This window comes from Ruegeria arenilitoris (assembly GCF_013032855.1).
GTDB classification, from domain to species: Bacteria; Pseudomonadota; Alphaproteobacteria; order Rhodobacterales; family Rhodobacteraceae; genus Ruegeria; species Ruegeria arenilitoris.
In genome coordinates this window covers 332,883-378,477 of record NZ_WQDA01000005.1, presented here as the reverse complement: position 1 = coordinate 378,477, position 45,595 = coordinate 332,883, and the positions used below count along the sequence as shown (strand labels likewise).

Annotated in this window: 58 protein-coding genes, 2 tRNA genes and 1 pseudogene (1 of these 61 running past the window's edge); 30 read left to right on the top strand and 31 right to left on the bottom strand. The window is 59.9% G+C overall.

Annotated elements, in window-relative coordinates; translation table 11 throughout:
- Positions 1–245, top strand: a 245-nt coding sequence (locus GOW72_RS18900) for a hypothetical protein (protein ID WP_217358182.1), incomplete at its 5' end; no start/stop codon positions are given.
- Positions 246–527: 282 nt separating this feature from the next.
- Here GOW72_RS18900 and GOW72_RS17500 read toward each other — a convergent pair.
- On the bottom strand, positions 528–1,853 hold the full coding sequence (locus tag GOW72_RS17500; RefSeq protein WP_425328552.1) for a D-alanyl-D-alanine carboxypeptidase family protein: 1,326 nt from the start codon (positions 1,851–1,853) through the stop codon (positions 528–530).
- Between the two features lie 354 nt (positions 1,854–2,207).
- Positions 2,208–2,909: an HAD family hydrolase gene (locus GOW72_RS17495; protein ID WP_170367766.1), complete on the bottom strand. Its 702-nt coding sequence runs from the start codon at positions 2,907–2,909 to the stop codon at positions 2,208–2,210.
- A 92-nt stretch (positions 2,910–3,001) separates the two neighbouring features.
- Here GOW72_RS17495 and clpS point away from each other — a divergent pair, with 92 nt between their 5' ends.
- Genes clpS through hemF form a run of 4 tightly spaced genes read left to right on the top strand, consistent with a single transcriptional unit; the run spans position 3,002 to position 6,079 of the window.
- Positions 3,002–3,343, top strand: coding sequence for an ATP-dependent Clp protease adapter ClpS (clpS, locus tag GOW72_RS17490; RefSeq protein ID WP_093963054.1), 342 nt, complete (start codon positions 3,002–3,004; stop codon positions 3,341–3,343).
- Positions 3,344–3,382: 39 nt separating this feature from the next.
- The gene (locus GOW72_RS17485) at positions 3,383–4,348 is read left to right on the top strand and encodes a class I SAM-dependent methyltransferase (RefSeq protein WP_170367764.1); all 966 of its coding nucleotides are present in this window, start codon (positions 3,383–3,385) and stop codon (positions 4,346–4,348) included.
- Between the two features lie 37 nt (positions 4,349–4,385).
- Positions 4,386–5,186: an SDR family NAD(P)-dependent oxidoreductase gene (locus GOW72_RS17480; protein ID WP_170367763.1), complete on the top strand. Its 801-nt coding sequence runs from the start codon at positions 4,386–4,388 to the stop codon at positions 5,184–5,186.
- A gap of 8 nt (positions 5,187–5,194) precedes the next feature.
- The gene (gene hemF / locus GOW72_RS17475; RefSeq protein ID WP_170367761.1) at positions 5,195–6,079 is read left to right on the top strand and encodes an oxygen-dependent coproporphyrinogen oxidase; all 885 of its coding nucleotides are present in this window, start codon (positions 5,195–5,197) and stop codon (positions 6,077–6,079) included.
- A 4-nt stretch (positions 6,080–6,083) separates the two neighbouring features.
- Here the strand turns inward: hemF and GOW72_RS17470 are convergent, their stop codons facing one another.
- The gene (locus GOW72_RS17470; RefSeq protein ID WP_170365228.1) at positions 6,084–6,494 is read right to left on the bottom strand and encodes a hypothetical protein; all 411 of its coding nucleotides are present in this window, start codon (positions 6,492–6,494) and stop codon (positions 6,084–6,086) included.
- Between the two features lie 192 nt (positions 6,495–6,686).
- Here GOW72_RS17470 and GOW72_RS19075 point away from each other — a divergent pair, with 192 nt between their 5' ends.
- From GOW72_RS19075 to GOW72_RS18990, 3 genes are read left to right on the top strand one after another with little or no spacing between them, the layout of a single operon-like run.
- Positions 6,687–6,815: a hypothetical protein gene (locus GOW72_RS19075; protein WP_280525669.1), complete on the top strand. Its 129-nt coding sequence runs from the start codon at positions 6,687–6,689 to the stop codon at positions 6,813–6,815.
- Between the two features lie 15 nt (positions 6,816–6,830).
- Positions 6,831–6,983: a toxin-activating lysine-acyltransferase gene (locus GOW72_RS18995; protein WP_244952466.1), complete on the top strand. Its 153-nt coding sequence runs from the start codon at positions 6,831–6,833 to the stop codon at positions 6,981–6,983.
- Between the two features lie 39 nt (positions 6,984–7,022).
- The gene (locus tag GOW72_RS18990; protein ID WP_244952465.1) at positions 7,023–7,199 is read left to right on the top strand and encodes a hypothetical protein; all 177 of its coding nucleotides are present in this window, start codon (positions 7,023–7,025) and stop codon (positions 7,197–7,199) included.
- Between the two features lie 9 nt (positions 7,200–7,208).
- On the opposite strand, the gene modC is transcribed toward GOW72_RS18990, so the two are convergent.
- The 3 genes from modC to modA are packed head-to-tail and all read right to left on the bottom strand — an operon-like array spanning position 7,209 to position 9,776.
- Positions 7,209–8,306: a molybdenum ABC transporter ATP-binding protein gene (gene modC / locus GOW72_RS17460; RefSeq protein ID WP_170367759.1), complete on the bottom strand. Its 1,098-nt coding sequence runs from the start codon at positions 8,304–8,306 to the stop codon at positions 7,209–7,211.
- Positions 8,303–8,995, bottom strand: a complete 693-nt coding sequence (gene modB / locus GOW72_RS17455; RefSeq protein WP_170342025.1) for a molybdate ABC transporter permease subunit — start codon at positions 8,993–8,995, stop codon at positions 8,303–8,305. Before modB ends, modC begins: the two co-directional genes overlap by 4 nt.
- 4 nt (positions 8,996–8,999) lie before the next feature.
- Complete coding sequence (gene modA, locus GOW72_RS17450) at positions 9,000–9,776, bottom strand: molybdate ABC transporter substrate-binding protein (RefSeq protein WP_170367757.1); 777 nt, start codon at positions 9,774–9,776, stop codon at positions 9,000–9,002.
- A gap of 240 nt (positions 9,777–10,016) precedes the next feature.
- Between modA and GOW72_RS17445 the strand changes: the two genes are divergently transcribed.
- From GOW72_RS17445 to GOW72_RS17435, 3 genes are all read left to right on the top strand, one after another.
- Entirely contained in the window at positions 10,017–11,270 is a 1,254-nt protein-coding gene (locus GOW72_RS17445) for an aminotransferase class V-fold PLP-dependent enzyme (protein WP_170367755.1), read from the top strand.
- A gap of 77 nt (positions 11,271–11,347) precedes the next feature.
- A tRNA-Val gene (locus GOW72_RS17440) sits at positions 11,348–11,423 on the top strand.
- A 157-nt stretch (positions 11,424–11,580) separates the two neighbouring features.
- Complete coding sequence (locus GOW72_RS17435; protein WP_170365240.1) at positions 11,581–12,333, top strand: outer membrane protein; 753 nt, start codon at positions 11,581–11,583, stop codon at positions 12,331–12,333.
- 137 nt (positions 12,334–12,470) lie between these two features.
- Here the strand turns inward: GOW72_RS17435 and GOW72_RS17430 are convergent, their stop codons facing one another.
- Both GOW72_RS17430 and GOW72_RS17425 read right to left on the bottom strand, forming a co-directional pair.
- On the bottom strand, positions 12,471–13,406 hold the full coding sequence (locus GOW72_RS17430; protein WP_170367752.1) for a mechanosensitive ion channel family protein: 936 nt from the start codon (positions 13,404–13,406) through the stop codon (positions 12,471–12,473).
- Between the two features lie 58 nt (positions 13,407–13,464).
- A complete protein-coding gene (locus GOW72_RS17425; RefSeq protein ID WP_170367751.1) occupies positions 13,465–14,280 on the bottom strand; it encodes a response regulator in 816 nt (271 codons plus the stop codon).
- A gap of 57 nt (positions 14,281–14,337) precedes the next feature.
- Between GOW72_RS17425 and GOW72_RS17420 the strand changes: the two genes are divergently transcribed.
- From GOW72_RS17420 to GOW72_RS17405, 4 genes are read left to right on the top strand one after another with little or no spacing between them, the layout of a single operon-like run.
- Entirely contained in the window at positions 14,338–14,562 is a 225-nt protein-coding gene (locus GOW72_RS17420; protein WP_244952464.1) for a NepR family anti-sigma factor, read from the top strand.
- Entirely contained in the window at positions 14,555–15,100 is a 546-nt protein-coding gene (locus GOW72_RS17415; protein WP_170367748.1) for an RNA polymerase sigma factor, read from the top strand. Before GOW72_RS17420 ends, GOW72_RS17415 begins: the two co-directional genes overlap by 8 nt.
- 6 nt (positions 15,101–15,106) lie before the next feature.
- On the top strand, positions 15,107–16,867 hold the full coding sequence (locus tag GOW72_RS17410; RefSeq protein ID WP_170367746.1) for a sensor histidine kinase: 1,761 nt from the start codon (positions 15,107–15,109) through the stop codon (positions 16,865–16,867).
- On the top strand, positions 16,845–18,341 hold the full coding sequence (locus GOW72_RS17405; protein WP_170367744.1) for a phospholipase D family protein: 1,497 nt from the start codon (positions 16,845–16,847) through the stop codon (positions 18,339–18,341). Before GOW72_RS17410 ends, GOW72_RS17405 begins: the two co-directional genes overlap by 23 nt.
- Positions 18,342–18,346: 5 nt before the next feature.
- Here GOW72_RS17405 and GOW72_RS17400 read toward each other — a convergent pair whose 3' ends face one another.
- Genes GOW72_RS17400 through GOW72_RS17385 form a run of 4 tightly spaced genes read right to left on the bottom strand, consistent with a single transcriptional unit; the run spans position 18,347 to position 21,003 of the window.
- The gene (locus tag GOW72_RS17400; protein WP_170367741.1) at positions 18,347–19,339 is read right to left on the bottom strand and encodes an AI-2E family transporter; all 993 of its coding nucleotides are present in this window, start codon (positions 19,337–19,339) and stop codon (positions 18,347–18,349) included.
- 9 nt (positions 19,340–19,348) lie between these two features.
- Positions 19,349–20,110, bottom strand: coding sequence for a DUF883 family protein (locus tag GOW72_RS17395; RefSeq protein WP_170360304.1), 762 nt, complete (start codon positions 20,108–20,110; stop codon positions 19,349–19,351).
- Positions 20,103–20,501, bottom strand: a complete 399-nt coding sequence (locus GOW72_RS17390) for a phage holin family protein (RefSeq protein ID WP_170367739.1) — start codon at positions 20,499–20,501, stop codon at positions 20,103–20,105. Before GOW72_RS17390 ends, GOW72_RS17395 begins: the two co-directional genes overlap by 8 nt.
- The gene (locus GOW72_RS17385; RefSeq protein WP_170367737.1) at positions 20,494–21,003 is read right to left on the bottom strand and encodes a hypothetical protein; all 510 of its coding nucleotides are present in this window, start codon (positions 21,001–21,003) and stop codon (positions 20,494–20,496) included. The genes GOW72_RS17390 and GOW72_RS17385 overlap by 8 nt, the downstream gene beginning before the upstream one ends.
- A 212-nt stretch (positions 21,004–21,215) precedes the next feature.
- Here GOW72_RS17385 and GOW72_RS17380 point away from each other — a divergent pair, with 212 nt between their 5' ends.
- The 3 genes from GOW72_RS17380 (at position 21,216) to GOW72_RS17370 (ending at position 22,851) form a co-directional block, all read left to right on the top strand.
- A complete protein-coding gene (locus tag GOW72_RS17380; protein ID WP_170365257.1) occupies positions 21,216–21,413 on the top strand; it encodes a CsbD family protein in 198 nt (65 codons plus the stop codon).
- Between the two features lie 93 nt (positions 21,414–21,506).
- Positions 21,507–22,127, top strand: coding sequence for a PRC-barrel domain-containing protein (locus GOW72_RS17375; protein WP_170367735.1), 621 nt, complete (start codon positions 21,507–21,509; stop codon positions 22,125–22,127).
- Between the two features lie 154 nt (positions 22,128–22,281).
- On the top strand, positions 22,282–22,851 hold the full coding sequence (locus GOW72_RS17370; RefSeq protein ID WP_170367733.1) for a PRC-barrel domain-containing protein: 570 nt from the start codon (positions 22,282–22,284) through the stop codon (positions 22,849–22,851).
- 87 nt (positions 22,852–22,938) lie between these two features.
- Here the strand turns inward: GOW72_RS17370 and GOW72_RS17365 are convergent, their stop codons facing one another.
- Entirely contained in the window at positions 22,939–23,688 is a 750-nt protein-coding gene (locus tag GOW72_RS17365) for a Crp/Fnr family transcriptional regulator (protein ID WP_170367731.1), read from the bottom strand.
- A 54-nt stretch (positions 23,689–23,742) separates the two neighbouring features.
- On the opposite strand from GOW72_RS17365, the gene GOW72_RS17360 reads away from it, so the two are divergent.
- A complete protein-coding gene (locus GOW72_RS17360) occupies positions 23,743–24,150 on the top strand; it encodes a hypothetical protein (protein WP_170367729.1) in 408 nt (135 codons plus the stop codon).
- A gap of 95 nt (positions 24,151–24,245) precedes the next feature.
- On the opposite strand, the gene GOW72_RS17355 is transcribed toward GOW72_RS17360, so the two are convergent.
- Positions 24,246–24,437, bottom strand: coding sequence for a PLD nuclease N-terminal domain-containing protein (locus tag GOW72_RS17355; protein WP_093961670.1), 192 nt, complete (start codon positions 24,435–24,437; stop codon positions 24,246–24,248).
- 187 nt (positions 24,438–24,624) lie between these two features.
- Between GOW72_RS17355 and GOW72_RS17350 the strand changes: the two genes are divergently transcribed.
- Complete coding sequence (locus tag GOW72_RS17350) at positions 24,625–25,479, top strand: formate/nitrite transporter family protein (protein WP_170367727.1); 855 nt, start codon at positions 24,625–24,627, stop codon at positions 25,477–25,479.
- A 166-nt stretch (positions 25,480–25,645) separates the two neighbouring features.
- On the opposite strand, the gene GOW72_RS17345 is transcribed toward GOW72_RS17350, so the two are convergent.
- Positions 25,646–25,930 (bottom strand): DUF883 family protein, encoded by a 285-nt coding sequence (locus GOW72_RS17345; RefSeq protein WP_170367725.1) that lies wholly within the window; start codon positions 25,928–25,930, stop codon positions 25,646–25,648.
- A gap of 123 nt (positions 25,931–26,053) precedes the next feature.
- Between GOW72_RS17345 and GOW72_RS17340 the strand changes: the two genes are divergently transcribed.
- From GOW72_RS17340 to GOW72_RS17325, 4 genes are all read left to right on the top strand, one after another.
- Entirely contained in the window at positions 26,054–26,215 is a 162-nt protein-coding gene (locus GOW72_RS17340; RefSeq protein ID WP_093961673.1) for a DUF1328 domain-containing protein, read from the top strand.
- 51 nt (positions 26,216–26,266) lie between these two features.
- Positions 26,267–27,892, top strand: a complete 1,626-nt coding sequence (locus GOW72_RS17335; protein ID WP_170367723.1) for an acetolactate synthase large subunit — start codon at positions 26,267–26,269, stop codon at positions 27,890–27,892.
- Positions 27,893–27,961: 69 nt separating this feature from the next.
- On the top strand, positions 27,962–28,462 hold the full coding sequence (locus GOW72_RS17330; protein ID WP_170360286.1) for a Dps family protein: 501 nt from the start codon (positions 27,962–27,964) through the stop codon (positions 28,460–28,462).
- 124 nt (positions 28,463–28,586) lie between these two features.
- Entirely contained in the window at positions 28,587–28,961 is a 375-nt protein-coding gene (locus GOW72_RS17325; protein ID WP_170360284.1) for a YidH family protein, read from the top strand.
- On the opposite strand, the pseudogene GOW72_RS17320 reads toward GOW72_RS17325, so the two are convergent.
- From GOW72_RS17320 to GOW72_RS17295, 6 genes and pseudogenes are all read right to left on the bottom strand, one after another.
- A pseudogene (locus tag GOW72_RS17320) lies at positions 28,958–29,220 on the bottom strand (integrase core domain-containing protein); the annotation flags it as partial. The gene GOW72_RS17325 and the pseudogene GOW72_RS17320 sit on opposite strands and share 4 nt — an antisense overlap.
- Entirely contained in the window at positions 29,168–29,320 is a 153-nt protein-coding gene (locus GOW72_RS17315; protein ID WP_244952476.1) for a hypothetical protein, read from the bottom strand. The gene GOW72_RS17315 and the pseudogene GOW72_RS17320, both read right to left, overlap by 53 nt.
- 48 nt (positions 29,321–29,368) lie before the next feature.
- Complete coding sequence (locus GOW72_RS17310) at positions 29,369–30,469, bottom strand: AAA family ATPase (protein ID WP_170367721.1); 1,101 nt, start codon at positions 30,467–30,469, stop codon at positions 29,369–29,371.
- A gap of 308 nt (positions 30,470–30,777) precedes the next feature.
- Positions 30,778–30,854, bottom strand: a tRNA-Arg gene (locus tag GOW72_RS17305).
- 21 nt (positions 30,855–30,875) lie between these two features.
- On the bottom strand, positions 30,876–31,352 hold the full coding sequence (locus GOW72_RS17300) for a GNAT family N-acetyltransferase (protein ID WP_170367719.1): 477 nt from the start codon (positions 31,350–31,352) through the stop codon (positions 30,876–30,878).
- On the bottom strand, positions 31,353–31,664 hold the full coding sequence (locus GOW72_RS17295) for an ETC complex I subunit (RefSeq protein ID WP_093963390.1): 312 nt from the start codon (positions 31,662–31,664) through the stop codon (positions 31,353–31,355). It lies immediately after the preceding gene.
- Between the two features lie 160 nt (positions 31,665–31,824).
- Between GOW72_RS17295 and uvrB the strand changes: the two genes are divergently transcribed.
- The 3 genes from uvrB to GOW72_RS17280 all read left to right on the top strand — a co-directional run bounded on the left by uvrB (position 31,825) and on the right by GOW72_RS17280 (position 35,587).
- Entirely contained in the window at positions 31,825–34,011 is a 2,187-nt protein-coding gene (uvrB, locus tag GOW72_RS17290; RefSeq protein ID WP_170367717.1) for an excinuclease ABC subunit UvrB, read from the top strand.
- Positions 34,012–34,062: 51 nt separating this feature from the next.
- Positions 34,063–34,662, top strand: a complete 600-nt coding sequence (locus GOW72_RS17285) for a hypothetical protein (protein WP_170367715.1) — start codon at positions 34,063–34,065, stop codon at positions 34,660–34,662.
- 217 nt (positions 34,663–34,879) lie between these two features.
- Positions 34,880–35,587: an ORF6N domain-containing protein gene (locus GOW72_RS17280; RefSeq protein WP_170367713.1), complete on the top strand. Its 708-nt coding sequence runs from the start codon at positions 34,880–34,882 to the stop codon at positions 35,585–35,587.
- Here the strand turns inward: GOW72_RS17280 and GOW72_RS17275 are convergent.
- From GOW72_RS17275 to GOW72_RS17260, 4 genes are all read right to left on the bottom strand, one after another.
- Positions 35,584–35,937, bottom strand: a complete 354-nt coding sequence (locus tag GOW72_RS17275; protein ID WP_170367711.1) for an MmcQ/YjbR family DNA-binding protein — start codon at positions 35,935–35,937, stop codon at positions 35,584–35,586. The genes GOW72_RS17280 and GOW72_RS17275 overlap by 4 nt on opposite strands.
- 56 nt (positions 35,938–35,993) lie before the next feature.
- Positions 35,994–36,551, bottom strand: coding sequence for a lysozyme (locus GOW72_RS17270; protein WP_170367709.1), 558 nt, complete (start codon positions 36,549–36,551; stop codon positions 35,994–35,996).
- Between the two features lie 27 nt (positions 36,552–36,578).
- The gene (locus GOW72_RS17265) at positions 36,579–36,869 is read right to left on the bottom strand and encodes a hypothetical protein (RefSeq protein WP_170360267.1); all 291 of its coding nucleotides are present in this window, start codon (positions 36,867–36,869) and stop codon (positions 36,579–36,581) included.
- A 160-nt stretch (positions 36,870–37,029) separates the two neighbouring features.
- Entirely contained in the window at positions 37,030–37,470 is a 441-nt protein-coding gene (locus GOW72_RS17260) for an excalibur calcium-binding domain-containing protein (RefSeq protein ID WP_170342067.1), read from the bottom strand.
- Between the two features lie 71 nt (positions 37,471–37,541).
- Between GOW72_RS17260 and GOW72_RS17255 the strand changes: the two genes are divergently transcribed.
- Positions 37,542–38,051: a pyridoxamine 5'-phosphate oxidase family protein gene (locus tag GOW72_RS17255; protein WP_170360263.1), complete on the top strand. Its 510-nt coding sequence runs from the start codon at positions 37,542–37,544 to the stop codon at positions 38,049–38,051.
- Here GOW72_RS17255 and GOW72_RS17250 read toward each other — a convergent pair.
- Entirely contained in the window at positions 38,036–38,443 is a 408-nt protein-coding gene (locus GOW72_RS17250; RefSeq protein WP_093963399.1) for a universal stress protein, read from the bottom strand. The two genes, GOW72_RS17255 and GOW72_RS17250, sit on opposite strands and share 16 nt — an antisense overlap.
- Positions 38,444–38,515: 72 nt before the next feature.
- Positions 38,516–38,836, bottom strand: a complete 321-nt coding sequence (locus GOW72_RS17245; protein ID WP_170367707.1) for an antibiotic biosynthesis monooxygenase family protein — start codon at positions 38,834–38,836, stop codon at positions 38,516–38,518.
- Between the two features lie 139 nt (positions 38,837–38,975).
- Between GOW72_RS17245 and GOW72_RS17240 the strand changes: the two genes are divergently transcribed.
- A complete protein-coding gene (locus tag GOW72_RS17240) occupies positions 38,976–39,641 on the top strand; it encodes a hypothetical protein (protein WP_170367705.1) in 666 nt (221 codons plus the stop codon).
- A gap of 43 nt (positions 39,642–39,684) precedes the next feature.
- On the opposite strand, the gene GOW72_RS17235 is transcribed toward GOW72_RS17240, so the two are convergent.
- The 3 genes from GOW72_RS17235 to GOW72_RS17225 form a co-directional block, all read right to left on the bottom strand.
- On the bottom strand, positions 39,685–41,970 hold the full coding sequence (locus tag GOW72_RS17235) for a glycosyl hydrolase family 28-related protein (RefSeq protein ID WP_170367703.1): 2,286 nt from the start codon (positions 41,968–41,970) through the stop codon (positions 39,685–39,687).
- A 142-nt stretch (positions 41,971–42,112) separates the two neighbouring features.
- Complete coding sequence (locus GOW72_RS17230; protein ID WP_170343260.1) at positions 42,113–42,514, bottom strand: DUF4864 domain-containing protein; 402 nt, start codon at positions 42,512–42,514, stop codon at positions 42,113–42,115.
- A 48-nt stretch (positions 42,515–42,562) separates the two neighbouring features.
- Positions 42,563–44,137 carry a lysine--tRNA ligase gene (locus GOW72_RS17225; RefSeq protein WP_170367701.1) on the bottom strand — a complete coding sequence of 525 codons (1,575 nt, stop codon included), beginning with the start codon at positions 44,135–44,137 and terminating at the stop codon, positions 42,563–42,565.
- Positions 44,138–44,402: 265 nt separating this feature from the next.
- Between GOW72_RS17225 and GOW72_RS17220 the strand changes: the two genes are divergently transcribed.
- Positions 44,403–44,825 carry a tellurite resistance TerB family protein gene (locus GOW72_RS17220; RefSeq protein ID WP_093963405.1) on the top strand — a complete coding sequence of 141 codons (423 nt, stop codon included), beginning with the start codon at positions 44,403–44,405 and terminating at the stop codon, positions 44,823–44,825.
- 6 nt (positions 44,826–44,831) lie between these two features.
- Here GOW72_RS17220 and dacB read toward each other — a convergent pair whose 3' ends face one another.
- On the bottom strand, positions 44,832–45,595 hold the 3' portion of the coding sequence (gene dacB, locus GOW72_RS17215) for a D-alanyl-D-alanine carboxypeptidase/D-alanyl-D-alanine endopeptidase (protein WP_170367699.1). It continues 715 nt past the right edge of the window; only the last 764 of its 1,479 coding nucleotides appear in the window; the start codon falls outside the window, past its right edge; it ends in the stop codon at positions 44,832–44,834.

Below are 45,595 nucleotides of genomic sequence, written 5' to 3'. Positions count from 1 at the left end.
GCGTCTCAACCGTCTTTCCAGTCCGTCAGGCCGTCCATCCGACCAACCAACACCGCCTCAGCAGCGCCGGTGAAGGGCGTTCTAAGGATAACTACAAATCACCGCAAGCAGAAAATGACAAACTGCCGAACTTTTTTGCTGATTTTATTTTTATCAATGCTTGTCAGATACTTAGACAACAGCCACCTAGCTCCACCGTTGGGAATTTCACCCCCGTAGATCAAGCCCGACCCGCTGGTTTCTAAGCCCGACCTCACCAGACCACTATATATAGCGAAAGCGCCCGGACATCACCACAAGAACACTCGACTCGCGCCCCATGAGTCGACTCACTCTGTGCCCGATTGGCGGCTCGGAACGCACAAGCGTTGGTGCGCCGAACACAGCGTATTGCGCCTCCCCCATGTACTTGACGCGCACAGCGCCATTGGCCTCCGGCCGGACCGAATGACCACCCCACTCAAGGCACAAAAAAGGCCGCGAAATCCATTCGCGGCCAGCAACGATCCAGGAGAGAGTGTCGGACCTTATGATGGCCCGATCATGAAACAGGTGACATTGCGCGCCTTCAGGCGGCGGCAGGCCAGATCCGCCTGCTCGCGGGTCATGCCCTGGAAGGTCGCGTCGAACCCGCGTGAACTCTGGTTCACTTTGCGCAAAGTACCCTCCAGCGTCGTCATTTCCGACAGAGCCGTTTTCAGCAAAACCTTCTCGGCCTCGTAGCGGGTGGTGTAGCGCCCGACATTGACGCCCCAAAGATGCCCGCCCGACGTGGACAGACGGGTAACGACTTCCTGCTCGGGCTCGGCCACGACTTCTGCGGGCTCGGTCGATGCAAGCACAAGGTTCTCGGGGCGCAGGGCCGGACGCGTGTCGGCATTCTCGACCGGAGGCGCCGTCGGCGCGATATCCGCTGCGGCGATCGCTGCGGCGATGCCGTCTTGAATACGTGTACCGTTCTTGGCGGCGGTTTCAGCCACGGCGCCGGCAACCTGAATGGCAACCCCTGCCCCAGGTCGCATCACAGGTCGAAGGCTGCGCTGTGGTGCGCGGACCGCACTGGCCAATTGGGTGGCGCCACCCAGCCCAGTATTCCCGGCATATGCCGGACGGGCAGGTTTGCGGATCGGAGCGCGCGACGGGGCGCGCCGGAATCCCATATCCAGCAGCTCGGCCACCTTGGCGTTGCGCGAGGTGCTGGATTTGCCGCCGAACACGGTTGCGATGATCCGTTTGTCCCCACGCTTGGCCGAAGCAACAAGGTTGAAGCCCGCAGCGCGCGTGTACCCGGTTTTGATGCCGTCCGCGCCCCGGTAGGCTGCCAGCAGCCGCCGGTTGGTGTTCGGAACAGTCTTGATCCCCGCATGTGTCGATTGGCGTGAAAACAGGTTGTAATACTCAGGATAGTCATAAAGCAGGTGACGACCCAGCGTGGTCATGTCACGCGCCGTTGAAAGATGGCCCGCTTCGGTCAGCCCGTGTGCGTTCTTGAAGGTTGTGCGGCTCATGCCCATGGCCTTGGCCGTGCGGGTCATACGGCGCGCAAAGGCGGCCTCGGATCCGCTGAGAGCGATGCCGATCGCGGTCGCGGCGTCATTGGCCGATTTCACAGCGGCCGCGCGGATGAGATAACGGAATGCGATGGTCTGGCCCGCCCGCAGGCCCAGCTTGGAGGGTGGCTCGGCCGCCGCGGCCTTGGTGATCCGCACTTGGGTGTCCAGTGTGATCTCACCGTTCCGCACCGCTTCGAAGGCGATATAGAGGGTCATCATCTTGGTGAGAGAAGCAGGGTGCAGCCTGGTATCGGCGTTGCGGGAATGCAGAACCTCTCCGGTTCTGGCGTCGATGACCATTGCCGCATAAGGAGCCGCAAGCGCCTGAGTCGCCAGGACAAGCGCAATCCATATCACTGTGACTACGAGCAAGCCCGCCCGCGCCGGAACTATCCGCCGAATCTGCACGATCTTTGCCTCTGTCTGCCTCGCGCCGCCGAGTTTTCCCGGTCAGCCTTTTTGATTATTTGGTCGAGGCTAACACACAGCACTGCTGAAATAAACCGAAAGCTGAAAAATCCGCGGCAGCGGCTCTGCTCGGTGGCGTCTAGATGTTGCGGCCCAACGGATGGCCGACACCAAAACGGCGAAGATGTCAGAAAGTTGGCGCGGCTTCGTCGTGAAAATTTGAAACTGGGGCCAATCTGTCACAGGTCAGGAGATCTGCCGGACCAAATCAGGAAGATCTCCCAAATCGCGTATCTCCCGAAAACGGGGATGGCTTGTCGGGATTTCGGCCTGCTCGATCTCCCACACCAGACCGTGCGGTACGTGCACGCCCCAGCACCCCGCCTGGATCGGCGCGACCACATCCGACCGCATCGAATTGCCGACCATCATGGCACCGGCAGGTGACTGCCCCATCCGCCGAAAGACTTCGCGGTAGGTGTCGGGCGTCTTTTCCGACACGATTTCGACCGCGTCGAACAGTTCACCCAATCCCGATTGGGCCAGTTTGCGCTCTTGATCAATGAGATCACCCTTGGTGATCAGAACAATACGATGGGTGCCTGCGATTGTCTCGACCGTTTCCCGCGCGTGAGGCAACAGCTCGATCGGGTGGGACAGCATCTCCTGCCCGGCTTCGATCAATTCGCGGATGACCCTGGCCGGTACCCTGTCTTCCGTTACCTCGATTGCTGTTTCGATCATCGACAGGACAAAACCCTTGATGCCGTACCCATAGTGGCGGATGTTGCGCTTCTCGGCCGCCAACAACCGCTCCATCAGATGGTCACGGTCCGCATGATCCGCCAGCAGCGCAGCAAAATGCGCTTGGGTCAGCTGAAAGAAACGCTCGTTGTGCCACAAGGTGTCGTCAGCGTCGAAAGCGACAATGGTCAGGTTTTCATCCATTTCGAATCCGCCCGGTTGCTCTTTCCTCTGGGTGGGTCGACGTTATATAAGCCCTGAAACGACCCGAAGTGTGAATCGGAAAATCTCGCGACATGATTGAAGCCCGTTGGATGATGGCTGGCAAATCGGAAGACGATGGCGACACGTCAATCCTTGTTCAGACCAAGCCCAAGACCAAACGACCGCCCTTGTACAAGGTGCTGCTGTTGAACGACGACTACACGCCCATGGAATTCGTGGTGCATGTGCTCGAGCGGTTCTTCGGGATGTCCCATGCGCAGGCCTTCGAGATCATGTTGACCGTGCACAAGAAAGGTGTAGCCGTGGTCGGCGTATTCAGCCACGAGATTGCCGAGACCAAGGTTGGGCAGGTGATGGATTTCGCTCGTCGGCACCAACACCCGCTTCAATGCACCATGGAGAGAGAGGAGTAGGGTCGCGACGCGCGCCTCTGCCCCCTTCAACCCGCTCTGATGTCCTCACGATTGTCTCTCGCCCTCGACTCGGGCCTGACCCTGTCGGAACCGATATCGGTCATTGGACCGACGCCGGATCATGACCTGTCGGCGCTGCCGAACGGTGTCGAGATTGTTCAACCTTTCAAACCATTCCACGACCATTTCCGGGACCGCGGCTTTGCAGCTGTGCCCGAAACCGACAGCGCCTGCGAAGACGTGGTTCTGTTTCTGCCCCGCGCCAAAGCGCAGGCACGCGCCATGATCCATCATGCGTGCAGCCGGGCCTCGGGAACGGTTGCCGTTGATGGTGCCAAGACAGATGGCGTGGACAGCTTGCTGAAGGACGTTCGCAAGCGGGTCGAGATCGAGGGCCCCATCGCCAAGGCGCATGGCAAGATCTTCTGGTTCAAGGCCGATCCCGACGCATTTGCAGACTGGGCCGCGCCCACAGGACAGATGGCGGATGGCTTCCAAACCGCGCCCGGGGTGTTTTCGGCCGACGGGGTCGATCCTGCTTCGGCACTGTTGCGCCAGACCCTTCCACCAAAGCTTGGACCTCGGGTCGCCGATCTGGGTGCCGGGTGGGGCTATTTGTCCTCCGGGCTGCTGCAGGATGACACTGTGCGCACGCTGCATCTCGTCGAAGCCGACCATACTGCCCTGACATGCGCCCGGACCAACGTGCCCGACCCAAGGGCACAGTTCCACTGGGCAGATGCGGTGACGTGGTCTGCGCCAGAACCCGTGGACACCGTTGTCATGAACCCGCCGTTTCACACGTCGCGCAGCGCCGATCCCGACCTGGGGCGTGGGTTCATCACCGCCGCCGCGCGCAACCTGTCCCGCTCGGGCCACTTGTGGATGGTCGCCAACCGCCATCTCCCCTATGAAACGACTTTGACTGACGCGTTTGCGCGGGTCGAGGAAATTGCAGGCGACAACCGGTTCAAGGTATTCCACGCCTCTCGCCCTCGGCGGTGAAGCCGATTAACCTGCGCCGCGACTCAGGAGGAAACACATGTCCTTTTCCATAGCCGGCAAGACCGCCATCGTTACCGGAGGCGCCAACGGCATCGGCCTTGCCATCGGCCGTCACTTTGCCGATGCGGGCGCCAACGTGATGTTCGCCGACATGGACGAGAAACGTCTGGCAGAAGAACTGGGCGAACAGGCCGACGACAGCAACGTCCGCTACTTCGCCGGTGATCTGCGCGAAAAGCTGACGATCGCCAACCTCCTTTCGGCCACTCTGGATGCATTCGATCAGGTCGATATTCTGGTCAACGGGGCCAGACAGGTCATCCCGACGGATCCGCTGGACCTGGAAGACGACTCGGTTCGCACCCTTCTGAACCAGAACCTGATGCCCGCCCTGCGGCTGAGCCAGCTTGTGGCCAAGCGGATGATCAAACAATCCGAGAATCAGGAAGAGGGACCGAATGGTTCGATCATCAACCTGTCCTCGATCGCCGGTCAGCGCGCGCATCCAGGCCTTTTGGCCTATTCGGTTTCCAGCGCCGCGCAGGACCAGTTGACCCGGTCCCTAGCAGTGGCGCTTGCGCCTCATCGGATTCGCGTGAACTCGATTGCGTTGGGGTCGGTCATGAGCGCATCACTGCAGGCCACCCTGAAAGACAATCGGGACTATCGGCGGGACATTGAGGATCATACCCCACTGGCCCGCATTGCCGCCCCGGCCGAGCTGGCCGAAACGGCGCAATACCTTGCCTCGGACGCGGCTGCGTTCATTACCGGGCAAGTCCTGACAATTGACGGTGGACGGACCCTTTTGGACCCGGTTGCCGCCCCCGCGCATTGAGCCTGACGATGTTTGAAACGGAAAAATCCACCGCCTCGGCCTGGTTTCGCCAGTTGCGCGACGAAATCGCCGCGGCCTTCGAGGCTTTGGAAGACAGCCACCACGCGGGGCCGTTTTCCGATGCCCCCGCCGGGCGGTTCGAAGTCAAGGAAACTCGACGCCAGTCTGAGGATGGCTCGGACGCGGGCGGTGGGCTGATGTCGGTCATGCGCGGTGGCCGCGTGTTCGAGAAGGTCGGCGTCAATGTCTCGACCGTCTACGGCACGCTCGGCGAGCGGGCACAACAGGCGATGGCCGCGCGCAAGGGCATCCCCGGTATGGCCGACGACCCGCGGTTCTGGGCCTCGGGCATCAGCCTTGTGGCGCATATGCAAAACCCGCATGTCCCGGCCGTTCACATGAACACCCGCATGTTCTGGACGCCGCATGCCTGGTGGTTCGGCGGCGGATCCGACCTGAACCCCTGCATCGAGTACCCCGAGGACACGGCGCATTTCCACGCCACGCAGAAGGCGCATCTGGACCCGCACGGACCAGGGCACTATCCGCGCCTCAAGGAGTGGGCCGACGAGTATTTCTACATCCCGCACCGCAAGCGCGCCCGGGGCGTCGGCGGGATCTTCATGGATGATTACTGCACCGGAGACTGGCAGGCCGATTTCGCGCTGACCCAGGACATTGGCCGCGCTTTCCTGCCGGCCTTTCTGCCGCTGGTCGAAAAGCGGCGCGTGCAGCCCTTTACCGAAGCGGACAAAGACACCCAGCTGGTGCACCGCGGGCTCTATGCCGAATACAATCTGGTCTATGACCGGGGCACGAAATTCGGGCTGGAAACCGGGCATGACCCAGACGCAGTGCTGATGAGCCTGCCGCCGCTGGCCAAGTGGGTCTGAGACGTCAGAACCCGAAATCCATGAAGTTGTCGTAGCAGTAGTTCTGCGCTGAGGACGCTGACATGTTCTCGCCCACCCGCTTGACGGTGATTGAATAGCCGGGGGTGGTATCCACGCCCGGCGGCGGCTTCAACGAGAATTGCACGGTTCGGACACCCGGCTCGTAAGCCCTCCAGATGTAGATCCGTTGCGAACCGGGGACACCCAACTGCCGAATGGCGAAATCGCCGATCCCGCACCAGTAGTTGACAGGGGCTGACGACCCGATTGCCTTGACCTCGTACACACCGTCTCCTACGGATCTTATCTCGGTGCGGTAGGTCGGGCGGACGCCGATGCCGAACCCGACAGCTTGTGCGGCAATTGGAGCCAACAGTGTTGCAGACAGAACCAGGGCTGAAATCAAATGCTTCATCAAAACTATCCGCCAAAAAACCGGGTTGTGCCAATCATAGGCCGCATGTCCATTGAGTAAAGCCAAACCCGGTCACCTTTGGAAACAGGCCGCGCCCACACGCCCTCTCAGCTTCGGCGGCGACAGAAAACAAGTACCATTTCAAGATTTTGCCCGATATACTGCCGATGTCCCAAGGGGTTGAGGTCAGGTTTGAGCAGAAAATTTCCAAAGGACTGGTTTGATATCTCTCCCGAGAAATACGCCGATTTCGGCGCGCTCTTCTACCTTGCCGGGCTGACCAAAACCCACCAGCAACGCAGCCTCGCCCAGGTTCTGTAAGCATTCGAAACGCCTTTGCGGCTGGGGCAGTATCACATCTTTCGCCAAAACGGATTCCCGCGCGGTTTCGTGACCTTTGCCGGGCTCAGCCCTGAAGCGGAATACCGATATGCGGTGCAGGAAAAGCCTTTGATGGATACTGATTTCACCAGCGGTTCATCTTTCTGAATCGTCGATTTGGTCGCACCTTTCGGACAGACCAACCAGATGGTCGAGATTCTGAAACGCGAGATTCCGCACCCGAGGGTGCGCACGAACCGCATGGACAGCGACATGACCCGAAACCGCATCGTCGAATGGACCCGGGATGAGGCCGGCAAGGTCCATATGAAGCTGTACCGGAAAAAAGAGTTCTCGCAGCTTCTGAAAGAACAGGGTGATTGACCCTGCCGCCTAAGATTTGGCGACCCGTCCACCGACATCCTGCGGTGCCAGCGCTACGGTCTTGACGACCGCGTGGCACGGTTTGCCGGGCTGCAACGCCAGGGCATCGACCGACCGGCGCGTCACACGGGCCAGCAGCGTGCCCGCCGGTGTTCGGACCGAAACGATCGCCCCTGGCCCTTCGCCCGCGCGCACGGACTCGACGGTGCCCTGCAGGACGTTCAGCGCCGACAGACCCTCGGGCTTTCGGTCCGACAGTATGACTTCCTGGGCGGGGATGCGGATCCGAAGCGTGTCGCCAACCGAATGCGGGATGCGCGGCAGGAACAGTCGGACACCGTTTGCCGTCAGTTCCGTCAGGCCGTCTTCGTGATGCGCGGCCACACTGACCTCAAGCACCGCACCCACAGCCCGCACACCTGTCGGCGCAACCGAGGGATCCGCCAGCACTTCGGAGGCCGGTCCCTGCCGCAGCACCTTGCCGTCCTGCAGCGCCACGACCGAGGTGGCAAGGCGGGCCACTTCGGCCGCAGAATGCGTGACATAGAGAATCGGCACCGAGACCTCGTCCCTCAATCGCTCGAAATAGGGCAGGATCTCGGCCTTTCGCGCTTCATCCAACGCAGCGAGAGGTTCATCGGCCAGGATCAACCGCGGACTTGCCAGCAGAGCACGGCCAATGGCGACACGCTGCTTTTCACCGCCCGACAGGTGGGCGGGGCGACGGTCCAGCAGGTGGCCGATGCCCAGCATCTCTATCACGTGATCGGGGTTTTCACGGCGCGCGCCCCGGGGAGCGAACCACCGGCCGTACGACAGGTTTTGGCGCACGGTCAGGTGCGGGAACAAGCGGCCTTCCTGAAAGATATACCCCAGCCGGCGGCGATGCGGCGGCAACCAATGGCCTTGCTCGGTATCGAACAGCACCCAATCATCCACCGCGACCCGCCCAGCCTGGGGGCGCAGCAAACCGGCCACAGCATCCACAATGGTGGTTTTGCCCGACCCCGATCGTCCGAACAGAACCGTCACACCCCGCGGCGCCTGGAACAGGATGTCCAGGTCAATGCCCGGCAGGCGGTGGCTTATCTGCACGGACAGGCTCATGTTCCGGCCACCCGGGCCGCTGCGCGACGCCCCACATATTCCGACAGAAGCAACGCCCCCATGGCGATGACGATCGAGATGATGACCAGCCGCATCGCGGCACTCTCACCGCCCGGCACCTGAAGGAAGGCATAAACGGCCGACGGCAGAGTCTGGGTCTGGCCGGGAATGTTCGACACGAAGGTGATCGTGGCTCCGAACTCGCCCATCGCCTTTGCGAAGGCAAGGATTGCCCCTGCGATGATCCCCGGCAAAATCATAGGCAAAGTCACGGTGACAAAGACAAAAGGTTGCGATGCCCCAAGCGTCGCTCCGGCCTGTTCCAGTTTTGGATCAACCGCCTCGATCGACAGGCGGATTGCCCGAACCATCAGCGGAAATGCCATGATCCCGGCGGCCAGTGCGGCTCCGGTCCAGCGGAAAGCCACAACGACGCCCAGATCAGCCAGCACCCGACCAACCGGGGCTTGTACGTTGAAGGTCAGCAACAACAGATAACCGGTCACGACCGGTGGCAGGATAAGCGGCAGATGCACCAGACCGTTCAGCACTTGTCGGCCGGGAAACCTCCAGCGGGCCAGTGCGTAGGCGACGAATATCCCGAGTGGCAGCGAAACGATCGTCGCCCAGAAAGAGACGCGCAGAGACAGCCGCAACGCTTCGATCTCGGCGGGGCCCAGCCAACCCATGGCGCTATCCGTGCGGCAGGGTGAAACCCTGCGCCTTGAATATGCCGGTCGCCGGTTCGCTCTGCAGGTAGTCGAGGAAGACATGCGCCTCAGGCCGTGCAGTCGCGGTCAGGGCCGCGGGATAGACGATCACCGGGTGCGTGCCTTCAGGGAAAATTCCGACCACATCCACCCGGGCCTCGGCCTGCGCATCGGATCGGTAGACAACACCCATTGGTGCCGCGCCGCTTGCGACAAGCGCCAACGCCGCGCGCACGTTGTCGGCCTGAGCCACCTGATCCTGAACATCGTTCCACAGGTCCAGGGCAGTCAGCGCGGCCTTGCCGTAGATTCCGGCGGGAACCGCATCAACGAGGGCCATCGCCAGATAGCCGCCTTTCAACTGACCGCTCAGATCGAAGTCCGGCGTAAGCGTCTGTTCGCTGGGCTGCCCTGCGCGCGCAATCAGCACCAGCCCGTTGCCCACAAGATCGACGCGCGACGCCGGGTCGATGTCTCCGTTCCGCTCAAGAACATCCATCCAGGCGGTATTGGCCGAAATATACAGATCGGCCGGCGCGCCCAGCTGAATCTGCCGGGCCAAAACGGAAGAGGCTGCGAAGGAAACCGTAACCTGTTGACCTGTCGCGGCCTCGAATTCCGGAGCGATCTGGTCCAGCGCGGTCTTGAGACTGGCCGCCGCGAACACCAGGACCTCAGCCGCCGCAACCCGAACCGGGGCAACCAACGCGCCGCAAACGGCGGCAACCGCAACAAGACGGCGGCATGTGTCGAACTGCATCCCCGGCTCTCCTGTTCGGACGGTCGCACTGCTTTTGGCATATCGGAGGCAGCGGGCCGCAGGCAAGGTGTATTCCCGCCGGCGTGCCATGCAGAGTCCGGAATCAATTGGTCTTTCCGGCGTCGAAAGAGTAAGCCCGGAGAAAAAGGCGGCATCCCAAACCCGCAATCTGTCGCAAACGAAATTGATGTCGCGAACTCGCAAGACGAGTCTGGGCATGAACCAAACAGGACGTACACCATGCTGCACCAAACCCCGGGATTGATCGACACCGTTCGCGCGCGGTTTGCCCATGTGGACAGCTGCCCCTTTCAGGGTCCCCGCATCTTTTTCGAAAATGCCGGCGGCGCACTGACCTTGAACTCGGTGGTCGAAACCTCGGCCCGTTTTGCGGCCATCCCGGACAATCAGGGGCGGGACAACCCCGCCAGTCACGCGTTGGTCGACATCATCAGCCGTGCCAAGGCAGATCTTGCCGTGTTTATGAATGCGCCTTCGGGGCAGTTCTTCGTGGGTGAAAGCGGAACAGAGCTGCTGTTCCGCATGATCCGCACGGCCTGCGTGAATGCGCCAAAAGGGGCAAAGGTGATCGGCAGCTCGATCGAACATCCCGCCAGCCGCAGCGCCGCGCGCCGCTGGGCGGGCCTTGCCGGATTGGACTATGTGAACGTGCCGCATAACGACGCGACAGGTTTGGTTACGGCCGCAGATTATTCGGCCCACATGACACCGGACGTCGCGGTCGCCACGATCCTGCACGCTTCGCCGGTGACGGGAATGGGAATGGACGTGGCTGAAATCTCGCGCGCGATCCGGGCGGTGTCGCCGGATTGTTTCATCATCGTCGATGGCATCCAGCACGCAGCACACGGACAGTTGGATATCGACAGCTATAAAGTCGATGGATATGCGATTTCACCCTACAAAGTGTTTTCCCGGCATGGCTACGGCATTGCCTGGATCTCCGACCGGCTGACCGCCCTGCCCCATGACCAACTGATTGACGCGCCCGCTGATGGTTGGGAATTCGGCACGCGCGATACCGGCGCCTACGCCACGATGTCCGACGTGGTTGCCTATTTCGACTGGCTGGGCGGCCAGGTGTCGGATGCCCCTGACCAACGCACCAGAATCGAGGCCGCCGGCCAGGCGATTCATGCCTATGAGACCCATCTGACCAACGCGATGATCAACGGCGTCAGCAACCTGCCCGGCCTGCGCGATATGGATCACGTCGCGATTCTGGCCGGAGAAGACAACCCCGCCCGCGAAGGACTGGTGTCGGTCGTGGTCCGCGACATGCCCTCGACCGACGTGGTCTCGCGCCTGAACGCGCAGGGCATCCGAACCCACACCCGCAAGGCCGACCATTACAGCGGGAACGTGCTGAACCCGTTGGGCTTGTCCGATTGCATCCGGATTTCGCTGTGCCACTACAACACCGAGCACGAAGTTGCGCAGCTGCTGACCGCATTGAAGGACATGAATCCCTGAGACACACAGCCACCGGCGCAGAAATTCTGAAAGACCCTCTTGCGCCGGCCCACCAGCTTGGCTAAATCCCCCCTCACGGGTGATTAGCTCAGTTGGTAGAGCGCTTCGTTTACACCGAAGATGTCGGGAGTTCGAGTCTCTCATCACCCACCATCCCAACCTCTTCTCCATTTTCAGTATTTGCGCGGGTATGACCTGCGATTTCCGGCTCGTCGCGCCAACCCATGCACAAATCAAAATACTATTTTGGTTTGCCGGCAGCCTCCTTTATTGTGGGTCAAAGCCAAAACGGGCTCACCGGAGGGACATCATGAAGACGGTACGGATAGCGAAACCCCTGATGCTTGGCCTGTCGCTGGCGATTTCAGCAGCGACCTCGGCACTCTCTCAGCAGTCCGACTGGTCCTATTCGGCCACGATCTACCTGTTCACCCCTGAAACCGAAGTGTCGTTGGACACACCGGCGGGAACCTTGGATGGCACACTCAGCTTCTCTGACGCGCTGGAAAACCTCGACCTGGCGTTCATGGGCACGTTTACCGCGTCGAACGGCCGTTGGTCGTTCCTTGCGGACTACAACTATACGAACCTGTCCTTCTCGAACGAGACTCCCGGACCGGCAAGTTCGGGTCTGGACACATCGTTCAAAACCCAGTTCCTGAGCGGCTATGTCGGCTACCGCGTCCTCGAAACGCCAACAGCCAGCGTCGATCTGGCTGGCGGGTTCAGATGGTTCAGCACGGAAACAAAGTTCAACCTGTTGCCCGGAACAGCGCCCGGCAATCAGACCTCGGTCGACAGCAGCTGGACTGATCCGGTGATCGGCGTCCGTGCCCGGGTCGCGTTTTCGGACAAATGGTCGGGAACCGGGTTCCTGGATTACGGCGGTTTCCGCAGCGACAGCGAAACCTGGCAGGTCCTGCTGACTGCGGACTATGCGATCAACGACCGCTGGCTGCTACGCGGCGGGTACCGATACATTTCCTTTGATCACGACATCAATGGCAATGACTTCAGCTTCCACCAATCCGGTCCGGTCATTGGCGCAACCTACCGATTCTAGGGTATTTGCCACCCACTAGGTGACGCTCGACATGCAAAGCCCGTCCTGCGACGCATAAATACTGTCTTTCGGCACCCCGATGACGTTCGCTTTTTTGGAGTTCCGGCTTCAGACCCCCCTAAGATCAACAGTCAAGGTTACTCTGCCGCGATCGCCTTCTCTTGCCGTCTCTCGACGTCTTCGATCAGCAGCGTGCGGGTCGGAAACGGAATATTGATATCGGCTTCGTCCAGTGCCTCTTTCACTTTGCGCTTCATGTCTGCCTGGTACTGGAAGTAGTCCGAAGACTTGCACCAAACGCGGACAAGAAAATCGACGCTGCTACTGCCAAGATTGTTAACTTGGATGAACGGTTCGGGGTCAGCCAACGAACGGGCGTCCGACATGATCGTCTCGCGAATGACGCGCTCGGCCTCCGCCAAGTTGACGCCGTATCCAACACCGAACGTCCACTCGGCACGACGGGTTTCATAGACGGAATAGTTCTTGATGGTGTTTCCCCACACCTCGGCGTTGGGAACTATAACCTTGACGTTCCCCATATCCGCAATTTCGGTGTAATTAAGGGTGATATCTTTTACGGTTCCGAGCACGCCGTTCACGTCGACGAAATCGCCGATCTTGAGCGGCCGGAACAGGATGATCATCACGCCGGCTGCGACGTTGGACAATGTGCCTTGCAGGGCAAGACCAATGGCCAAACCCGCGGCACCGATCAGCGCGATGATCGACGTCGTCTGCACCCCGAACGTGTTCAGAATGAACAGCCCCGTAAACGCCAGGATCGTATAGCGCGCCAGATTGCCAAGAAAGTTGAAAAGCGTGTCGTCAAGACGTTCCGATTTTTCACCGACGCCCCGGATCTTTCGGCTGACATATCTTGAAATCACAAGCCCAAGAACCAATAGGATCAGCGCGGCGATCGTGTTCGCGACGAGGCCAAGAAGGGCCTCGAGCGTCAGCAGGTCGCTCAGCGATTTCCCGTCATACAGCTCGGTATTCAGAACTTGCGACAGTTCGGCCCAAACGGTGTTCGTCACGGTCTCTGCGGTCTGTGCAATCTCGTTTTCCATGGTGTTCCTCGAATTTCATCGCCTGAGTTTGGGTGTCTTGCAGCGCGGCCCTGCCGCGTCAGACCTCGATCACGGCGCTAGAGGCAAAGAACATGGCCTGGCTGACGGCCGATTTGACCTGTTCTTCGGTGTATGGTTTGGAAATCAAAAAGGCGGGTTCGGGGCCTTTGCCCGTCAGAAGGCGCTCGGGGAAAGCGGTAATGAAAATGACGGGGCAATCGCCGTGCTGGGCAATGATGCGGTTCACCGCATCGATTCCGCTGGATTTGTCCGCCAGTTGGATGTCCGACAAGATCAAGTCGAACGGCTCGCGCTCGGCCAGGTCAATGGCGGCCGTCTCGGTGCGTGCGACCCCAGTGACTCGGTGGCCCAGGTCGGTCACCATCGTTTCAAGATCCATCGCGATGATTGCTTCGTCTTCGATGATCAAAATGCGGCCAGAAGTGTGCCGGGCCATTTCCTCGTAGGCGATTTCGATCAGCTTCTGAGCCTCGGCGGGTTCTATCTGCATGATCGCGGCGATATCGCTGACCGAGAACTCTTCGACCGTGCGCAGCAGCAAGGCCTCGCGCGTGTTCGGCGTCAGTCGTGCCAACTGGGCGTGGGCGCGCGATTGAATGTCGGAACTGCCGCCATCGGCGTCAACGGTCATTCCCGACGTTGACCAGATACCGTGAAAAACACGAAACAGCGCGACACGCGGCGTGAGATCGGCATCGAACTGGGCGGGATCTGCAAGGATCGCCTCAAGCGATGCTGCGGCGTAGGCGTCGCCACTGTCCTGTGAGCCGGTGAGGGCACGGGCATAACGGCGCAGAAACGGCAAGAGCGGGCCAATTTGATCTGCGACGGAAACTCCGGTCAGCTCAGTCATCTGTGTTTTCCTCATTTTTTTCTCTAAACTCGGGAACCAAACGCATACTGGGGCGTTATGGTTCCAGCAAAAGTAAAAATTTTTGATGATGCCATGACAAAACCACAGCCAAGCCGAAGCCATCGGCAAGAAATAGAGCAAAGGATCGACGAGAACCTCAAGCGGGCTTTCGATGAGGTTGCCAACGAACCGGTTCCGGACCGGTTCGTCGATCTTCTTGAAAAACTGCGCAATCAGACCAGTGTCTCCAAAAGCGGTGACACGGGAGGCTCGGATGGTTGATCCGCGAGAAGAGCTCGTCGAACATATTGGCGCGATGCGTGCCTTTGCGATCAGCTTGTGCCGAAACGGCGCCACGGCCGATGACATCGTGCAGGACGCATTGATTAAGGCATGGAGCAATATCGACTCGTTCCAAGAAGGCACCAACATGCGGGCTTGGCTGTTCACCATCGTCCGGAACACCTATTTTTCTCTGCACCGCAAACGCAAGCGCGAGGTCGAGGATATCGATGGTGTCATGGCGGAGAGCCTGTCGCAGAAGCCCGACCATGACGGACGTTTGGCCTTGAAGGATTTTGCGGTTGCTTTTGAGCAGTTGACGGATGAGCAGCGCGAAGCGTTGGTGCTGGTCGGTGCACAAGGGTTTTCCTATGAGGAAGCAGCCGAGATGTGCGGCGTCGCCCTTGGAACGATCAAAAGCCGGGTGAACCGGGCCCGCGCGCAACTGGCCGAACTGATGGATTTGGAAGATGACGAACCCATCGAATTGACCGATGCGGTAACGGCGGCAATCGTTCAGACGCAACCGGCGGCCTGACGATCAATGGATGCGAAGCCGCGCAGCCTGACCGTTTATCTTGCCGCGCTGGTCACCTTGGCGCTTCTGCCGCTAGGGCTGATTGCGGTATTGCAGACACGCGCTGTTATTACCGAGGCCGACGAAAGATCGCGGGCCTCAGTGCTGGCGCGCACGATTGAGGCTGCCAGCCGGGAACGGGAGCTTCTGCAGAAAGCTGTTGGTGCAAGTTCGGGACTCACAGCCGCGCTTGCCGAGGGAGGCTTGGACAATGCTGCTTGTTCGGACCTCATGCGCCGGTTCGTCGAACGCCAGCCCGAGTTCGTATTTGCCGGGTTTATTCAGCCAAACGGGGTCATGGCCTGCTCGACCGTCGAGCGAGCCATCGATTTGTCGGACGCGCCCGGTTTCGGGCAGATCTCGGAAAATCCGCAGCTTACGTTTTCTGTCAATCGTGCCGGCGCGGCGACCGGGCAATCGGTGATCATCGTGACCCAGCCGGTCCTTAACAGGACCGAACTTGTGGGGTTCGTTTCCATCTCGATACCGCATGCGTTGGCGCGGACGCCCTTGGATGTTGGCAACATTGACAGCGACGTCGTCATCGCCCTTTTCGACGCGACCGGAGAAGTGCTGTCGTCAAATGTCGGCCTGGACGCGGTCCAGCAATTCCTGCCGCCCGTGCAGGAAAATCTGTTGGTTCTGTCCAGTTCCGGCAAGACCTTTTCCGCCAAGACGGTCGGAGGCGAGGATCGGGTTTTTGCAGTTGCCACCATCATTCCGGGCGAAGTTGCCGTAATCGGCAGTTGGCCGCGCGAGGCGGCTCTGGCCTCTGTTGGTGCAGGCAGTACGGCCCTGACCATTGCGTTTCCCATCCTGATGTGGGTTACCGGACTGGGAGTTGCCCTGTGGGGCCTGCATCGATTGGTGATCCGGCATCTCGACAGCTTGCGTTCCGCCGTTCGTCGCTTTGCCTTGGGCGAGCGCGACCCGATTGAAAGCCTTGCGGGCGCGCCGCAGGAGTTTCAGCAAATCCAGACTGCATTCAACCGCATGGTCTTGTTGATCCGCGAGGCTGAGGCACAGCACGAACGGGATCTTGTCGAAAAAACGCTGTTGTTGCGCGAGGTTCACCATCGTGTCAAAAACAACCTGCAACTGATCGCTTCGATCATGAACATGCATTTGCGCAAGGCTGAAACCCCCGAGGCCCGGCGCTTGCTGGAACAGTTGCAGCGTCGGGTTCGCGGCCTGGCCATGGTGCACCAAACCTTGAACCAGAACTCGCAGATGACGACGATCAACACCGAGGCTCTCATCGGGCATTTGGTGGCCGAACTGGCGCATCGACCGCCAATTCTGGGTCAGGTGGTCGAGGTCGACTGCCGGATCGCGCCGGTCGAACTGGGGCAGGATCAGGCCGTCACGATGTCGATGCTGGTGGCCGAGGCGCTGACGAACGCGGTCAAATACGTAGGCGTACCGCAGGACGGACCGCCGACAATCTCGGTGGAATTAACCCGACCCGAGGAGAGCATCTTGCATCTGAAAATCTCCAACACGCGCGGGCAGACAGACGACGGTGCGGATTTGTTCCACAGTGGCGGGATCGGTCAACGGCTGATGCAGGCCTTCCTTCGCCAATTGGACGGTTACGAAACCATAACCGAGACATCATCGCATTATGTATATGAGGTGACGTTCGAAATCGCCGAAGTAGAAGGGGATAGCGAACCACAGACCATTGCGGATGAGAGAGGCGGTGATGCCCGTGCCGCAGCAGAATGACTTTGAGGTCCTGATCACGGCCGAGCAAGCCTGGCCCGCCTTGGAAAAAGCGGTTCTGGAGGCCCGGCACCAGATCAAGGCAAGTTTTCGGATATTCGATTTCATGACACGGCTGCGCAGCGATGAGGCGCGCCGGATTGGCGATACCTGGTTTGACCTGATCGAGCATGTCATCCGCAAGGGTGTCTCGTTTCATCTGGTCATCAGCGATTTCGATCCGATCTTTGCGACCGAGTTGCACGAACTGAGCTGGCGCACCAAACGGCAGGCAATTGCGCTTGCGGAAATCCTTGGCCCAGATCTGGCCGCGCGCTTGAGCGTTCGCGTGTCCATGCATCCCGCGCAGGCCGGCGCATTGCCTTGGGCCACGCTGTTGCCCGCGGTTTTGCGAAAAAAGGCGCAGCGGATGCAGGAACTGTCCCGCGAACGACGCGAACGGCAGGCGGTACGGCTGGGGTCGGACATGTTGCCCCGGCTTCACACCGTGTCGCACCATCAGAAAGTCGCCGTGATCGACAATGAGGTCTGCTACCTCGGCGGATTGGACTTGAACGAAAGGCGCTTTGACACGCCGGATCACGATCGTCTGGCCAAGAACACCTGGTCAGACGTTCAATTGCTGGTCCGCGGACCCGAGGCCGCCGAAGCCGCGCGCCATATCGACCGGTTCGAACAGGAAATCGCAACCGGACAACCTGACCCCCGACCGACCCATCTGCGCCGTACCCTGTCCAGCCCGCGCCGGTTTGCGTTCTGGCGGTTGTCGCCAAAGACCATCGCGCATGAAATCGAGGATGAGCACATCGCTGCCTTTCAAGCGGCGCGGCAACTTCTGCACATCGAGACCCAGTATTTCAGATCAACCCGGCTGGCCGACGCCTTGGCTGAGGTGGGCCATTCCAAGCAGGATCTGAAACTGGTGCTTGTTCTGCCAGCCTTGCCCGAGGAAGTGGCCTTTGGCGGGCATGACGGACTGGACGCGCAATACGGTTTGGACCTGCAGGCCAAATGCCTGCAGATCATCCAGCAGGGGTTCCAAAACCGGGTTTCGGTGTCGACCCCGGTCCAACCGATTTCGGCCAGTGGGGCTGATGCCAGCGCTGAAGTTCTGAGCGGGTCTCCGATCATTCACGTTCACAACAAAGTTCTGGTGGTGGATGACAGCCATGCCCTGGTCGGGTCCGCCAACCTGAACGGACGGTCTTTGCGGTGGGACACAGAGGTCGCCCTTCGGATCACCGCCCGGCAGCGGGTCGCGGTTCTGCGGCAGGCCTTGGTGGACCATTGGTGGTTCTCGGACGATCTGCGCAGACAGATCGAGCCCGATGCCACGTTCGACTGGTGGGGGCGAGAGGTTCAGGCCAACGGCGTGCGGCGCCCCGAAGCGCGCAGCGGTTTCCTGGTCCCGCATGACGCAGACGTTGCGCGCGATATGCGGCAACCGCTGCCAGGGGTAACTGAAAACATCGTCTAGGTGGTCTAGACCGGGCTCATGACCTTGGGGTGCATCAAAACACCGAACCACAGCAGGATCGGCAGCGCGACGATGGCGCCGACCGGTCCCCACAGCCAAAGCCCAAAGATGATGGCGATGAATACGACCAGCGGGTTCACCTGCAGACGTTGGCCGACGAAGGCGGGTGTTACGAATTGTGCCTCGGACAGATTGATCGCCAGGAAAATCAGGGGGGGCAACAGGGCCGCGGCTCCGCCGAACTGGGTTAAGCCGGCGATCAGAAGGCCGGTCAGTATCATCAGCGGGCCGAGATACAGCACAAAATTCAGAAGGCCGGCGGCCACCCCCCAGACCACGGCGTCATTGATGCCGATCAGCCCCAAGGCCACGGCCGTAACAGTCCCGAGGCCGATATTGACCAACGTCACGGCAGCGAAATAGCGATAGACCGCGCGGTCGGCCAGATACAGCCGCTCCGTCAACGGGCCGGCTGCGGCATAGAGCTCGGGTCGGGTCAAAACGAAAAAGAAGAGCGTGCCGATGAAAATCAGGATCTTTGATCCGAAATTGGGCGCCAGCCACAAGGCATCCATCACTGACGGAAGGGCGGACTCCGTTTCCGCTGCCCCATCGGCGCCGACGGTTTCCTCGATCTCGCGTCCAAGCGTTTCGATACCCCGAATGAACTCGGACATCGCGGCGACCCAAGAGCGCAACTCGCGTTTGATGGCAGGCAACTGTTCGACCAGCGTGGACAGCAATGGTTCAAGCAGAAGGAATGCCGCGACGATGACGGTGCTGGTCACGAACAGCAGTGCCGAGGCGGATATCACACGCGGGCAACCGACCTTCTCAAGCTTGTCCGCAAGCGGGGCAACCACGACCCCCAAAACCAAAGCGAAGGTGATCGGCGCAACGATCGACCGGGCCAGGTACAAAGCGGTGATGATGGCAATCCCGGTCAGGATCGCCAGCATCGCACGCAGGGCCGATGGAGAGCTGAGAGCAGTTTGCATGGGTGCGCTTCACTGACTGCGCAAAGCGTCAGAGGCCCGATCAGCGGCCTCATCCAGCCGTGCGTTGGCCGCGGCATGCAGTTTGTCCAGTTCTTCGTTCAAAACCCGTTGGGCCTGTCGCATCAGCTGATCGCGCCGATGGCCCAGCAACTCGTCCTCTTTGCGGGTGTTGGGCAGCAGAGCGCCAGCCAGAATACCTACGCCCAGCGCTAATGCTCCGGCCGCCAGCGGCTGATCATGAACGAAGGTTTGCGAGGCCTTCGCCGCCTTCCGCGCACGCTTCTCGACCGCTTGCTGCGCACTGATTGCGGCCTTGCGCGCCTCGATCACCCGGGCACGGGATTGGGGGGACAGCTTGTCCAGACCACGGTCCAAGGCGGCGGACAGCACGCTGGCAGATTGGCTGTGTTCAGTCATTCCGGTCATCTCCTGTTTCATGCGGCTGTCGGCGTCGGCGACACGCTGATCAAACCCGTTGAAGGCCTGCTGCGGAGGTACGGCCTGGGGCGGGGATTGGGTGCTTTTTGCGCCGGACCCGGGGCCCGCAACCAAAAGGGCTGCCCCTGCACCGAACAGAGCGAAGGCGGCCGGGTTTTTTCGAGCCGCGGACCAGAGCTGCGCACCGATCTGCCCACCATAGGCTTCAAGCGACGATTTCGCCTCGTCTGCCAGGCGCTGCGGCGCCAGCGTATCCGACAGAGCGTTCAGCGAGCGCGCAAGGGCGCTGCGTTCATATGCGATCTGCGTCTCAAGGGGTGTCAGGTCAGACATGGGTCGACTCCTTCATCGCTTCGATGTCGCGCTGCAGGTTTTTCATGGCTTTCTCGGGGACCAGCGCGGTGGCGGACATGCGGGACTGGCCAAAAAGCGCCAGGCACGCAGCAGCCAGTGCCAAGCCCGCGCCAACGAGCAACGAGGCCATACCCGCCGACAATCCATTGGCGGCGATATACGCGACTAGGGCTGTGGCCATGAGGTTCAGCGCGATCATCAACAGGATCAGAGCAATGCCAATGCAGGCCAGCCCTACGCCCGCTCGCGTCAAGTTTCGGGACAACTCCTCCTTGGCTAGCTTCGCCTCAGCCTGAAGCAAACCCGACAGATGTTTGAGCGCGTTTGCCAACAGCCCCGGTGCCGATCGCAGATCGTTGGGGTTATGCATCGCGGCCACCATTCATCCGAGCCAGCGCGCTGGTGTGGCCCGACGTATCGACCGAAGTCCCATGCAGCGGCGACGGATCAATTTCCCAAGGATCTGCACCAAAAGATGCGGATTGAGCCGCGCCCGTATTGCGCGCGCTCAGAAAACGGGCTGCGGCAAACCCGGCCAGGGCAACCGATCCGACGAACAACAGCGGGTTTTGCTGGGCGAAATCAGAGACCTTTCGGCTCACACTGGCCAAATCGGCAGAGCGCACCTGCCCAGCCACGGTCTCCATGTTGTCCGCAATCCTCGACAGGACCTGATGCTGCACAGATTGGTCGGGCAATGCATCGGCAGCTGCGTCGGCTGCATGAGCGGCACTCTCAGCCTCCTGCGCTGCGCTGTCTTTCAAGGCTTCGGCCCGGGCCGAGGCCTCTGCGGTCACGGTGTCCTTAACCTTGTCGGCCAAATCTTGGGCATGGGCTTTTGCCTTCTCCGTGGTCTCAGTTCGACGTGGCATGGTTCGATCTCCTGTGTTGAGGTCTCGGTCACCCAACGCATGGCCGGCGAGATTGTTCCCAAGACCAGTTCGAACGCCACGGTGGACCCAGTTCGGATACCGTCAGATCGCCCTTGCACGTTGTCAGTTGCAGAAAAAACGCCGCCGCCCGGAACCAGCTCGCGTTTGGCGCGTTTCACTGACAGCGACGAAGCAATCGAAAGGAAGTTACGATGAACTGGGACCAAATTCTTGGACGCTGGACTGAATTCAAAGGCAAGCTGATCGAGCGTTTCGGCGAGCTGACTGATGACGAAATCGAACAAGCGCGCGGCGATCGCGAGCAACTGGAAGGCATCATCCAGAAGAAATACGGAGACTCGAAAGAGGACGTTCGGGAAATCGTGGATCGCCTGATGAAGGACATGTAGCGCAAAGTTGGATGCACATATCGCGTGGGGTGGCGTCAAACCAACGGCGCCCCACACACTCCCAAGACCGACCCCAAAGGTAATCACGAGCGCATGAAGCTGTCTGACCTCATCAACACGCCCGTTGTCTCAGCTGGAACCGACCACGCAATTGGTCGCGTTTCCGATATCGCCATCCGCGCTGGGCAGACCGAGTTGGAGTACGTCTTGGTCAATCTGAGCATGACCGGGGGGAATGACCCGGTGGCGTTCACGGCCGATACGCTCGATCTTGGCGCAAGCGAGATAGAGTGCGCGTTCTCCCAACAACAATTGGATCACCTTCATCAGCGCAAAGACGACGAAGATCCCCTTGCAGTGGCCATCGAAGGCCTGCCGCCCCTGGTCATAGGGCCGTTCGGCAACGCGATTGCACCGGTTGTGATGGGGGCGGTCCTGAATGACGCCCTCCGCCAACGCCCCCAACCCACGCCACCCGGTAGCAACTTCCGATGGTTTACGAAGTTGCAGGGCAACCCCGTGTTTGACTCGACTGGTGAGTTGGGCAGATTCAAGGATATTGAGTTCGACCCTGACACCAAGGCACTGCGGTTTCTTCTGATCGACGGGCGACCAGATATCCTGAATTTTCCATTCGCCGAGTTACGCAATATTCCCGACGACGAACACTACATGGTTCTGTCCAGATCTTCCGATCCGCTGCACCCGGTCTGAGTATCTGGACACGGCTTATCAAACCGCGCAGATGCGCGGTTTTTTCTTTTTAAAACAAATATTTTTGCATTCTTTTGGGAACAAGTCGCGGCGTCATTCGTTTGTTCAACAAGACCGCGGGAAATGCGGTCAGAACAGACCAAAGGAGTGAGCTATGAAACGTTTTCTGACCACAACTTCGATCGTTCTGGTGATGTCGGCATCGGCCTATGCAGAAAGCTCGAATGTCGAAGAAGTCGGCAAGAACCTGGAAGAGGCAGCCGAGGCAGCCGGTGATGCGCTGTCGAATACCGCGCAGGATATCAAGAACGCTGCGCAGAACACGGCGGAAGACGTCGACCAGGCAGCCGAAGCAACCGGTGAGTACATCAGCGAAAAAGCTGGGCAGGTGGCCGATGCAGTCGACCCCACCACCATCGACATCGAGGGTTATGTCCCCGTTGCCCAAGGCACCATCCCGGCCGAAGATCTGACCGGCATGCGCGTCTATGACGTCTCGCAAGAGTGGATCGGCGAGATCGAAGAGGTCGTCGTCGACATGGACGGAACGGTCGATGGGGCCGTGATCGGCGTCGGCGGGTTCCTCGGCTTGGGGGAAAAGGATGTTCTGATCGATTTCTCGCGCGTGTCGCTGATGCGTGAAGTCGATGGTGACACCACCTATGCCTTTGTTCACGCGGACAAGGAGATGCTGAAGGACATGCCGGCCTACGAAGGGTCGTAAAACGGCTCCTCAGTCGCAAAGCATGTGATCAAGCCGCCGGCCGATTTTTCGGTCGGCGGTTCTTTAATTCCCGTCCATCCGCCGCGATTAGATCAGCGGGCGCGGAACGGCTTCGTTGATTTCGACCAAGCCAAGCTCGGCCAGACCCTCAAGATCGTTGATCTGCAGCACATTGTTGGACCACTCGGCCAGACCGAGATCCTTCAGCCGGCGCAGGGTCTTGTTCGTGTGAACCAGCGACAAGCCCAACGCATCCGCAAGATCCTGCTGCCGGTAGGGCAGCGGACACCGCAAGCCTTTGGCCAATCCGACGGCCTGCGACCTTGTGTAGAAGCGGTGCAGGCTCCACGCGATCTTCTCGATCGCGCCGCGCTGGCCGACGGTTGTCAGGGCGTCCCCCAGGAAATGCTCTTCGACGGCTGCCAGGAATGTCAGGTCAAAGGCCCGATCAGGCTGGTTCTGATACAACTCGAACAGCCGCGAGCGATTGAACACGCACAGCCGCATCGCGGTTGTCGCTTCGACCGAGTGTCGCATCTCGCCCATGACCCCAGCCTGCAACCCGACCAGATCGCCGGGAACCACAAAGCCGATGACCTGCCTGCGACCGTTTTCCAGCGTTTTGTAACGAACGCCCATCCCGCTCAGAACCGTGAACAGATGCGCGGATTTCGCACCCTCGATGAACAGCTGTGTTCCGGGTTCGGCCTGCATCTCGCCGGTTTTGAACCCCTGCATGAACCGCAGGTCGTCTCCCGAGAACGGCAGGAAGACATCCATCTGCCTCAGCGGACAGTCCGCACATGCGATCAGAGAAATTTTTCGTTGCTGTGTCATAGTTTATTGCGGCGCTGCGGGATTGCCCTACGGTGGCATCGAACAGATTTCAGGATGGTATTTATGGAAGCCTCTTCCCGCAGCGTAGCAGATGTTTTAATTGTTACGGAAAACTTTATCGAAGCAGCGGACATCAGTGACGCCATCCCCGGAGTTTCGCCCGATCGCATTGTCCATATCCGCGAGCTGCACGCGGGCGGGCATTTCTGGCAGGACCCCGAATTCGCCCCGGCCCTGAGCGTTCTGAGCTATCGCAGAAGTGAGACGTCATTTGACGCCGTCGCGCGGCTGTTGGTTGAACGCGGCAGTGCACTGTTGCTGCTGGACCCGTCCCCCGAGGTGCAAGCGCAATTTGAATGCGCGGCTCTGATACGGCCTTTCACGGCCGCAGGTCTTGCACGCAAGATCGCATCCATCGATTTCAGTGGGAACGGCTTGAAGGTCGGTTCAGATCCTGGGTGAGTCGGCGCAGGGCGCATTGTGCCCCCAATATCCTTGAACGAAAAAAGCGCGGCCGATGCCGCGCTTTGATTTTGTACTAACAATTTTCGAACTGATCAGATCGCGCTGCGCGCGGCCTTCGGGCCAAAGATCAGCCAGCAGATGAATCCGATGACCGGAAGCAACAGAACGAAAAGGACCCACAGGATTTTCGCACCGGTCGTCGCAGACGAACCGATGATCGAGATTATGGCCCAGATCGACAAAACCAGGACGATCAGACCGCCAATGCCATATACTTCCACCATACCGAAGTTCCTTTCGAATTACGTGTCGTTGTTCCTACGAGGAAACAACGCGATAGGTAGCCGAAAGTTCCCGACAAAGATCTGGGCGTGATCCCAGTTCTTTCAGAAGGTTTGAGGAACTTTGTACCTGACGGAACCAAAACGACCGGCAGAACGTTGGGTTTGAAGGTCGATACATGGGGTCAAAATGTCCGATAAAATCAAAGCGCCGCGAAAAGATCTTGTCGAGAAAGAAAGTGAGCGCGAAGCGGTCGAAGAAGCGTCCGGCCTGTCTCCGCGCCTGATATTCGAGACCATCCGCCAAAACGGCGAGGAGGAACTGGATCGCCCGACCAAAGCGTTGTTCTGGTCCGGGATTGCCGCAGGAGTGCTGATCAGCTTTTCGGTGCTAGGCGAAGCGATCTTGCGGGCACATCTGCCCGAAACCAGCGGGCGCTTTCTGATCGAGAACCTGGGCTATTCCCTCGGCTTTGTCCTAGTCATTTTGGGGCGGATGCAGCTGTTCACCGAAAACACGATTACGACTGTCGTTCCAGCCATGATAAATCCGTCCGTTGCCTGCTTCACCAAAACCGCCAGGCTGTGGGCAATTGTACTGGGTGCCAATGTGCTGGGGGCGTTTGCGATATCTGCCTTCCTGATCCATACGCCGGTGTTGTCACTCGAACTCGTCTCGGTCATCAACGACCTGAGCCACCACGCCACCGGCATGGGCGCCTGGGTTGGCTTTCTGCGCGGAATACCGGCGGGGATCCTGATTGCGGCGATCGTTTGGATGCTGCCTTCGGCACAGAACAACGAAGTGCTGGTCATCGTAATCTTCACTTGGATGATTGCGGCCGGTGACTTTACCCACGTCGTTGCCGGATCGGTGGAAATGGCGGTTCTGATGCTTCAGGGACAGTTGCCAGTAGGCGCAGCCGTTTTCAGCTTTTTCCTGCCCGTACTGGCCGGCAACATCATCGGAGGAACCGCTGTCTTCACGATGCTGGCCTACGCCCAGATAAAACCCGAAATAGAAGAAGACCCAAAGCGCGGCTGAGGCGCTTTGGGTCTTTGGGATGGCGGGTTGGTTGGCGTGGCAGTGACGAATAGCGCTGTCAGCGATTCCTGATGAAGAACCAGATCAGTAGACCGGCCAAACCCAAGCCGAGCATGGCCGGCAATACGTATTCGATGCCCATATCGGTCGCGGTGTACCGCGTGTTCTAACCGCGGTCCGCCTTGCGCAACGCGAGGCCCAGCAGGACACCCACGCCCAACGCTCCGACCATTGCCAAGCCCGGGTTCTCGCGCACGAATGCTGCACTTTTCTCGGATGTCTGTGTCAGCTGCTTTTGCGCCTCGTCGCGCGCCGTCTTCAACGTGTCACGCGTTGCGGTTACGCCATCTTCCAACGCTGATTTGGCCTCCTTGGCCACTTCGTCGATCCGCGCCGCCATCTCGACATGCGGAGTGTCCTGAGGGGCCTTCTTCGCCGTTTTCTGTGTCATGTCAGATCTCCTTTCACCGACCCAACGCGAGCGGTCGCCGATGGTTCCACCAAAATGATCCGGAACCAATCTGGGGTTCCAAGCGTTGACCCGTCAGTAGCCACAGAAATGAAAGGAAATTCCATGTTGTCCTGGGCGCTGATCTTTTTCGCACTTGCTATCGTTGCTGGCATCTTCGGGTTTGGCGGCATCGCGTCGGCCTCGGCCGGTATCGCGCAAATCCTTTTCGTGATCTTTCTGGTCCTGTTCATCGGTTCGCTGATCTTGCGACTGATCCGTGGGTAAACCCCGGCTCATCCGCACTCCCTGAAACAGTACCCCGAGGTTCAAAGCCCTATGAAAGATGCCGTCCATGCCCAAACCGCCGCCGAATTGCTGATTGCCTGCCTCGAGGCCAACGGCGTGACCTGTGCCTTCGGTGTTCCGGGTGAGGAAACAACCGATCTGATCGCCGCAATCGACCAGTCGAGCATCGACTTCGTCCTGTGCCGGCACGAGCAATCGGCGGCGTTCATGGCATCGGTTCACGGTCGATTGACGGGGAACCCGGCGGTATGCCTCTCGACACTTGGACCTGGTGCGACCAACCTTGTCACCGGTGTGGCTGACGCCACGCTTGACCATGTGCCGCTGATCGCCCTCACGGGACAGGGTGCGCGGTCCAGGCTGGGCCGCGAAAGCCATCAGATCATCGATCTCGAAGCACTCTTCGCGCCAGTCACCAAGTTGAGCCGAACGCTGATGGTTGCGGATGAAATTCCCCAAGTCGTGGCCGAGGCCGTGCGGTTGAGCAAGCTCGACAAACCCGGAGCCGTCCATCTTTCACTGCCCGAAGATCTGGCCGAGGTCCCGATTCTGGCCGAACCTTTCGTGGCCCCGCCGCCAGCGGAGGTACGACCGGCAGCCGATGCGGTCATCCGTTCCGCGCGCCTGCTGGCTGAGGCGAAAAAGCCCTTGATCCTTGCAGGACACGGGGTGATCCGATCCGGCACCGCAAGCGACGTTCGGGCACTTGCGGAAAGCCTGTCTGCCCCGGTCGTCACGACATTCATGGCCAAAGGCGTTCTGCCTCCGGGGCACCCGCTCTCGCTGCATTCGATCGGTCAGCCGGGCAAAGAATTGGCATCAGAAGCCTTCGACCTGTGCGACCTGATCATTGCAATCGGGTTTGACCCGGTCGAATATCCACCCTCGAACATCTCGATGGGCGGTAAGAAGCCGGTTCTTGAGGTCTCGGACGTGGCCTCGACTGTTGATGTGGACTGGCCGGTAAAGGCCGCTCTGACAGGCGACCTTCCGCACTGCATCGACGTTCTGGCGAAGGCCACGGCCGAACGTCCCACGCAAAGCTGGTTCAAAGATCTCCAGCGGAGGATTGACGCCTCGCTGGAAGGTGGACCAACACCTCCCGATGCCGCTTGTGTCGCGCCGTCGGACATTTGTCAGGCGATTTCCGAAACGCTTTGCGAAAGCGACGTTCTGTTGTCTGGGGTTGGCCTGCACAAACTTTGGGTCGCCAGCAAGGTTCAAGCGCGCCGGGCGGGGCAAATCATCATTCCGAACGGCCTGGCCGGTATGGGCCTTGCGCTGCCCGGAGCGATCGAGGCGGCCCGTCTGTTGGACGAGGGTCGGGTGATCGCCGTTTGCGGTGATGGGGATTTCCTGATGAACGTCCAGGAGATGGAGACGGCGGCCCGGTTGTGCGTGCCTGTTACCGTTCTGATCTGGGAAGACAACGGCTATGGTCTGATCGACGAAAAACAGCCAGGTGCGCGCGAGTTTTCCTTCGGCAACCCCGATTGGGAGTCACTGGCCCGATCCTTTGGCTGGATCTACCACGATATCGAAAGTCACAGCAAACTTGCTCCTGCGCTGCAGGCGGCGGCTGACGTCGCCGTTCCGACCTTGCTGCGGGCGTCGGTCGACTATTCGGCTGATGGCGGGATGCCCACCGTCACCTGATTTTTCCGCCAAAAGTGGAACCAAATCCGCCTTTGGGCGTTTCTTCCCCAGTAGAAAAAAGGAGTTGTCATGACCGACGCATTGAACGTTGTCCCGAACGAAAACCCCGTTTCCACTGGCGTGCGCGACACCGCGCCCTTGGCCAAGGGTTTGGCTGATGTTCTGGCCGATACCTACCGGCTGACCTTCAAGACACATGCGTATCACTGGAACGTGGAAGGCCCGCTGTTCTACTCGATTCACAAGCTGACCGAAGAACAGTACGAAAACATGTTCGCCGCCGCTGATGAGATCGCGGAACGCATCCGCGCGCTGGGTCATCTGGCACCCTCGCGTATGTCCGACATCCTCGATTTCTCGGCCATCAAAGATCGCGAAGGGGACCTGTCCGCCGCCGACATGATCGAAGATCTGGCTGCTGATCACGAACGAGTGGCGCACCGCCTGCACGCCCTGACCGAGCTTGCAGGAAGCCGCAAAGACGTCGTGACCGAAGATCTGGCGACCGAACGTTCGGCTTTTCATGAGCAGGCAGCGTGGATGCTGCGGGCGATCTCCAAATCAAGCTGACGGGGTGCCCGGGCGCGTGTGTCGTTTTGCGACCCAACCGTGCGCGTTTAAGGTCTTGCGCAGGCTTGCCGAAAAACCGGCAAGCCTGCACATTTCAATCTGGTGACCAATCCAAAGGGCGGCAATGTCTGGAAAAAACACGAAAAGCCAAAACTTGGCCGAGGAGCGGACCGACTGGGCCGAAGACCGCACGATTTTGGCAAATGAGCGCACATTTGCAGGCTGGATGAGAACCGGAATGGCATGCGTAGCCATCGCCCTTGGGCTCAAGGCCGTATTTTCCGCCGTCGAGCCCGAGTGGCTGGCGAAAGCCGCAGCCACTCTTTTTGTGTTGATCTCGCTGCTGATCTATTGGGGAGCCTGGATGAACGCCCGCCGCGTGTATTCCCGATTGGAAGCACACAGCGCCCAACCGGCATCTCGCTTCCACTTGCAGTTGGTTGTTGGGAGCCTGTCCCTCGGATCAATCGCATGTTGCCTTGTTTTGTGGCTTGTCTAATTGAGGCACTTGGCGTGCCCCCGTCGGGTGGTGGGGTTTGATTGTTGGTACATTATCGGCCTCTGGTCCACCGGCACGATGCATTCTGGCGCGAGCGGACTGTAGCCCAGTGAGCTGTGTGGCCTGACGGCGTTGTAGTGGACACGCCATTACTCGATCAGAATTCTGGCTTCCTTAGGCCGTAGAATAGCTCGCCGTTGTGCAGTTCATCGCGGAACCGTGCGTTGAAGCTTTCGCAGCAGCCGTTTTCCCAAGGTGAGCACATCGGCCTCCCACAGGATGTCCTCAAGCCCCCAGGCCTTGATCGGATCGAGCCCATGGCGCTGATAGCGGGCGAAATGCAGGTCGCCAAGAACCACGGGGGGCCGGTCTGGTACGGAATGGTCACATGGGTCAGGGCGGTGTCTTCAATGCAGCAAGGGGCGCATCGCCAGCGTCTCGGCGCGGTCGAGCATCCGGGCGACGGAGCGCAGGCTTGGGCGGCTCTGCCTGACGGCACCGGTCTCGAAGATGGCGGCAAGGGCGTCGACAGCAGGCGCGGGAAGGTTCCGCCGCGCGGCTTCGGTCATGGCGAAGTCCCTTAGCTGCCCCGTGGTCAGATCCGGCAGGTCCAGCACCACGCAGCGGCTTTGAAACGGTTCCGGCAGGCCCTGCCTGCTGTTCGCCGTCATCACCCAGTTGACCCAGGACATGTCCAACTTGACCTGGAAGAACGGGCATTCCCAGGTTGCTGCCGTCATCCGCTCCAGCTGCGGCAGGAGCGCATCCGTCAGCGTGTGCCGCGTGCCTTTGTTGGAGTGGACCTCGTCGGCTTTCTCTATCTCGTCGATGATCACCAGAGGTCCGGCATGCCGGCTGTTCAAGACCGTGTTGACCAGCTTGCCCGCGTGGGCGCTGCCCCAGCCGCGCTGGGATCCGGTGAGCGCGAAGGACGCCGGCTCGCCCGTTGCGTCAATCTTGGTCGCGGGCACCTCCAGATGATGGGCCAGCCGCCGGGCCCAGAAGCTCTTGCCGATGCCGGGCGGGCCGATAAGGACGAGCGGCGTGAAACGGACACCGGGCAGGCCCTCGCGCGCCGAGGCCCGCAGCCCGTGCCAGACGGCTTCGCTGGCGGGCGCCATCCCGGGCATCTCGGCGTGGAGCGCGGCGGCGATCTCATCCGCCTCGTGTTCGGTGGTGATGCGGGTGACCGGCAGCCCGCCACGCAAGGGCGTCAGCTTCGCACGGTTCTCCTCGCTGAGATGAGACAGGCCGGACAGGGCGTCCAGCCGCTGCACGTAGCGGTGCGCGCGACGCCGGATCTTCCGCCGCTCGGCCTCATTCAGATAGTCGAAGAACTGATCCATCTTGTCACGGCCGTCTTCATCGTCACCGGTCTGCGCTGCCTGGCGTTGCCTGCGGAGGCCGCGCAGGAATGTCTTCAGGCGCCGCTCGACCTCGTGCAGCGTCGGCAGGTCGTCTTCGAAACGCAGCGCATGAAATGGAATCGTGGTGGTGGCACGGGGCATCGCAAAATCCTTTCGAGGCGTGACAGGGCTTGCCGCGCTGGTGTCCACACCGCCGGGGCGGGCGGGGCTGATGGGTGTGAAAGGTTCCGGAACCTGTGGAACGATTAGGGAACATCTAACATGCTGCGTGTCAATGCATCCTGATTGGGTTGCGCCATCGAACCCGGCCGGAATGAACGAACCGCTACACGGCGCACAAGTTGTTGAAAGAACTGCGCTAAAAACAAAGCAGATTCGAGTTCAATTCAAAAAACCGTTTTTTGTCGCAAAAACGGACTTTGGATGTCGAACGTCATATGATCAGGAACTGGCGATCCCGGAAGGACTCGAACCCTCAACCTGCTGATTAGAAGTCAGCTGCTCTATCCAGTTGAGCTACGGGACCGCTGGGCCCTTCTTGATCGGTTTAGGGCCGGGGTTCAAGAGCCAAGCGCATGAACGCGCTGTTGGGATCGTCCCGATACCCAAAGATCGGACCGCAATAGCTGTATCCCAACGCTTCATAGAGTTTGCGTGCGGAGTCGTACTCGGCCAGATGGGCCGCGCCGGTTTCCAGAACCAGAGCAGAGAGTCCGTCGGCGCGTGCGCATTCGGCCAGGTGGTTCATCATCGTCCGGGCCAACCCGCGCCCACGTGCTTTGGCCAGGATATGGACGGACTTCACCTCGGCCGTCCCGTCCGGCAAAGCCTTCAATGCGCCGCACCCCACAGGCTCGTCGTCGTCAAACAGGGCCCAGAACCGAATATCCGGCCCAGAAAGCGCCTCGGCATCCATTGTGTGATTGCTTTCGGCGGGTCCCGCGGTTTCGCTGTGCGCGAAATGCGCCTCGACCACCGGCCGCAGGGCAGCCGAAGTAGGATCCGCCTCGCGGATGTCAATCATTCAGTGGGTCCAGGGACCGCGGCGGTCTGTTGCAAAATTCTCGCCATACCCGCGCTGGCGCAGGTTGGGTTTGCGCTTGTGCGGTTCGCTGACCAGAACTTCGATGCCATGATCCTTGGCATAGTCCAACGCTTCTTCCTTGGTGTCGAACTTCAGGCGAACCTGGGATTGCGTGTCCGAAGACGATGTCCAGCCCATCAGCGGATCAACCTCGCGCGCCGACGCAGGCGCGAATTCCAAAACCCATTTGCGGGTCTTGGCCATACCCGACGTCATCGCATTTCTTGCAGGCTGGTAAATCCGTGCGCGCATGTCGCCTCTCCATACTCGGTTGGTCGCGACCGTTTATGCGTCAGAGTGCGGGCGGGGACAAGATTGCAAATGCCGAAGGGCCACGCAAATGACCGGCGCTGCAGGGGTTGCATGCGGACAAAATAAGAACAAATGTAAGAAGCCCAAACGGAGCCTGCCGATGCCCTATGCACATTCTGACAAAACCCAGCTGACCGTGGACGATGTCCGCGCCCGCCTGAAGCTCGAGGGCGGCAAGCGGTTCGTCATGCATACGGAGTTTGCACCGGCCGGGGATCAGCCAACGGCCATCAAGGAACTCGCCGCCGGTGTCCTGGACGGCGAGCGCGATCAGGTGTTGCTGGGCGCCACCGGCACCGGCAAGACCTTCACCATGGCCAAGGTGATCGAGGAAACCCAGCGCCCCGCCATCATCCTGGCCCCCAACAAGACGCTGGCGGCCCAGCTTTACGGCGAGTTCAAAGGCTTCTTCCCGGACAACGCGGTCGAGTATTTCGTCTCGTACTACGACTATTACCAGCCCGAGGCCTATGTGCCGCGCAGCGACACCTATATCGAGAAGGAATCGCAGATCAACGAACAGATCGACCGGATGCGCCACTCGGCCACCCGGGCGCTGCTGGAACGTGACGACGTGATCATCGTGGCCTCGGTGTCCTGCATCTACGGCATCGGCTCGGTCGAGACCTACGGGGCGATGACGCAGGATCTGAAGGTCGGGGAAGAATACGACCAGCGACAGGTGATGGCCGATCTGGTGGCCCAGCAATACCGCCGCAACGATCAGGCCTTCCAGCGCGGCAGCTTCCGGGTGCGGGGCGATTCCCTGGAAATCTGGCCTGCCCACCTGGAAGACCGCGCGTGGAAACTCTCGTTCTTCGGCGAGGAACTGGAGGCGATCACCGAGTTTGACCCCCTGACCGGCGAGCGCACTGACACGATGGAGCAGATCCGCGTCTATGCGAACTCGCACTACGTCACGCCGAAACCGACGATGCAGCAGGCAATCCTCGGCATCAAAAAGGAACTGCGCCAACGGCTGGACCAGCTGGTGGGCGAGGGCAAGCTGCTGGAAGCGCAGCGGCTGGAACAACGCACCAATTTCGACCTGGAAATGCTCGAAGCCACCGGCGTCTGCAACGGGATCGAGAACTACTCGCGCTATCTGACCGGCCGCGCACCGGGCGAGCCGCCCCCGACCCTGTTCGAATTCATCCCCGACAACGCCATCGTTTTCGCCGATGAATCCCACGTCAGCGTACCGCAGATCGGCGGCATGTACCGGGGCGACTACCGGCGGAAATTCACTCTGGCCGAACACGGGTTCCGCCTGCCCTCCTGCATGGACAACCGTCCCCTCAAGTTCGAGGAATGGGACGCCATGCGCCCGCAGTCGGTCTTCGTCAGCGCCACCCCGGCCAAGTGGGAACTGGAGCAGACCGGCGGCGTCTTCACCGAACAGGTGATCCGTCCCACGGGCCTCTTGGACCCCGAGGTTGAAATCCGCCCCGTCGAGATGCAGGTCGACGACCTGCTGGACGAGGTGCGCAAGGTTTCGGCCAAGGGGTTCCGCACGCTGGTCACCACGCTGACCAAACGCATGGCCGAAGACCTGACCGAATACATGCACGAACAGGGCATCAAGGTCCGTTACATGCATTCCGACATCGACACGATCGAGCGGATCGAAATCCTGCGCGACCTGCGGCTGGGGGCCTTCGACGTGCTGGTGGGCATCAACCTTCTGCGCGAGGGACTCGACATTCCCGAATGCGGGCTGGTCGCCATTCTGGACGCGGACAAAGAGGGCTTCCTGCGCTCGGAAACCTCGCTGATCCAGACCATCGGCCGCGCCGCCCGCAACGCCGAGGGCCGCGTGATCATGTATGCCGACCGCATCACCGGCAGCATGGAGCGCGCGCTGGAGGAAACCAACCGCCGCCGCGCCAAGCAGATCGCCTATAACGAGGAACACGGCATCACCCCCGAGACGGTGAAGAAGAATGTCGAGGACGTTCTGGCCGGCCTCTATGCCGGCGACGTGGACATGAACCGCGTCACTGCCACCATCGAAAAACCGATGCACGGCGCCAACCTCGAGGCCCATCTGGACGGTCTGCGCGATCAGATGCGCAAGGCGGCCGAGAACCTGGAATTCGAAGAGGCTGCCCGCATCCGGGATGAGATCAAGCGCCTGGAAGCGGTCGACCTGGCCGTCGCCGACGACCCCATGGCACGCCAATGGGCGGTCGAGAAAGCCTCGGAAGACGCGGTCCGGTCGCAGGGGCGGTCAACGGCCGGACGGCCGGGGCAGCGGGGTGGAAATGTGAAGAGAAGGAAGCGTTAGGAAAAAGAAGTTTCTGGTGTTAAAATAAAGCCTCTATTTTAGGAGGTTATAATGAGAAACTTGTATTTGCATCTTGCATCCTTTTTCGCTTTTTTTGCTCAAGCTTCAAATGCGGAAGAAAGTTGGATACTCACATCTTCCTTCATCAACAATTCTGAAGTTGGTGCTCTGTCGAGCAGCCTATCACTACGCAACGAAACGGTTGACGAGAGCACTGGAACTATAACTATGAATGGCACTATTGCAGACATGAGTGGTTCTGTGACACCTGTATCTGTTTCTGTTACCTCTTTCGAAGCAACAGACAATTTCTCTGCCGAAGGCGGGCAGATAGAAACAGTCGCTGGTCCTGCTGAAATTAGACGAATTGCAAACTATGTTTCCATGCCAGAACCGAAAATTACCACTTCGGTTTATAGTGTTGTTGGACTGGAAACGTCAGATGTCGGCTTTATTACCGTTCAAGATGACCCTAACCCTTTAATAATTTTAGGCCTGACTGGTGGCGCATATATGCTGATTTGCGGAGGGCTGGAAATCTATCGTGCAAAGCAAGCGTGTTCCGAAAACAGAAGTCTCGATATTGGAATTGAGTATAAAGATTTCAAGTTTGGTTGCTACATTGAATGCAAAGATCCGGATAACAACTAACCGCCAAAGGATCTTGCAAAACACCAAACGGCTAAAGTAAGCGCTGCTCACACGCTGCAGCGTGTGAGCAGCGTCGGCCGGAACTTTGCAATTGTTACTGGCCTACTCCGAAGTCGCCAACGGTTTTAAAGGTGTGGGCGACAAACACTTCAACCTTGCAGCCCAGCGCTCCCTCCTCCACGTTTGAAATCACAAATTGTGATTCCAAACGGCTGCCATGACGAACCCGAACACCCTGCCCAGCACGCATGAGGTCCAAAGCGCCATTCACCGGGTGCGCGGCACACGCGTGGTGCTGGCCGAGGATCTGGCGCGGTTCTACGGAAAAACCGTCAGCGCCTTCAATCAGGCCGTCTCGCGCAACAAGGACCTGTTCGAAGGTTACCGCTTTCAGCTGACCGACGCCGAGGTGGCCGATTTGACATCACGGAATGTGATTTCAAAGCCCAAGGGCCGCGGCGGGCGGCGGGTCAATCCGTGGGTCTATACCGATTACGGCGTGGCCATCGCCTCGACCCTGTTCAAGGACCCGCGCGCGATCAAGATCACCCGGATGATCACCGAGGCCTTCGTCGACGGCGCCAATGCCCTCGCTGAAACCCCAAGCAGCGCACCCGAGATCCTGCCGCCAGAAAGCACCCCTGCCCCGCTGCTGCCGAATGGCGAGCAATTGCGGGCGCTGGCCGAAAACATCCTCGATTCCGGGCAACAGAGCCTGGTCGACTACATCGCCAACCCCACCACCAAGCGCCAGCAGGCGGTGGCGGTGATCATGAAGACGCTGGCCGAAACCGCAGGCGAAGAGGTGCGCACCCAGCACGAGCGTCTACGCCTGCGCATCGCCGAACGGTTGGCCGCGGGCGACTATGCCGATGACGATGACCGCAAGCGGCTGATCGAACTGCTGCAGGCGATGAAGGGCTAAAGCCCCAGCTCGGCCCGCATCTTTTTCGTCAGCTTGGCCACGACCAACTCGTAGGACGTCACGATGTGGTCGCGCAGGGACGCGTCGCTCATCCCGCGTTCGTCATAAACCTGCAGCCATTTCATGCCGCGCGAGGCCAGATAGGGCGCGGGCCGGATGCCGGGCTGATCCTGCAGCACCTCATAGGCCAGGTCGGTGGCCTTGAAGGTAAAGGCGTCCGTGCCGTCGTTCCAGCCGCAGATCGCGAACACCTTGTCGCCCACCTTCCACACATCCGCATTGCCCCACTGCACGACGTGGCTCGTGGCCTTCAGAGAGGCGCAGAAAGCGTTGAATTCGTCCCGGGTCATGACGCCGATCCTGACGGGCCGGCAAGGATTTCGCAAGCAAGCATGACCTGTCGGGCCTAACCGAACAGGTCTTGCAGAACGTCGCCGATCTGCACCGTTGCCGCGCTGGACCAGTCTGGCCGATAGGACGGTTTTCGCACCTGGTACTCGGTTCCGGTGCCCGTGCCCGACCAGACGCCATCGAAGAACAGAGCGCGCTCCTTGCGCCGCCGCGGGCGTATTTCAGGCGGCCGCCGCCAATACATGATCGCGCGTCGAGCACCGGCCACATCCCCGGCCTTCCATCTGCGCACCCAAACGGCCCGGTCTATGGCCCCGGTGTTGTAGTGAAAGGACAAGGCCGCGCCCAACTGCGCCTCGGTCAGGGCGTGGCCGGCAAAGGCCGTTTCCACAGCAGGCAGATAGTTGGTGCGGATTGCCCACTCATACACTTCAAAACAGCGCCGCAAGGTCTGGGGGTTGTCCAGATAGCGCGGCCAGACCGTGTGGCCCGAGGCCGACGTGATCCCCACGCTCCAGGTCCAGACATCAACGGAATCCAGATAGGCCTCGCGCACGATCGCTTCGTGCGCGATAAGCTCGGCTGCAATACGCGGCGTGATCTTGTAAGGCATCAGGCCATCCCCGAGTGGCGGCCGATGTCACCCCTTGTCCCAATGGGCGATGACATCATACCCCATCGGCGTCGGAGGCCCCTCAAGATACTCGGCAAACTGGCCCCACAACTCGGCAACCTTGGGGGCGTTTGCGTTTGATGTCGCCTCGCTTTCGACGACCGAGATCACATAGCCGCTGCCGTCCTCGTTCATCACATTCGTAAAGCAGTGCATACCGGGCATGCCCATGATCTGATCCTTAAGATCGTTCATTCGGGCCGTGGCGGCCTCGCGGGTGCCGGGCTTCATCTTGAACTGGGTAACGCGTGCAAACATGGTTGTCCTCCCTCGCATGGGGTCCAGACCCCGAACCGCGGCAAACTGCCAGCGGACGTTATGATCCTACCACGTCCTGCCCAAATCACGCAGGGACACAGGCAACGCGATCATGTGCGAGAAAAGGTTCAACCATGAAGATAGGTGTCTTCAAGGACCGTCAGGGGCGGACAAATTTGGCGTTTCCGACAGCCCGCGGTTTGGGCGCCGCGCTTTGCGTGGACGCAGGAGCCTGGACCGGCACAGCCGACCGCGTTGCGGCGCGGACACTGGACTCGCATGCGATCCCGTCGCCGTCAGGGTCGTTGCGTTTGTGGTATCCAAGCTGTCCCTCGCGCATCGGTCCAAGACCAACGGAGCGTGCCGCGTCGCAACCAGCCAGCGCCACAAGGTGCATCACGGCTTCGGTCCGCTCCAGATCCGAGGTCCGGAGATATACACCCAGCGCGATCATCCCCGTCGTCAGCGGCAGGGCCAGCACCATCAGCAGAATGCGCAGCGGGGACAGCGCATGTCGGCGCAGGGCATCAGCCTTACGCTGCCGACGTGCCAAGCGCGGATCTGGTGCGGGTTCGTTGTATACGGTTGTCTTCAGCTTCATAAACTTGGCGATACACCAACTATGTGGCAAAGCCGAGGCATCGGAATGACGCAATCCAGCGAGGGCGCCACGTGAACACTCGAAACCCATTTCAACCGGTCGACGAGACTGCGCGGGAACTGGCCCTTGATCTTATCACGCAGGCCCGTTTTGCTGCGCTTGCCGTGGTACATCCGGACAACGGACTGCCGTCGATCAGCCGCATCGCACTGGCCACCGACAGTGCTGGATGGCCGCTCACCCTGATCTCGGATCTGGCGGAGCACTCACGCGCGTTGGAGGCAAATCCGGCCTGCGCGTTGCTAATCGGCGAGCCCGCTGACAAAGGTGATCCACTGACCCATCCCCGGCTGACCCTGCACTGCACGGCGCGCCCGATCCCACGGGCGACCGAGGAGCATACCGCGCTTCGGGCAAGCTACTTGTCACAGCGTCCGAAGGCCGGACTATATATCGACTTCGCAGATTTCCGTTTTGTGCGTTTCGAGATTGTCGATGGGCTTCTCAATGGCGGGTTCGGCAAAGCGTGGAAGATGACACGCGAAGACCTTTGCCCGCCATCAAATCAGCGAACGACGTGAACTGCGCAACTGGCGTGGCGCACCACATGTGTCGCGGTCGAGCCGAGCAACAGATCCTGCATCCCCGGTCGGTGCGACGCCATAATGATCAGGTCAGGTTTGTTGGTTTCCGCCCAATCCAGAATCGTGCGCCCCGAATGGCCCTCGACCACAACGCCCTTGGCGTTCGGTAGCTTGGCGGCCAGAATGTTCAGCTCATCCTGGATCGCGCGCCGCGCTTCGGTCAGGTATTCGGCCGGCATGTAAGAGATTGCGTAGTCCGGGATATGCTCGACAACATGCAACAGGGTCACTTTCGCATCTGGCGTCGCCAATAGTTTGGCCAGTTTCAGCGGCCCCGACGTGTCACGCTCGGCATCGAAGGAAATCGGGACAAGAATATTGTGATACATGGCTGGCGTCTCCTTGAGTTTCGCGTTCAGATAGCAGTAGCCAAAGTCTTCTGACCTTGATTCAGGTCAGGATCAGTCAAATGTTTCGGCAACGTCGTACATCACCGGCTCGAAGCTTTTGCACAATTCGTTGATCTTGCGGTTGCGCTCGCGCATTTCAGGCGTTCGCAGCATGGCCAGAAAGTCTTCCCGCCGCTCCCACTGCGAATAGTTCGCGATTCGGGTCTGGGCATCGTTGACATGCAGTCCGGCCGCGACAAAACCGGGCTGCTTGGAAATGAAGTTCGCATAGGCGTCGGTCAACGCTTCCAGCAGGTCCTGACAGGTTCCGGGGGTCAATTCGAAAGTGGTGATAACGGTCTGAACACTGGCGTCTTTTGATATCTTCGGCATCGGTCATCTCCCTTGTCTTACCCAAGCCTAGCACAGGTTTTTCAAACGTCTTGCCTTTCGTTGAACTGGCGCGAAAAAGTTTCCGAAAAATGAACCGAGCGCTAACCTTCCGTTAACCAAGGTTGATGATCCTGCGCAAATGGACCGCCTGATCGCCTTCCTGTGTGCAAGTCTTGTGTTTTCGACTCCGGCCTTGGCCGGGGCATGGCTTCGTGAAGAAGGCGCCTCGTTCACATCGTTGGCCCTGACGGCGTTTTCCGAGCCCGGGAAGGGCATCCGCTTCAAGTCCTCGCTCTATGGGGAATGGGGAATGCGCCCAAATCTGACGCTGGGTTTGGACGCGGAAGAGCATCAAGAACTCTACGGTCACGCCGTGGTGTTTGCGCGCCTACCGGTTGCCGAATTTTCCAACGGTGGGCGTCTGGCGGCCGAGTTGGGTGTCGGCGCGCATCACCGTGAAACCCGCGCATGGGCGATGTACAAGGCAACCCTGTCTTGGGGCAAAGGATTTCAGGCCCGATATGGCAGTGGCTGGCTGGCGGCTGATGCCGCGCTGGAGTACCGAAGCCATGACGCTCTGATCCGAAAACTGGACCTGACAGTGGGTTTGTCGTCGCACCGTCGGGTCAATCCCCTGCTCCAGATCGAAACGTCCTATGTACCTGGCCGCCCGCTCTATTGGAGCGCGCGACCCTCGGCGATGTTTCGATCCGAAAGCGGCCCCAACACCTGGATAATCGGGGTCGAGCGCAACGCCGCCCGGGACAGGCCAGGCCTGAGATTCGCGCTGTGGCGCAAGTTCTGAATGCTGCGCGCCGGCCGCCCCAAAAGCGACCGGCCGACACGGATCAGACCTCGATCCGCATGATCACCGAAACTTCACCACTCAAGGCCTCGGACCAACGCAACTTGATCTGGTCCTGTTTCGTCCCTTGCTGCAACTGAACATAGGGGGCCGTATAGCGCAGAGTTCCAAAGGCGGTTCTCAGCCCGTCCAGCACGACGACGCTGTCACAGCTGCGGGCCTGCCCACCAAAGGGGAATGCACCATTCGAGTCCACCGTCCAGGCAGAGGCCGCCGTATTCTGTTCGTGTCGGACCCGCAGCGGGTTCGCGGTCTTGAGTGTCACGTTGTGATACGTGTTGTCTGCGAACGTGACATTCACATGCCGATCAGGATTCAGATCGGCAAAAGTTGTATCAACCTTGTCCACGCGGTCGATTGACCCGTTCGCCGTTCGGAACTTGTTGCCCGTGACCGTCATTCCGTTCAAAAAATGCCCGACGCCATGCGGGCGCACGACGATATAGGCGAACCACGGGGCAACGTCACTTAAATAGAAGATGTTGTCGGTGATGCTCATGGCGCTGAAGGAATAGCCCGAGGTGTAGTCGGGTTCGGCATCGCGCTCATTGCTCCACTCGATGAAACAGTTGTCGATATAATTGTCGGCGATCGAAGAACTGTTGTAGGCCCCGATCATCACCAAACCCGCATTGCGCACACCGTTCGGCACGCTGTCGCCCTGAAAGAAGTGGTTGCCCAGAACCAGGTTGTTGTCTCCGCCCAGAACCGCGAAGTGGTGGAAACGAACGGCGCGGTTGTGGCGCAGCTTGACGTCGTTGGCATTGGCGTTGATGGCAATCGAACTGCGGTCGGGCACGTCCAGAGACTCTTCACTGGACAGGAACTGGCAACCGTCGATCAACATGCCCTGGCACCCCACCCCGATTGAAGTGATGCCGCGATCCAACGGACGGCTGACAAAGCAGTTCTTCAAAACGAACGTGTTCCCGCCCGGCGACAGGCGGATCGCGCTGCAGCGCCCGTTGCATTGAATCTCGATGTCTTCCATGGCGAATTTCTGGAGCGCACTGAAGCCCGAGAAATCCAACAGGTACTTGAAAGCAACGAACGTGAATGTCTGCGTGCCAGCCGCATCGTAGATGGGTGCGTTCAAGGTGATCTCACCGGCACCTTCATCCTTGGACCGAACATAGATCTCACGTCCAACGCCGCTGCCCTGAACCAACGACCCGACCGGGATATTGGCCACGTTGGCCACACCGGACAACTTGTAGGGATCCGCCGGGTCGTATGTTGCGACAGAGGTAAAGGTCTCGGTGTCCCATGAGGCGCTGCTCTTGACGTCGAACTGCCCGTTGCGGATCACGCGGCGAGTGGAGTAGCTGCCGCGATTGGGCACGGCGGCCTGCATGTCGATCGGCTCGGACACCGAGATCTTGCGGCCGCCCAGGTCCAGCGATTCATGATCCGAGTTGTTCAACAGCGCCTGAAACGCCTTTTTGAAGGCCAGGGCTTCATCGCCGAAGGCGGAGATGTAAGTCGGCAGATCGAAATTCTTGGTCATAAGAAGCATCTTGTCATCAGGCATCGTGACCGTGCCCTCAAAGTCGACCTCCGCGTCCAGCCCAACATCCTGTGCCAGGTGGTAGGTTCCCTGCGGCACATAGATGCGGCGACCTCCCGCGGCTTGGTCTGCCGCCTCGAACGCGGCCGAGTCGTCGGCCACACCATCTCCTAACGCGCCATAGTCCCGCACGTCCACAAGGCTGATCATGTCGCGCAAGAAGATCCCGGTGACATCGGTAATTTCGATATCATCGATCCGAACGAGCGCGCCGTTTGCCCCCTCGATATCGAGGCCGAAATGCCCGTATAGCGCCGAAATGCCCCAAGACATGTCCACGCCCGGCCGCTGTCCAATCCCGACGATGGCGGTGACCTCGTGCACCACGCCATAGGCCGACAGCTGAATGGCCGGGCCCTGTTCGGTCAGTCCGGAAAGGTGCACGTCGCCGGCCCCTCCGGCCCATCCAGCGATCCGGACCTGCGGCAATGGCCCGCTGATCGCTTTGACCCGCGCCTTGATCTGCAAATAGCAGCCCGGCAGAATCGGCGTCTGCCCCATGTACCGCAGTTGCTGCGTGGCATTGACCTTCAGTATCTCAAGACAACCGCCAAACTCCGCATCTGCAGGCACGAACACTCCCGTTCCCGATCCGTCATAGGTCGGTGAGCCCGGAGTGCCGTCGCCGCTGGACCAAACATCCAGACCATTCGCGAATTGCGGCAGCGTGAAAACGATGCCGTCGGTGATTGCCTTGTTCATTGAATACCCTTTCCCAAACGCGCCCACTCTTCAGGCTATGGCGCATGCCAAATTCCGGATCCGGAAGCCGCCCGGACACGCTGGTCTGAGTATCGAAAAGGGATTAACCGTCGCTCATATCATCGTGACGGTGGGTGTTGCGTCAGGCGGATGGGTCGGAGTTGCCAAGCAGCTGCACCCCGTTGATCTTCCAGCCGTTTTCCAGCTGGACCATCTGATAGTCCAGGATGTGGACCCGGCCGTTCGCATCCACCACCATCACTTTCTGCCACCAGAACCCGGAAATCTGCCGCAATTCCAGAAATCGGATCTCAGCTGGGCGCCAGACCATTGGATAGCCGTTGCGCACCATCGCGCCAAAATTCTCGGGCGTGCGGAACATTGTCTGGATGTTGGGGCTGGCGAAGGTGAAGGCCGTGGCGAAGTCATCGGCCTTGAAGGCTTCAATCTGCGCAGCAATATTGGCTTCGATGTCGCCACTTTGGGCAACTGCGGCTGTTGCCAGACCGGCGCTCAGGGAAACTGCAAGCAAAAGTCGACGCATGGGACCACCTCCTGCCGGAAAGGTAGCCCCATGCAGTATGTGGTCAAATCAGACCAGGTCTCCGGCCACGGCCTTGTCGATCAGTGCAATCGTTTCGGGGACGCCATAAAGGGCGATGAACCCGCCGAACCGAGGGCCTTGGCTGGCGCCCAACAACACCTCATAAAGGGCTGTGAACCAGCCGCGCATCGGGTCAAAGCGCTCACGGCCGATGGAATAGACCACAGATTGCAGAGCTTCGTCCTCGACCGGACCGTCATAGGCTTCAAGCGCCGACTTCAGGGCTTCAAGCGCCTCGCGCTCTTGCTCCGTCGGCGCCCGATGCTTGCGGGTCGGCTTCACGAAGTCGTTGAAGTAGCGCACTGCAAAACCGGCAGCCTTGTCGAGGTCCGGGTGGCTTTCGGCCGTGGCTTCGGGCGCATAGCGGCGGATGAAGCCCCATAGCGTCTCTTTGTCCTCGGCACCTGAAACCGACGCGAGGTTCAACAGCATTGCAAAGGGAACGATCAACGTCGATTCCGGCACGTCACCGCCGTGAATGTGCCAGACCGGGTTGTTCAACTGAGCCTTCAGGTCCTGCCCGGGGTAGGCACGCAACTGCTGATGGTATTCATCATACGCCTTGGGGATGACGTCAAAATGCATCCGCTTTGCCGTCTTCGGCTTTTGATACATGAAATAGGCCAGACTCTCGGTCGGCGCATAGGTCAGCCACTCGTCGATTGAAACACCGTTTCCGGACGACTTCGAGATTTTCTGCCCGTTTTCATCGAGGAACAGCTCATACGAGAAATGCTCGGGCGCACGGCCGCCCAGCGCCCGGCAGATCGCGTCATAGATCTTTTCGTTGGTCGCATGTTCCTTGCCATACATCTCGAAGTCGACGCCCAACGCCGCCCAGCGCGCCCCGAAATCCGGCTTCCACTGCAACTTCACATTGCCGCCGGTCACGGGCAGCGTCCACTCCTTGCCATCTTCATCATCGAAGGTGACGGTGTAGGTCTCGGCGCACACCTTTCTCATCGGCACATAAAGAACCCGGCCCGTTTCCGGATGGATCGGCAGGAAGATCGAATAGGTCTGCTGACGCTCCTCGCGCAGGCTTTTCAGCATGATGGCCATGATGTCGTCATAACGTTCGACTGCACGCTTCAGGATTTCGTCGAACTGACCCGAACGATAAAAGTCGCGCGCCGAATAGAACTCGTATTCGAACCCGAACGTATCAAGGAACCGACGCAGCATGGCGTTGTTGTGTTCACCAAAGCTGGGATACTCGCCGAACGGATCAGGGACCGAAGTCAGCGGCTGCTGCAGATAGGCTTCAAGGGCCTCGGGGTTCGGCACGTTGCTGGGGACCTTGCGCATTCCGTCCAGATCATCCGAAAAGCAGATCAGCTTGGTGGGAATGTCCGACAGGGCCTCGAAGGCGCGCTTGATCATCGTGGTCCGTGCCACCTCACCGAAAGTGCCGATATGCGGCAGGCCCGACGGGCCATATCCCGTTTCGAACAGAACGAAGCCCTTCTCCGGTGGAGACTTCTGATAGCGTTTGAGCAACCGGCGCGCCTCTTCGAAAGGCCAGGCCTTTGACGTCATGGCGGTTTCACGCAGTTCAGACATTTCGTTCGTTCTCCATCGGGAAATCAGCGAGGGTCGCTCAATGCGACCGACCGGCATCTCCTATTGTGCAGATGCAGCGTGAGTCAATGACCACAGGCGAGAAACGCCGCCCCTGCTACGATTTCAGACGGTTGCTCGTGACCAGGAACACGGCAAAATCTGATCAGGGCACAAGCAGACATCGGTATGTATTGGAAAACAAGATATTGAACCCTTTGCCACACCTCAATAACGTGCGGCACGATACCAATCGCAGGACGTTCCCATGACCCAACCCGTTTCCCACCCGATGTCGCCGCAGGATTGCCTTGTGGCGATCATGGTGGCCGTCTCAGCCTCGGACGAGAACATCCGCACCGTCGAACTGGTCAAGATCGAGACAGCCGTGAATATGCTGCCTGTGTTTGCCGACTACGATATCGACCGTATGCGCCGGGTTTCGCAGATCGTGTTTGATCTGTTCGAGCAGGAAGATGGTCTGGACGCACTGTTTGGTCTGATCCGGGACAACCTGCCTGAGCGGTTGAACGAAACGGCCTATGCTCTGGCCTGCGATGTCGCCGCCGCCGACGGCTCGCTGGCCGAAACCGAACTGCGGCTGCTGGAAGAGATCCGGTATGAGTTGGAGATCGATCGGCTGCACGCCGCAGCGATCGAGCGCGGCGCACGGGCGCGTCACACCGTCTGATCGGTTTCAGCTGCCATAAAGCGCGCCCCAGCGTTCGATGAGGGCCTGCTGCAGTTTGCGAGACCTGCGATTCCAGCTGCGCGCGCCTTCAGGGCGTTCGCGGCTTTCACGCGCGATGGTCGCCCGATGCGGAAGATCGGCAGTGAATATCGCAAAGGCCAACTCGGATCCTTCGGCGGTGGTCAGATACCCGCCCAAGCCAGATACAAAGTTCAGGGTTCCGGTCTTGGCGTCGACCTTGATCGGGTGCCCTTGGATCCGCTGGCCTTTGGCGTCGGTCAGGGTAAACGGCTTCAACAGATGTCGCAGCGTTTCATGTTGCTGAGCGGCCACCAGAACTTTGACCAGGCCAGACGGCACCATTCGCGAAGCATCGCCCAATCCGGAATGATCCACCATAGCAATACCGGACGCGCCATAGGTCTGAGCCGACCAGCGATTCATCTCATCCGCGGACTCTGCCAGTGTTTGCGGCCGCCTACCCCGCGCGACGGTCGCAGCCAGCCCCACCATCTCGGCCGTGAGGTTGGTCGAATATTTCAGCATCCCTTTCACTATGCTGGTCAGTTCATCGCTCTGATGCGTGACCAGAACGGTGCCGCTGGGGGCCTCGCGTGTGACTTGAACCCGCCCCAGGACGATGCCGTTCACCCGGGCCAGAGTGCGGAACACATCCCCGGCATACAAACCCGGTTTGCGCACGGGCAACCACCTGGCGCCGCCGCTGCCCAGCGCGCCCTTGGCAACTGTCCAGCGGTCCTGCCGCGCGC

What these genes read in the sequence shown, in the direction of transcription:
- modA (WP_170367757.1), bottom strand. Translation starts at nt 9,776, where the DNA reads ATGCAGTTCGACACATGCCGCCGTCTTGTTGCGGTTGCCGCCGTTTGC.
- GOW72_RS17345 (WP_170367725.1), bottom strand. Translation starts at nt 25,930, where the DNA reads ATGACACAGAAAACGGCGAAGAAGGCCCCTCAGGACACTCCGCATGTC.
- GOW72_RS17295 (WP_093963390.1), bottom strand. Translation starts at nt 31,664, where the DNA reads ATGCGCGCACGGATTTACCAGCCTGCAAGAAATGCGATGACGTCGGGT.
- GOW72_RS17325 (WP_170360284.1), top strand. Translation starts at nt 28,587, where the DNA reads ATGTCTGGAAAAAACACGAAAAGCCAAAACTTGGCCGAGGAGCGGACC.
- GOW72_RS17500 (WP_425328552.1), bottom strand. Translation starts at nt 1,853, where the DNA reads ATGGTCATCGACGCCAGAACCGGAGAGGTTCTGCATTCCCGCAACGCC.
- GOW72_RS17240 (WP_170367705.1), top strand. Translation starts at nt 38,976, where the DNA reads ATGGACCGCCTGATCGCCTTCCTGTGTGCAAGTCTTGTGTTTTCGACT.
- GOW72_RS17280 (WP_170367713.1), top strand. Translation starts at nt 34,880, where the DNA reads ATGACGAACCCGAACACCCTGCCCAGCACGCATGAGGTCCAAAGCGCC.
- GOW72_RS17435 (WP_170365240.1), top strand. Translation starts at nt 11,581, where the DNA reads ATGAAGACGGTACGGATAGCGAAACCCCTGATGCTTGGCCTGTCGCTG.
- GOW72_RS17350 (WP_170367727.1), top strand. Translation starts at nt 24,625, where the DNA reads ATGTCCGATAAAATCAAAGCGCCGCGAAAAGATCTTGTCGAGAAAGAA.
- hemF (WP_170367761.1), top strand. Translation starts at nt 5,195, where the DNA reads ATGTTTGAAACGGAAAAATCCACCGCCTCGGCCTGGTTTCGCCAGTTG.
- GOW72_RS17445 (WP_170367755.1), top strand. Translation starts at nt 10,017, where the DNA reads ATGCTGCACCAAACCCCGGGATTGATCGACACCGTTCGCGCGCGGTTT.
- modB (WP_170342025.1), bottom strand. Translation starts at nt 8,995, where the DNA reads ATGGGTTGGCTGGGCCCCGCCGAGATCGAAGCGTTGCGGCTGTCTCTG.
- GOW72_RS17415 (WP_170367748.1), top strand. Translation starts at nt 14,555, where the DNA reads ATGGTTGATCCGCGAGAAGAGCTCGTCGAACATATTGGCGCGATGCGT.
- GOW72_RS17285 (WP_170367715.1), top strand. Translation starts at nt 34,063, where the DNA reads ATGAGAAACTTGTATTTGCATCTTGCATCCTTTTTCGCTTTTTTTGCT.
- GOW72_RS17270 (WP_170367709.1), bottom strand. Translation starts at nt 36,551, where the DNA reads ATGCCTTACAAGATCACGCCGCGTATTGCAGCCGAGCTTATCGCGCAC.
- GOW72_RS17225 (WP_170367701.1), bottom strand. Translation starts at nt 44,137, where the DNA reads ATGTCTGAACTGCGTGAAACCGCCATGACGTCAAAGGCCTGGCCTTTC.
- GOW72_RS17495 (WP_170367766.1), bottom strand. Translation starts at nt 2,909, where the DNA reads ATGGATGAAAACCTGACCATTGTCGCTTTCGACGCTGACGACACCTTG.
- GOW72_RS17420 (WP_244952464.1), top strand. Translation starts at nt 14,338, where the DNA reads ATGGTTCCAGCAAAAGTAAAAATTTTTGATGATGCCATGACAAAACCA.
- GOW72_RS17410 (WP_170367746.1), top strand. Translation starts at nt 15,107, where the DNA reads ATGGATGCGAAGCCGCGCAGCCTGACCGTTTATCTTGCCGCGCTGGTC.
- GOW72_RS17425 (WP_170367751.1), bottom strand. Translation starts at nt 14,280, where the DNA reads ATGACTGAGCTGACCGGAGTTTCCGTCGCAGATCAAATTGGCCCGCTC.
- GOW72_RS17220 (WP_093963405.1), top strand. Translation starts at nt 44,403, where the DNA reads ATGACCCAACCCGTTTCCCACCCGATGTCGCCGCAGGATTGCCTTGTG.
- GOW72_RS17390 (WP_170367739.1), bottom strand. Translation starts at nt 20,501, where the DNA reads ATGCATAACCCCAACGATCTGCGATCGGCACCGGGGCTGTTGGCAAAC.
- GOW72_RS17355 (WP_093961670.1), bottom strand. Translation starts at nt 24,437, where the DNA reads ATGGTGGAAGTATATGGCATTGGCGGTCTGATCGTCCTGGTTTTGTCG.
- GOW72_RS17300 (WP_170367719.1), bottom strand. Translation starts at nt 31,352, where the DNA reads ATGATTGACATCCGCGAGGCGGATCCTACTTCGGCTGCCCTGCGGCCG.
- GOW72_RS18990 (WP_244952465.1), top strand. Translation starts at nt 7,023, where the DNA reads ATGGTCGAGATTCTGAAACGCGAGATTCCGCACCCGAGGGTGCGCACG.
- GOW72_RS17430 (WP_170367752.1), bottom strand. Translation starts at nt 13,406, where the DNA reads ATGGAAAACGAGATTGCACAGACCGCAGAGACCGTGACGAACACCGTT.
- GOW72_RS17395 (WP_170360304.1), bottom strand. Translation starts at nt 20,110, where the DNA reads ATGTCTGACCTGACACCCCTTGAGACGCAGATCGCATATGAACGCAGC.
- GOW72_RS17275 (WP_170367711.1), bottom strand. Translation starts at nt 35,937, where the DNA reads ATGACCCGGGACGAATTCAACGCTTTCTGCGCCTCTCTGAAGGCCACG.
- GOW72_RS17485 (WP_170367764.1), top strand. Translation starts at nt 3,383, where the DNA reads ATGTCCTCACGATTGTCTCTCGCCCTCGACTCGGGCCTGACCCTGTCG.
- GOW72_RS17245 (WP_170367707.1), bottom strand. Translation starts at nt 38,836, where the DNA reads ATGCCGAAGATATCAAAAGACGCCAGTGTTCAGACCGTTATCACCACT.
- GOW72_RS17340 (WP_093961673.1), top strand. Translation starts at nt 26,054, where the DNA reads ATGTTGTCCTGGGCGCTGATCTTTTTCGCACTTGCTATCGTTGCTGGC.
- GOW72_RS17400 (WP_170367741.1), bottom strand. Translation starts at nt 19,339, where the DNA reads ATGCAAACTGCTCTCAGCTCTCCATCGGCCCTGCGTGCGATGCTGGCG.
- GOW72_RS17235 (WP_170367703.1), bottom strand. Translation starts at nt 41,970, where the DNA reads ATGAACAAGGCAATCACCGACGGCATCGTTTTCACGCTGCCGCAATTC.
- GOW72_RS17250 (WP_093963399.1), bottom strand. Translation starts at nt 38,443, where the DNA reads ATGTATCACAATATTCTTGTCCCGATTTCCTTCGATGCCGAGCGTGAC.
- GOW72_RS17470 (WP_170365228.1), bottom strand. Translation starts at nt 6,494, where the DNA reads ATGAAGCATTTGATTTCAGCCCTGGTTCTGTCTGCAACACTGTTGGCT.
- GOW72_RS17385 (WP_170367737.1), bottom strand. Translation starts at nt 21,003, where the DNA reads ATGCCACGTCGAACTGAGACCACGGAGAAGGCAAAAGCCCATGCCCAA.
- GOW72_RS17405 (WP_170367744.1), top strand. Translation starts at nt 16,845, where the DNA reads ATGCCCGTGCCGCAGCAGAATGACTTTGAGGTCCTGATCACGGCCGAG.
- uvrB (WP_170367717.1), top strand. Translation starts at nt 31,825, where the DNA reads ATGCCCTATGCACATTCTGACAAAACCCAGCTGACCGTGGACGATGTC.
- GOW72_RS17265 (WP_170360267.1), bottom strand. Translation starts at nt 36,869, where the DNA reads ATGTTTGCACGCGTTACCCAGTTCAAGATGAAGCCCGGCACCCGCGAG.
- GOW72_RS17310 (WP_170367721.1), bottom strand. Translation starts at nt 30,469, where the DNA reads ATGCCCCGTGCCACCACCACGATTCCATTTCATGCGCTGCGTTTCGAA.
- GOW72_RS17260 (WP_170342067.1), bottom strand. Translation starts at nt 37,470, where the DNA reads ATGAAGCTGAAGACAACCGTATACAACGAACCCGCACCAGATCCGCGC.
- GOW72_RS17335 (WP_170367723.1), top strand. Translation starts at nt 26,267, where the DNA reads ATGAAAGATGCCGTCCATGCCCAAACCGCCGCCGAATTGCTGATTGCC.
- GOW72_RS17480 (WP_170367763.1), top strand. Translation starts at nt 4,386, where the DNA reads ATGTCCTTTTCCATAGCCGGCAAGACCGCCATCGTTACCGGAGGCGCC.
- GOW72_RS17380 (WP_170365257.1), top strand. Translation starts at nt 21,216, where the DNA reads ATGAACTGGGACCAAATTCTTGGACGCTGGACTGAATTCAAAGGCAAG.
- GOW72_RS17330 (WP_170360286.1), top strand. Translation starts at nt 27,962, where the DNA reads ATGACCGACGCATTGAACGTTGTCCCGAACGAAAACCCCGTTTCCACT.
- GOW72_RS17360 (WP_170367729.1), top strand. Translation starts at nt 23,743, where the DNA reads ATGGTATTTATGGAAGCCTCTTCCCGCAGCGTAGCAGATGTTTTAATT.
- GOW72_RS17230 (WP_170343260.1), bottom strand. Translation starts at nt 42,514, where the DNA reads ATGCGTCGACTTTTGCTTGCAGTTTCCCTGAGCGCCGGTCTGGCAACA.
- GOW72_RS17365 (WP_170367731.1), bottom strand. Translation starts at nt 23,688, where the DNA reads ATGACACAGCAACGAAAAATTTCTCTGATCGCATGTGCGGACTGTCCG.
- clpS (WP_093963054.1), top strand. Translation starts at nt 3,002, where the DNA reads ATGATTGAAGCCCGTTGGATGATGGCTGGCAAATCGGAAGACGATGGC.
- modC (WP_170367759.1), bottom strand. Translation starts at nt 8,306, where the DNA reads ATGAGCCTGTCCGTGCAGATAAGCCACCGCCTGCCGGGCATTGACCTG.
- GOW72_RS17375 (WP_170367735.1), top strand. Translation starts at nt 21,507, where the DNA reads ATGAAGCTGTCTGACCTCATCAACACGCCCGTTGTCTCAGCTGGAACC.
- GOW72_RS17370 (WP_170367733.1), top strand. Translation starts at nt 22,282, where the DNA reads ATGAAACGTTTTCTGACCACAACTTCGATCGTTCTGGTGATGTCGGCA.